Raw genomic sequence first — 57,671 nt, forward strand, 5'->3', positions numbered from 1 at the left:
GCGGGGTCCACGCCCGCCGCCGCCACCGGCCGCGCCGAAGAAGGCGTCCATGATGTCGCTGAACGGGAAGCCGGCACCGAAGCCCGTCAGGCCATGGAGACGAGCGGCGCGGGGTAGCCGGGGACGCCCGAGGGGAGCTTCCACGGCTCGTGGATCACCCGCTTCGGCAGGGTGGCGAGCTCGGGGACGTAACGGCGGACGTACTCACCCTCCGGGTCGTACCTCTTGGCCTGCCGGATGTGGTTGACGGGCCGGTTGGGCCGGGTGTCGTTGCCGGTCCCCGCGACCCACTGCCAGTTGCCGTAGTTGTCGGCCACGTCGCCGTCGAGCAGCCGCTCGAAGAAGTGGTCGGCCCCGACACGCCAGTCGACACGCAGCCGCCTGACGAGGAACGAGGCCACGATCAGGCGGGCCCGGTTGTGCATCCAGCCCTCGGCGAGCATCTGCCGGATCCCGGCGTCCACGATGGGGATTCCGGTCATGCCCTCCCGCCACGCCTGCGCCGCGTGCTCGTCGTCGCGCCACTCGTGCCCGCGTGGGCGGTAGTCGTCCCGGTTGATCCGCGGGAAGGCCCGGGTCACCTGATGGAAGAAGTCCCGCCAGCACAGCTGCCTGACGAACTCGCCGGTGTCCCCGGCCTCCCCGGCCAGCGACTCCAGCTCCAGCGGCGAGACACAGCCGAAACGGAGATAGGGACTGAGCCTGGAGGTGCGGTTGCCCGCCATGTCGTCGTGGCCGTCGGCGTAGTCGTCCACGCAGTGTCTCAACCACTGCTCCATCCTCCGGCGCCCGGCCGTCTCACCACCCCTGAACAGCTCGTACGTCTCGTGTCCGGGCTCGGGCAGCCTGCCGGGGCTCAAGCCCTCGGGGACATGGACCACGCCGGGAGCCTTGAGCACCCCCCTGCGTGGTTGCCGGCTCCAGGCCCGCCAGTAGGGGGTGAAGACCCGGTAGTGGTCACCGCCGCCCGACGGCCTGAGCGCGTCCGGCGGCACGACCGTCAGTCCGGGGAAGGCGCGGAACTCCACCCCCGCGCGCTCGCACTCCACCGCCAGGCGCCGCTGCCTGCGGTGCGCGAGGGTGCTGACGTCCATGCCGGTGTGGACCGCCCCGGCCCCCGACTCCCCCGCCAGGCGCATCGTCTCCGCGACCTGATCCCCCTTGCGCACCACCAGCTCACCGCCCCGCTCGCGGAGCGATCCGCGCAGGTCGGCCAGGCATTCGGCGAGAAATCCCAGGCGGTTGCCCGCAGGTATGCCGGGGTCGAGGACGAAGAGTGGTATGACATGACGTGCGCGCTCGCACGCGGCGGCGAGCGCCGGGTGATCGTGCACCCGGAGGTCGCGGCTGAACAAGACGATCACAGTATCGGTCACGTTTCCCCTTCGCCGGGTCACGCTCCGCCGGTTGCATCCGCCGGGGCTCGGAATTCGAAGGAATTTCCGGGGCGCGACCGCTCGTGTCGCCGGTCACGCTGGTACGGCGGTAGCGGGCTTGAAATGGGATGAGATGGAAAGGCAGCGACAGGTGACCGCTGACGAGGAGCCGGGATACGGCATCGGCGCCGTCTCACGACGCCTCGGCGTGCCCGCCCCCACGCTGCGGACCTGGAACCTACGCTACGGCGTGGGTCCGAGCCGCCGGAGCCCCGGGGGGCATCGGCGCTACGACGCCCGCGACCTGTGGCGCCTGGAGGAGATGAACCGGCTCATCAGGAGCGGGGTTTCCCCCTCCGACGCGGCACGGGAGGTCCTGAGGATCGAGGTCGTCCCACCGGCGGCTCCGGAGGCGGGTACCGAGGAGATCCCCTCCTCTCCCGCGGCGGAGCGGCCCGGCGTCCCCACGGCGGCGATGCTGGCGCGGGCGGCGATGACACTGGACAGCCGAACCGTCTACGACTGGATAGAGGCGTCGCTGGTCAGGCACGGCGTGCCGTGGACCTGGGAGCGGCTGGTGCTGCCGGTCTTCGAGACGATCTGCGACCGCCAGGCCGAGAGCGGCGCGAGCGTCGAGATCGAGCACCTGTTCTCCGACCGGCTGCTGGCGGCGCTGATCCGGCTCACCACGCGTCCCGCCCAGCCGGTCAACACCCGCCCCGTGCTGCTCGCCTGCGCCGAGGACGAGCAGCACAGCCTGCCGATCTACGCGCTGGCCGCCACGCTGACCACCGACCACCGGGTGGAGACCCGGGTGCTGGGTGCCAGGACCCCGTACCCGGCGCTGGCGGACGCGATGCGCCGGTTGGGCCCCTCGGTGGTCTTCGTCTGGTCCCAGCTGTCCACGACCGGTGATCCCGCCCCGCTCGCGTCGCTGCCCGCGCTCCGCCCGCCGAGCCTGGTCGTCGCGGGCGGTACGGGCTGGTGGGAGGGGCTGCCGGCGCCGGTCCCCCACGTCACGTCGTTCCAGGACGCGCTCACCCGCGTCCTCGCCGCTCTGGCCTGAGTTCCGGCTTTTCGCCGGCGGGCCGGACCCCCTTCTCCCCTCCCGTTGACCGGCGTGCCGCCGTGCCCTGCTTGCGATCACGTCGACCGGCCAGGTATGAATAGGTTTTGAATAAGTTTTCTCGACGAACGGAGGCGTCATGACGGACAACCTGAACATCCGGTTCGCCCAGGGCGACGATGCGGCCCTGGCCGAGTGCTTCACCGCCCACGGCGCCCTCGTCCGCTCCTACCTGCGGCGATTCGTACCGCAGCAGGAGGTCGAGGACCTTCAGCAGATCGTGTTCGCCGAGGTCTGGCGGTCACGGCACCGCTTCGACCCGGCCCGCAGTCTCCCCGCCTGGATGCTCGGCATCGCGCACAAGCGCGCGGTCGACCAGCTTCGGATGCGCACCCTGCGTACGGTGCCGCTGGACGTGGTGGCGGATCCGGCCGGCGACGACGGCAGGATCGACGGCGACGGCATGGCCGAGCGCGACCAGGTGCGCTGGGCGCTGACCAAGCTGCCCGGGCCGCAGCGCCAGGCGATCGAGCTGGCCTACTACGGCGACCTGACCCAGCGGGAGATCGCCGAAAGGCTGAGCGTCCCGCTCGGCACGGTCAAGGCCCGTACCGCCCGCGGCCTGCGCCGCCTGTCCGACATCCTCATCCTGGCCGCGGCGTGAACGGCTGGACGGACGGCACGGTCGTCATGGAGCGGATCTTCGCCAACCTCCGGCTCCGCGCGCTGCTGGAGAGCGACTGGCGCCCCCGGGACCTGGTGTCCTTCCACACCCGGCACAAGATGCAGCTGCTGGCCCACCACCCCGTGGCCTACCGGCAGGCGGGGCGGGTGGTGGCCCAGGCGGGCACGCGCCCCCGCGAGGAGCTGGCCGCCGACTACGCGCGCCTCTTCCGCGCGGCGTTCGCCGTCGAGGCCGGCATCGGCCGCAACGTCAACGTCCTGCAGCACTGCATGGGCATGCTGGGCGGCTCGCTCGACCCGGCGCACCGGTCCGAACTGGCCCGGGCCATCGCCTCCTACCAGGCCGGTCAGGTGGCGCTGAGCGTCCCGGCGGCTCTGCTGTGCGGCTACGCCCGGGGCGAGGCCGCGCGGTACGTACGGGATCAGACGTTCTTCTCCCCGTACTCGGAGGATCTTCGCGACCAAGTGACCGACTGAGCCCGTGGCCGTCGCGGCGGTCAGCCGGGCGGATTCAGTCTCACCACCGCGAGGGAGCGGGCGGGCAGGGACAGTTCCTCCCCCCGCACCGTCGCCGACGCCTCCGAGGCGAGCAGGATGTGGCCGGGCGCGGACCGTCCTGGCCCGAGCCTGACGGTGAGCGGGACCGGGCCGAGGTTGGCCGCCACCCTGAGTCCTCCCCGGTGGACGACCAGCCAGGACTCGCCGTGGTCGACCCGGACCCGGTCCAGCCTCGGGTCCGTCAGCTCGGGATGTGCCCGGCGCAGCGCGATCAGGGCCCGATACCAGTCGAGATGGGCCCGGTGGGCGTCGTCGTCCAGCTCGCTCCAGTCGAGCTTGGAGCGCAGGAAGGTCAGCTCCTCGCCGGGGTCGGGGGCCTTCTCCGCCCAGTCGTCGTAGCCGAAGCCGACGAACTCCCGCCGCCGCCGGTCGGCCTCGCCCTCGCGCAGCTGCGGCTCGACGTGATCTGTGAAGAACAGGAACGGCGTGCGCGCGCCCCACTCCTCCCCCATGAACAGCATGGGAGTGAACGGCGAGGTCAGCAGGAGCCCGGCGGCCAGCCGGAGCGCCTCGGGCGCCAGCCGGTCGCCCTCCGCGCGGTTGCCGATCTGGTCGTGGTTCTGCGCGCAGCAGACGAAGCGGTAACCGGGCAGGTGGGCCGCCGATCGGCCGTGGGACCGCCCCCGGAAGGACGAGTAGGTCCCGTCGTGGTAGTAGGCGCGGGTCAGCACCTTGGGCAGTGCCCCGTAGAAGTCGTCGTAGTAGCCGTGCCGCTCCCCGCTCACCGCCACGTGCAGGGCGTGGTGGACGTCGTCGTTCCAGGCGGCCGCCAGGCCGTACCCTCCGGCCTCGCGGGGGGTCATCAGCCTGGGGTCGTTGAGGTCGGACTCGGCGATGAGCGTCAGCGGCCTGCCCACGGCCGCCGACAGCGCCTCCGTCTCGGCGGCGATCTCCTCCAGCAGATGGACGGCCCGGTCGTCGCGCAGGGCGTGCACGGCGTCCAGCCGCAGGCCGTCGACGTGGTAGTCGCGCAGCCACTGCATCGCGTTGCCGACAAGGTAGGCGCGCACCTCGTCGGAGCCGGGGCCGTCCAGGTTGACCGCCTGCCCCCAGAAGGAGGAGGCGGTGGAGTGGAAGTAGGGGCCGAAGGGGGTGAGGAAGTTGCCCGAGGGACCGAGGTGGTTGTAGACGACGTCGAGGATCACACCGAGCCCGCGCCGGTGGCAGGCGTCCACGAGGCGCTTGAGCCCGTCAGGGCCGCCGTAGTTGTCGGTGACGGCCCACAGGTCCACGCCGTCGTAGCCCCAGTTGCGCCCGCCGGGCACCGGCGGCACCGGCATGATCTCCACGAAGTCGACGCCGAGCTCCGCCAGGTGTTCCAGCTTGCCGATCGCCGCGTCGAAGGTGCCCTCGGGGGTGAAGGTGCCGATGTGCAGCTCGTAGATGACCGAGCCCGGCAGGTCACGCCCCCGCCACAGGGCGTCCCCCCACTCGAAGCGGTCGTGGTCGTAGAGCCGGCTCGGGCCGAAGATCCCCTCCGGCTGCCAGCGGGTACGGGGGTCGGGCAGCGCCTCGCCCCCGTCCAGCCGGAACCGGTAGTCGGTGCCGTGCCCGGCACCGGGCACCTCCGCGAACCACCAGCCGCCGCCCGCGGACGACATCGGATAGCGCACCTCGCCGATCTCCACATCCACCGCCGTCGCCCGCGGCGCCCAGACCTCGAACATGGTCAGTCCCTTTCCAGGAGTGCGACGGGGTGGACCGAGAGCAGGTGGGCGAGCGGGATCCTGCCGGTGTGCTCGGCACCGGAGAGCAGGTCCCGCCAGGTACCGTGCGGCAGGGTGAGCGTTCTGCTCCCCCAGCCACCGCGCCGCTCCAGGCCGACCGGCAGCCGGGTGGCCACCGCCACCGCCCGTTCCCCCCTGGCGAAGGCGACCGCGTGCTCCCCGGCCTCGATCGGGACGTACGGCGCCGCGGGGTCCAGCCTCCGCCGCAGGTCCAGCGCCCGGCTGGTGATCGCCAGCTTGGCCTCGTCCCAGGACAGGCCCTCGGTGGCGGGACTCGGGTGTGCCTGCTCCGGATGGGCCTGGCTCGCGTGAGCCTGGGCCGCCGAGAGCATCCGGCGGCGCAGCGGGAAGTCGACCGGGCGGCGGTTGTCCGGGTCGACCAGGGAGAAGTCGGTGATCTCGTTGCCCCAGTAGAGGTCGGGCACGCCGGGCAGCATGAGCTGGACGAGCTTCTGGCCCAGCGAGTTGGACCTGGCGTACGGCTCGATCCGCGCGGCGAACTCCTTGATCGAGGCGCCGCACTCCTCGACGGCCCGGGTGACGAAGTCGCGGATGCCGCACTCGTAGGCCGGGTCGGGGGCGGCCCAGGAGATCGAGGTCTTGGCCTCGCGGGCCGCCTTGAACAGGTAGCCGAAGAACCTGTCGGGGCCGATCGGCCAGGAGGCCATCAGGTTCTGCCAGGCCAGGTAGTCCAGGGCCGGGTCGAAGGAGACCTTCGAGGACCACTCGCCGACCGCCGCCGCCCACTCCTGGGGAAGCTCGGACAGCACGGCCAGCCGGGCCCGCACGTCCTCCGAGCGCTTGGTGTCGTGGGTGGACAGTGTCGTCATCGTGCCCGGCGACATCCGCCGGCAGAACGCGTGGAACTCCTCGATCGGCTCGCCGAACCTGTCGGGCTCGCCGCCCACCTCGTTCAGGCAGGACAGCGGGTACCAGCGGTAGAGGGCGGTGTCCTCCACGCCCTTGGCCATCACCGGGCCGCAGGTCTGCTGGAAGCGGACGACCGCCTCGGCGGGCCCGGCCAGCACCCGCTGGACGACCTCCGCCACCGGGGCGCCCTCGGGCAGCCGCCCCGCGGCGACCTGTCCGGCCTCCTCGACGATCTGGGCCGAGATCTCCGGCACCGGCTCGCCCGGCACCGCGTAGGCCCGGTAGACCGGCATCGCGGCGAGCAGCTCCACCAGCGTCCGGCGGTCGGAGCCGACGACGGCGTGCAACCTGTCGATCTCCGCGTCGAAGAACAGGCTCAGCACCTCCGCCTTGGACTCGCGGACCACCGCGGCGTAGCCGGCGGGCATGCCGGTCTGCAGGGTGAACAGCTCCACCAGCGGCTCTTTCCCCGCCGGGTCGACGAACAGCCCGGTGATCCGGTTGAGCACCTCGTAGCCGGTGGTCCCGTCGCACTCCCAGTCCGCGGGCAGCCGCTCGGAGCCGATCAGGATCTTCTCCGCCACGGTCCACACGCCCGAGGCGGCGCGCAGCCGCGACAGGTAGCCGCGCGGCTCGGCGAGCCCGTCGGGGTGGTCCACCCGCAGCCCCTGGATGACCCCCTCCCGGACCAGCGAGAGGATGACGGCGTGCGTGGCGTCGAACACCTCCGGGTCCTCCACCCGCAGCCCGATCAGCGAGGACACGTCGAAGAACCGGCGGTAGCCGGGCCCGCGCCGCCAGTCGACCAGCCGGTAGTTGGTGTCCGGCAGCGGGAAGACGTGGTCGTGGTAGCGCAGCACGTCGCCGTCGACCACCGCCTCCCCCGAGTCGCCGAGCACCGGCATGTTCACCTTGCCGTCGCCGCCGGCCCAGTCGATGTCGAACCAGGACGCGTACCGCGACTTCTGCCCCTCGGCGAGCACCGACCACAGTTGCGCGTTGCCCGACTCGGGCACCGGGACCGTCATGTGGTTGGGCACGATGTCGACGACGATGCCGATCCCGTGCTGGGCGAGCGTCGCCGACATCGCCCGCAACCCCTCGATCCCGCCGAACTCCTCGCGGACGCGCGAGTGGTCGGTCACGTCGTAGCCGTGCCGCGACTCCGGCACGGCCTGCAGGATCGGCGACAGGTAGACGTGGCTCACCCCCAGATCCCGCAGGTACGGGGCCAGCTCGGCCACCTTGTCGAATCCGAAGTCGGGGGTCAGCTGGAGCCGGTAGGTCGAGACCGGCACCTCGTAGGAGTCGGGCGAGGGCGGGGGCTCGGGTACCTCCTCGGGGAATTCCACCGGCTCCGGCACGTTCTCGCCGAACAGTGCCGCCCCGGGGTCCGCCGGGACCTCGCCGTGGGCGACCTGCGGCGGGACCACACCGGGCACCGGCTCTCGCGGTACCACGGTGGGCACGGGCTCGGGCGGGACCACGGTGGGCGCGGGCTCCAGCGGAGCGGGCTCGGGGGTGGGTTGCGTGATGGGCTCAGACACGGCGCAACACCCTCACCGAGCGGCCGACCACCGGCACGCTCTCCCCGGCCCGGCAGACCCGGGTGTCAACCGTGATCGGCATCGCCGTGTCGATCTCTGTCAGCCACATCTCACCGTAGTCCTTCGGAAGGGTGAACTTGATGACGTCGTGGTGGGCGTTGAACAGCAGCAGGAACGAGTCGTCGACGATCTGCCGCCCCCTGCGGTCGGGCTCGGTGATGGCCTCACCGTTCAGGAAGACGGCCAGCGACCTGGCATAGCCAACGTTCCAGTCGGCGTCGGTCATCTTCTCCCCTCTCGGAGTGAGCCAGGCGATGTCGCTGAGGTTCTCCTCGGAGCCTCGTACGGGCCGCCCGTAGAAGAACCTGCGCCGCCGGAAGACCGGGTGGTCGGCGCGGAGCCTGGCCAGCCGCCGGGTGAACTCGAGCAGCAGCCAGTTCTCCCTGACGTCGGACCAGTCGACCCAGCTCAGTTCGTTGTCCTGGCAGTACACGTTGTTGTTGCCCCGCTGGGTGCGGCCCAACTCGTCGCCGTGGGAAATCATCGGAACGCCCTGGGACAGGAAAAGAGTGGTCAGGAAGTTGCGCTTCTGCTGCTCGCGCAGCGACTCGATGGCCAGCGAGGCGGGCCCCTCCTCACCGCAGTTCCAGGAGCGGTTGTCGTCGGTGCCGTCCCGGTTGTCCTCGCCGTTGGCCTCGTTGTGCTTGCCGTTGTAGGAGACGAGATCCTGCAGGGTGAACCCGTCGTGGCAGGTGACGAAGTTGATGGAGGCGGCGGGGCGGCGGCTGTCGTCCTGGTAGAGGTCGCTGGAGCCGGTCAGCCTGGAGGCGAACTCGGGCAGCGAGGCGGGCTCGCCCCGCCACAGGTCGCGGATCGTGTCGCGGTACATGCCGTTCCACTCGGTCCACCTGGCGGGGAAGTTGCCCACCTGGTAACCGCCGGGGCCGACGTCCCACGGCTCGGCGATCAGCTTGACCTGTGACAGCACCGGGTCCTGCTGGACCAGGTCGAAGAAGGCGCTCAGCCGGTCGACCTCGTGCAGCTCCCGCGCCAACGTCGCGGCCAGGTCGAACCTGAAACCGTCCACGTGCATCTCGATGACCCAGTAGCGGAGCGAATCCATGATCATCTGAAGCACGTGCGGGGAGCGCATGAACAGGCTGTTGCCGGTGCCCGTGGTGTCCAGGTAGTACCGCCTGTCGTCGTCGACCAGACGGTAGTAGCCGGTGTTGTCGATGCCCCGCATGCTCAGCGTCGGGCCCATGTGGTTGCCCTCGGCCGTGTGGTTGTAGACCACGTCGAGGATGACCTCGATGTTCGCCTCGTGCAGGGCCTTGACCATGGCCTTGAACTCCAGCACCTGCCCGCCGCGCTGCCCGGTGCTGGAGTAGGCGTTGTGCGGGGCGAAGAACCCGATGCTGTTGTAGCCCCAGTAGTTCGTCAGCCCCCGCTCGACGAGGACGTGGTCGGTGACGAACTGGTGTACCGGCATGAGCTCGATCGCCGTCACCCCGAGGGCGGTCAGGTGATCGATGATCTCCGGATGCCCGATCGCCGCGTAACTGCCCCGGATCCGCTCAGGGATCTTCGGGTGGTTGACCGTCAACCCTTTGACGTGCGCCTCGTAGATCACCGTGTTGTGGTACGGGGTGCTCGGCGGCCGGTCGTGCCCCCAGCCGAAGAACGGGTTGATCACGATGGAGCGCGGCACGAACGCGGCCGAGTCCGCGTCGTTACGGCTCTCCGGATCGCTGAAGCGGTAGTCGTACACCGCCTCGTCCCAGTTCACGTCCCCCTCGACCGCCTTGGCGTACGGATCGAGCAGGAGCTTGGCCGGATTGCACCGCTGTCCCCTCCGCGGATCGTACGGGCCGTGCACGCGGTAGCCGTACCGCTGTCCGGGACCGACGCCGGGCAGGTAGCCGTGCCAGACGAAGCCCTCACACTCGGTGAAGGTGACCCGTGTCTCCCGGTTCTCCTCGTCGAACAGGCACAGCTCGACGCGTTCGGCGGCCTCGGTGAAAAGCGCGAAGTTGGTCCCCGCGCCGTCGTAGGTGGCCCCGAGAGGATAGGGATCACCCGGCCATATCTCGATCATTGCACCGCCCCTTCAGCGGTGAACAGATATGCCCCGTCTCAGCCTGGCCATGCGCACATCTCCACTCCTGCGAAAGTGATCTCGGAGTCACCCGACGACATGCCTGGGCGGACCCGGGTCAGACCGGGGTCAGGCCGGGCGAAACTCCTGGGCCAGCGCGCGGATCGCGGGTTCGTACACGCGCGGACCCGCCCCGGCGGCGAACGCCTCCGCCGCCCGCAGGTGAACTCCGGCCCGCTCCTCGTCACCGTCGAGCAGGGCTAGCCGGGCCAGGCACAGGTCGGTCAGCGACCAGCCGAGCAACCGTCCCGTGTGCGGGGCGAGCCTGCGGTACAGGATCGTCCCCGCGACCCCGTCGCCGAGCGCCGCGCAGATCTCGCTGACCGCGTCCGGGACGAACCGGTAGGCCAGCTCGGGGCCGAGCGCCGCGAAGCCGTCGCGGGCGAGTTCGGCGAAGACCTCCCGTGCCGCGTCCGTCCTGCCCAGGTCGATCAGGGCCAGACAGCGCAGGATCCGCCAGGGGATCTGCCCCGGACGGTGGGCGAGCATCTCATCGGAGAGCGCGAGCGCCTCGCCCGCCGCGCCCTCGGCCCGCAGCTCCAGGAAGCGGAACGTCTCCCGCCGCAGCAGCGCGTCGCCCCTGCCCAGCGCCCCCTCCGGATGGGCCGCGCCGGACGCGTCGGCCGCGGCGAGCGCGTCCGTGAACCGCCCGGCCAGGTAGGCGTGGACCGCGCTCTGCCAGGCGGCCAGGCTGACCATCGAGGGGAGCCGCAGCCTCTCCGCGCTCTCCCGCAGCCAGGCCAGCAACTCCGCGGCAGGGCCCGCGGCGCCCTGGGCGTTCAGCTCGACGTACTCGTTCTCCCTGCCGATCCACTCGGTGGCCAGGTCGCCGGTGCGGCGGCCGATGTCCACGATCTCGGCGACGACCGCCCGCCGGCGGTCGTGATCGTGGCCGGACCGCAACAGGATCTCCAGGGCGATCAGCGTCCTGGACAGGGTCCGGTCCTCCCCGGTGCGGCGAGCCAGCCGCACCGCCTCCTCCGCCATCGCCACGCTTCGCTCGACGGGCCGGCCGGTGGAGCCGGTCAGCGCGGCGGCGGCGAGCAACTGGGCCCGCCACGGCGAGTCCTCCACGAGGTCGGAGGCGAGCACCCGGTCGATGCGCTCGGCCAGCCTGTCGATCCCGGTCATCTCCTCGTACATGGCCAGATAGATCGGGTTTGAGAAACCCAGCACCGCCCTGGCCAGCCGGTTGTCGTCGCCGAGCCCTTCGGCGGCCTGCGCGGCGGCCTCCAGCGAGGCGTGGGCCGCGCCGCTCGCCCCCGAAGCCGCCTGCGCCTCGGCCAGGTCCAGCAGGAGGTCGCAGCGGAGCCCGTTGTCGGCTCCCGGCAGCCGGTCGATCAGCGCGATCGCCTGTTCCAGGCTCTCCACCGCGTCCTCGTGGGCGAACTGCGCGGTCGCCTGGGCCGCCGCGCGCCGGGTGTAGCCGATGGCCCTGCCCGCCATCGCGGGAGTCAGCAGGCCCTCGCGGCAGTGGTGGGCGATCTCGGTCAGCCGCGTCCCGCTCCGTTCCTGGAGCACCTCCGCGATCCGCGTGTGCAGCCTCCTGCGGCGTAGCGGCGGCAGCGCCTCGCGCAGCACGTCGCGGACGATGTCGTGGACGAACCGGCAGCTCGGCCCCTCCCCTTCGACCAGCAGCCGGGCCCCCACGGCGGCGTCGACGATGTCGAGGACCCGCCCCTCGGGCAACTCCGCCACGCGCGTCAGGATGTCGGTCGCCGCCTCCCTGCCCAGCAGCGCCGCGACGGTCAGCACCTCCTCGGTGTCGGGCGGCAGGTGGGCCATCCGGCCGCGCACCACGTCCGAGAGCGCCGCGGGGGTCTCCCCCAGCTGTAGCACCTCGCCCAGGAAGAACGGATTGCCCGCGGTCAGCCTGCCCATCTCCCCGGCCCGTCCCGGGTCGGCGCCCGCCCGTCCCAGATACTCGCGGATCTCCTCCTCCGCCAGGCCGCGCAGCAGGAGCCGCCGCACGTGCGGCAGCCGGAGCAGCACGCCGAGGGTGCGCTCCAGCGACTCGCCGGGACGCACGTCGGTGTCGCGGTACGTGGCCACGACCGCCAGCTCCGGGCAGAGCCGGGTGGAGGCCAGGAACTCCAGCAACCGCAGCGAGGAGGTGTCCGCCCATTGGAGGTCGTCCAGGACCACCAGCACCCGGCCGTACTCGTTCAGCAGCCGGGCGAACGCCTCGTACAACTCGAACTGCCCCGCCTGCCCGGTCCCGGTCCTGGCTCCGGCTCCGGCGAGTTGCGGCAGTTCGCCGACCCTGCCGACCAGGTCCTGCACCGCCTGCGTCCAGGGCCAGAAGGGCGGCGCGCCGGTGCCGTCCCAGCAGCGGCCCCACACCACCCGCCGGCCCCGCGCCCGCGCGACGCCGGCCGCGTACTCGGCGAGGCTGGTCTTGCCGATACCCGGCTCCCCGGCGAGCAGCACCACCCGGTGCCCGTCTCCGGTGACCGCCCGCTCCAGCACTCCGGCCTCCGCCTGCCGGCCTACCAGCCCGGTGCCGTTCTCCGGCCCCGCCGCCCCTGCCGCCGTCTCGGCACCGGTCGCCGCCGCCACGACGGCTGTCCTTCCCGCGTCGGCCGCATCCGCCGCCCTGCCCACCTCCGCCGTGTGCCTGGGCCTCAGCGCGGGATCCTGGCCGAGGATGCGCCGCTCCATCTCCCGCGACCGGGGGTCGGGGTCCAGGCCCAGGTCCTCCATCAGCAACCGGCGTCCCTCGGCGAGCAGGCCGAGCGCGTCCGCCTGCCGCCCCGCCTGGTAGAGCGCGTGGGCGGTGAGCGCCCGCAGCCGCTCCCTGAACGGGTGGGCGGCGACCAGCTTGGCCAGCCTGCTCGTCGCCGTCGTTCCCCGGCCGAGCGCGAGCTCCGCCTCGGCCAGGTCCTCCTCGATCGTCAGCCGCAACTCGATCAGGTGCGCGCGCTCCTCCGCCGCCCAGGAGGACTCCGCGAGACCGTCGAGCGGTTCTCCGTGCCACTCCCCCAGGGCCAGCCGCAGCTCCCGCACCGCCCCCTCGTGATCTCCCGCCGCGCCCAGGCTCCTGCCCTCGGCCATCTGCCCCCGCACCCTGCCCAGGTCAATCGCGGCGGCGGGGACGTCCAGGAGGTAGCCTCCCGGCCTGCTGGTCAGGACCTTCGGGGGCACCTCCCTCGGCCTGCCCGGCTCGAAGACGCGGCGGAGTTTGGAGACGTACGCCTGCACGGTGTTGAGCGCCCCCGGAGGGGGGGCGTCCTCCCAGAGGGCGTCGATCATCCGGTTCGGCCCGACCGGTCGCGGGGCCGCGAGGACGCATATCGCCAGCACCAGCCGCTGCTGGTAGGGGCCGATGTCCACTACCGCCCCGCTGTCGGCGGTCACCTCGACCGGGCCAAGCACACGAAAGTCCATCCGGCCACCTCGCTCGCGAACTGCGCCGATATTAACCTTTCGCACCAGCTGTCCCGTCCAATCCGTAACGGTCCCGGGGCTTCCGGCCCCGCATATTCTCAGTCGGACGCGTTAACCTCCGTCCAGACCACCCATCAGGGGGTTCCGGTGGACTGCCGGAGGACAACGGAGCTCTGGTCGCCGCCCTCCCGGGCAGCGGCCCTTCTTTACGAGTGGAGGACATGAGGAATGGGTGGATTCAAGAAGTTCCTACTGAGAGGGAACCTCGTCGAGCTGGCCGTGGCGGTCGTGGTCGGGGCGACCTTCAGCGGGCTGGTGCAGGCTCTGGTCAAGGACCTCATCACGCCGCTGATCGGGGCGGTCACCGGCGGCCGGGAACCGGACTTCTCGGATTACGTGTTCACCCTCAACGGCGCCAAGTTCATGTACGGCGACTTCATCAACCACCTGCTGAGCTTCCTGATCATCGCCGCGGTCATCTACTGGCTCGTCGTGATGCCGATGACCCGGCTGATCGGCTTCTTCGACCGGAACAAGGAGGCCACCGAGAAGGAATGCCCGGAGTGCCTCAGCAACATCCCGGTCGCCGCCAGGCGCTGCGCGTTCTGCACCGCGGTGCTGTCGGAGGTCCCCATCGCCGACAGGCCCCCGGCGTAGGAGCCTTCTTCCCCTGGGCGGCACGACCTTCCGGTCGGCCGGGAGGGTCCTTCGGAGGACAATGGGGGCGTGAGCTTCGAACTGGCCGTCTGGCACGAGCCCAAGCCGATCACCAGGGAACACGCCGAGCACGTCTTCCAGACCTTCCGCCATGGGAAGCCGCGTGGCGTGAGCCCCCACCCCGAAGGGCAGGAGCCCGAGGAGGGTCACCCCGGGGTGACGGCGTTCGTCGAGCGGCTTCCCGAGGCCGAGCGGCTCTCCGCGGCCTTCGCCCTGGTGACCGTGGACCTGGAACGGGCCGACGAGGTGGCGGCCGAGGTCTTCGCCCTGGCCGCCGAGTGCGGGCTGGTCTGCTACGACCCGCAGCGCGGCCTGGTGCACAACCTGTCTCCGCGCGGCGTCTATCCCGCCATGGAGATGCGTACGGGTGACGGGATGATCGTGGTCTCGCCGGACCTCCGGCTCATCCGTGACGCGCTCGCCGGCATGTCACCGCAAAACCCGTTCACGGCGCTGGTCGTCTTCGGCGAGCACTTCGTGCAGAGTTCGCCGGAGGTCTCGGGCTACGAACTGGAGTACAAGGACAGCGTCCGGAACCGGATGTTCCGCACCCATGTTCCCGACCTGGAGGCGGTGCAGACCGCTTTCACCGAGTACGCCACGGGAGAACGCGCCTTCCTGGAGCGCCATGACTGGCGTCTCGTGTCAGCTTCTCAGCCCTGAAGGGACTGAGCTTGCAGTTCCTCGCCGTCGGTGGCTTCGACGGTCTGGTCCGCGTCAGGCAGCGTGACTCACTGCCCAGCTTGTAACACCGCGTGCGGCGATGTTACGAGCCGCGTTGACGTCGGCGTGCTCAGCGAAGCCGCACGACGTACAGGAGAAGGTCGCCTGGCCGGGCCGGTTCTTCTTGTCCACATGCCCGCAGGCCGAGCAGCCTTGCGAGGTGTAGGCCGGATCGACGTGAACAACGGCGACGCCCTGGCGGGCGGCCTTGTAGGCGATGAAGCCTCCCAGTTGATGGAAGCTCCACGAGTGCAGCGTGGCCCGCTGGGGCTTGCGGAGCCGTACCCGCTCGCGGATGCCCTGGAGGTCTTCCAGGGCGATGCCGCGTCCGGTGCGTTGCGCCTCGGCCACGATGCTTTTGGAGATGCGGTGGTTGACGTCCCGGGCGAACCGGGACTCCTTACGTCTGCGGGCTTTCAGCAGGCGTTTGGCGGACTTGGTCTGTTTGGCCTGCAGGCGGCGGCGCAACTCCCGGTTGCGGTGGCGGACCGCGTTCAGGTGCTTGCCCGAGTGCCGCTCACCGTCGCTGGTGGTGGCGATGTTGGCGATGCCGAGGTCGACGCCGAGAAAGGCGTCGGGTTCGGTGACGTCGACATCGGGGACGTCGCAGGTGGCGATCAGCAGCCACATGCCGTCGCGGTGGATCAGGTCGGATTCGCCCTTGCGGTAGGCGGCCAGCGCGTGGGCCTGGTCGTCGGAGCAGGCGAACCGGATGCCTTTCATCCGGCCGCCGGTGGTCCAGATGCTCACGGTGCGGGCCTGGACCTGCCAGGACAGGCACCGATCGTCGAACGGCTGGGCGGCGTCGGGGCGGAAGGCGACCGGCTTGGTGAGGGGCTTGCGGAGTCTTGCCTTCGCCTGGGCTTTCACCGTCGTGTAGGCGTCGGTGACCTTCTTGATGACGTGCTGGGCGGGCTGGGCCGACAGGCCCATGGCCTTCAGTTCGCCGTAGGTGTGCACCCGCAGGTCGTAGTTGCGGAACGTGTTGGTCTCCCAGGCGATCCGGGAGACGAGGTTGGCGGCTTCGTTGCACAGGCGCAGTGTGTCGGCCAGCGCCGCCTCCTGGGCGGGCGTGGGGAACAGCCGGACCTGCACAACGAATTTCACATTGTGAATTTTAGCGTTGATTCGCCGAACGCGCGGCACCGTATGCGATTCCTCTCGGGCCTGAAGGCCCGAGGTTCCTCGCAAACACCTGCTGACTCTTCTGCTTGTCCGCCGTATGCGCTGTGGTTCCAGGTGGTTTGACCCGACAATGCGCAGGGCGCTCGCTGCGGTGGACGAGGTTTTGAGGTGGTTCGACTCGACAGTGCGCGGGGCGTTCGCGGTGCTCGCTGCGGTGGGCACGGCGAACAACCCGCACAGCACACGACGAAAAACTCATCACACGAGGCACAGTGAACAACCCGCACCTGGAGACCCCCGGGCCCGCACCGGAAAGCTCCAGATCAGTCATTCACCGGGAAATCGGACACCCACCTGTGCGCGTACCTCGTCCAGGATGCCCATCACGTCCAACGTCGCCTGCCACGGCACCAGTGGGCTCTCCAGCAGCCCCTCGCGCAGGCAGCGCATGGCCTCCGCCGCCTCGTGCAGCATGCCGGTCCCCTCGAAGGGGACGTGGAAGGTCTCCGGCTCACCGCCCACGCGGTGCAGGACGATGGTGTCGGGACGGAAGAACGGGTTCGGCAGCTCGATCCGGCCGAGCGGACCGGAGATCGACGCGGTGACCGGGCTGCTTGCGGTGATACCGCAGGAGAGCAGGGCGACGGCTCCGCCGTCGTAGCCGAGCAGCACGCCGGTGTTCTCGTCCACGCCCTCGGGGGTCAGCCGCGCCCAGGACCGCACCCCGGCGGGGACACCGAGCACGAGGTGGGCGAAGGAGATCGGGTAGACGCCCAGGTCGAGCAGGGCGCCGCCGCCCAGCTTCGGGTCGCGGAGCCGGTGGTCGGGCTCGACGGAGACGGAGATCGAGAAATCGGCGTGCACGGAGTCGACCGGACCGACGGCCCCGCCCTCGACCAGCTCCACGAGCTTGCGGATGCCCGGGACGCAGCGCATCCACATGGCCTCCATCAGGAACAGGCCCCGCTCCCGCGCGAGGTCGACCAGCTTGGCGGCCTCGGCCTGGTTCAGCGTGAACGCCTTCTCGCACAGTACGGCCTTGCCCGCCTCCAGACAGGTCCGTACCGCGGCGTAGTGGGCGTTCTGGGTGTTGGCGACGTAGATGATGTCCACGTCCGGGTCGGCGGCCAGCTCGGCCCAGCTGCCGTGCGCCCGGGGGATGCCGTGCCGGTCGGCGAAGGTTCGCGCGGACTCCCGCGACCTCGATCCGACCGCGACCACCTCGGCGTCCGGCAGGAGCTTCAGGTCTTCGGTGAAGGTGGTGGCGATGCCACCGGTCGCCAGGATTCCCCACTTAATCGCACTCATGACGACATATCTCACCATGCACGGCAGGCAGACGGGCCGGGTACGGCTCTCGGAATAGGCCGTACCCGAGCCGGTCAGCCCCGGGTGTCGGCGAGCAGGGCGTTCAACACCAGGTCAGGGTGGTCGCGCATGACGCCGCGCATCCGCCACTCGTCGGTGAACAGCGCCAGCAGGGCCCCGTCCAGCGAGCGGGTGAAGACCTCCACCCCGCGCTGACGGGCCAGGATCGGCGCCGACTCGGCGTCGGTGAGCCTGGCGATACCGAAGTCCAGCCGGTCCATCAGGATCTCGGTGTTGAACTCGGCCTCCATCCGGTGCTTGACCACGTCGAACTGCATCGGGCCCACCGCGGCGAGCACCGGCGACTGGTCGCCTCTGACGTCGGAGCGGAGCACCTGGACCACGCCCTCGGCGTCGAGCTGCTCGATGCCCTTGCGGAACTGCTTGGACCGGCTGGAGTCACGGACCCTGGCCGTGGAGAAGTGCTCGGGGGCGAAGCTCGGAATTCGGGGGAACTCGACGGGCGAGCCGTCGTACAGCGTGTCGCCGGGACGCAGCGCGCTGGCGTTCACCAGCCCGACCACGTCGCCGGGGTACGCCTCGTCGATCGTGGCGCGTTCCTGGCCGAAGACCGACTGGGCGTACTTGGTGGCGAACGGGCGGGCGGTGGCCGCGTGGACGAGCACCATGCCGCGCTCGAACCTGCCCGAGCAGACCCGGACGAAGGCGATCCGGTCGCGGTGCGAGGGGTCCATGTTGGCCTGCACCTTGAAGACAAGGCCGGAGAACGGCTCCTCCAGCGGGCGCGGGTCGTCGTCGACGTCCGGCCGGGGCGCGGGAGCGGGGGCGATGTCGACCATGGCGTCCAGCAGGCGGCCGACGCCGAAGTTGGACAGCGCGGCCCCGAACAGCACCGGGGTGGACTCGTGCGCCTCGAAGGTCTTCTGGTCGTGGTCGGCGCCGATCGCGGAGAGCAGGTCGATCTCGTCCTTGGCCCGCTCCCAGTCGCCGCCCAGCTCCATCAGGGCCTGCTCGGCGCTCAGGTCGGTCTCGATCGCCTTGGTGGCGCCGCCGGGAGTGCGGGTGTAGCGGACGATCCGGTCGGCGGCGCGGTCGGCCACCCCGTGGAAGAAACCGCCGGTACCGATCGGCCAGGTGATCGGCGTGGGCTTCAGACCGGTCTTCTCCTCGATCTCGTCCAGCAGTTCCAAAGCCTCGCGGCCCGGCCGGTCCCACTTGTTGACGAACGTGATGACGGGGATGCGGCGGTGCCGGCACACCTCGAACAGCTTCAGCGTCTGCGGCTCCATGCCCTTGGCCGCGTCGAGCAGCATGACCGCGCAGTCGACGGCGGCCAGCACCCGGTAGGTGTCCTCGGAGAAGTCCGCGTGGCCGGGAGTGTCGACCAGATTGAACATGTGGCCGCGGTACTCGAACCTGAGCGCGGCGGAGGTGATGGAGATGCCCCGGGCCTTCTCCATCTCCATCCAGTCGGAGGTCACCCCACGTCGGCCGGACTTGCCGTGCACCGCGCCCGCCTGGCTGATCGCGGAGGCGTGCAGCGCCAGCGCCTCGGTCATGGTCGACTTGCCCGCGTCGGGGTGGCTGATCACCGCGAACGTGCGGCGACGTGCCGCCTCCTGCATGATCGCGGTCATTCCTGATCTCCTAGCGGTGCGTAAAGTGGGGAACTCCGGGCACAGTGCGGGGGCACTGAGGAGGCACTGGACGGCCACTGAAACAGCTTACGCGCCACCACCGGTGTCAACAGATGTGGCAACACTTCCCCAGGCCGCTTGCGCCACCATGGTGTTAAGTGGATCGTGGAACATCTCGGTTCGCCATAGGCCCATCCCAACTGTCCGAAAGCGGCTCAGCTCGTGCAACTCGACGATCTAGTGATGCGCAGATGATCACGCTGCGCTATACGGCAGGGTCCGACGTCGGCCGGATCCGGCAAGGCAACGAGGACGCCGCCTACGCGGGCGCGCGGCTCCTGGCCGTCGCCGACGGAATGGGCGGTCACGTGGGTGGTGAGGTCGCCAGCTCGGCGGCCATCGCCACCGTGGCGTCCCTGGACCAGGAGTGCCCGGGCGACCTCGCCGCCGCCGCCGAGGCCGGAGTCCGCAAGGCCAACCAGCGCCTGCGCGAGCTGGTCGCCGAAGACCCGTCACTCACCGGCATGGGGACCACTCTGACCCTGATGCTCTGGAACGGCTCGCGCGTCGCCCTCGCCCACATCGGCGACTCCCGCGCCTACCTGCTCCGCAACGGCGATCTCTATCAGATCACCTACGACCACACCCTGGTCCAGACGCTGATGGACGACGGCCGGATCACCGCCGAGGAGGCCGCCCGCCACCCGCACCGGTCGATCCTGCTGCAGGTCCTCGACGGCAGCGAGAACCTCGAACTCGACCTCTCCCTACGGGACGCCGAGGTCGGCGACCGCTACCTGCTCTGTTCCGACGGGCTGTCGGGAGTGGTCGAGGCCGAGCGGCTCCGCCAGGTGCTCGCCGAGGTCGACGACCTTCAGGAGGTCACCCGGCAGCTGATCGCACTCGCCTGCGAGGCGGGGGGACCCGACAACATCACCTGCGTGGTCGCCGACGTGGTCGAGGGGGAGGTCACCGACAATCCCGTGGTGGTCGGCTCGGCCGTTCCCTCATAGGCGCTCACAGCGGCTTACAGCCGCTCGCGGAAGCCGCCCGCCCGTGGCCGGCCGCCGCTCGTGCGGACAGGTCACGGCACGGAGGTACGGCGGGTGTCCCCGGGACGCCCCGGCCGCTTCCCGCTGCCCGGTGAGCCCTGGTCACAGCCGGAGGACAGCGGTTATCGTCGGAGACCCACGTTCCTCGCCGCCCCCCATCGGAGGGATGTCCCCATGTACAAGGAATTCGCCATCGAGGCCATCGTGTGGCTCATCCCCGTCGTGATCCTCGTCGGTCTCGCCTACATGATCACCCGGCCCGCCTGATCTTTCGGAGGCCCGCCGGGGACGCGAGGCCACGTCCGCGCTCCTCGGTCTCCGCCCGCCCCCGGACGGCTCCGCGCCACCACCTGCGCACCGGCCCCGGAAACCCGCAGCTGGAGCGGCTAATACGAGTATTTTTCCAATTTGGGAACTATTCTCTTTAACCAATCTTTACCTGTATATAGTCACCTACATGCGCTCGGGGGAGCGCGATCCGGTACGCCAGCAGGGGGACCACACACACCAATGGGCCAGTTCGTCGATGCCACGCTGTCCTTTCCGACCGTCCTGTTCACGTTCCTGCTCCTGGTGATCATCGCGTACTGGGTGCTCGTCGTGTTCGGCGTGTTCGGGTTCGACGGCGACGGCGACGGCTCCGAAGCCTTCCTGAGCGGTCTGGGACTCGGCGGGGTCCCGGCCGCACTGGTCATCTCACTGCTGGTCGTCGTCGCCTGGTTCGCGAGCCTGGTGGGCGGCACACTGTTCACCGGCACCCCCGCCCTGGTGGCGGTACTGGTCGCGGCGCTGGTCTGCGCCTGGGCGTGCACACGCCTCATCGTGCTGCCGCTGCGACGTCTCATCCCGAAGGAGCGCGTCCCCTCCCGCGCCGACTTCGTGGGCCGTGCGTGTGTCATCCGCACAAGCCGGGTCGGCAGTGACTTCGGTCAGGCCGAGGTCACCGCCCCGGACGGCTCCTCCGCTCTCGTTCAAGTGCGTCAGACCGGCGACGACGTCTTCGCCGCCGGAAGCACCGCCCTGATATTCGCCTACGACTCCCCTGGCGAGTTCTTCTGGGTGATGCCCTACGCCGCGGAACTCGACCCTGATCGTCCTATTTAACCGAGGGACCATTTTGGACGTCATCTCCACCGGGCTCGGCATCTTCCTCGCCGTCGTCCTGCTCGTCGTCGTCGGCCTGCTCATCATGATCAGCCGCCTGTTCAACAAGGTCGAACAGGGTAAGGCCCTGATCATCTCGAAGATCAACAAGGTGGACGTCACCTTCACCGGCGCCATCGTGCTGCCCATCTTCCACAAGTCGGAGCTGATGGACATCTCGGTGAAGACCATCGAGATCGCCCGGACCGGCCGTGAGGGCCTGATCTGCCGTGACAACATCCGCGCCGACATCCGCATCACCTTCTTCGTCCGGGTCAACAAGACCGTCGAGGACGTGGTGAAGGTCGCCCAGGCCATCGGCACCGCCCGCGCGAGCGATCAGGAGACGCTGCAGGAGCTGTTCAACGCCAAGTTCTCCGAGGCGCTCAAGACGGTCGGCAAGCAGCTCGACTTCGTGGACCTGTACACCCAGCGTGACCGGTTCCGCGACCAGATCATCCAGGTCATCGGCACCGACCTCAACGGCTACAGCCTTGAGGACGCGGCCATCGACTACCTGGAGCAGACCGCGCTGACCTCGCTCGACCGGAACAACATCCTCGACGCGCAGGGCATCAGGAAGATCACCGAGCTGACCGCCATCGAGCACGTACGGACCAACGAGTTCCAGCGTCGCGAGGAGAAGGAGATCACCCGCCAGAACGTGGACGCGCGGGAGGCCATCCTGGAGCTTGAGCGCCGCCAGGCCGACGCGGAGACCAAGCAGAAGCGCGAGGTCGAGACCATGCGTGCCCGCGAGGAGGCGGAGACCGCCAAGGTCCAGGCCGAGGAGCGGCTCAAGGCGCACGCCGCGCACCTCCGTACCGACGAGCAGCTCGGCATCCAGCAGGAGAACCAGGCCCGCGAGATCGCGGTGGCGGCGAAGAACCGCGAGCGGGTCCTCGCCATCGAGACCGAGCGGATCGAGAAGGACCGCCTGCTGGAGGTCATCGCCCGCGAGCGCGAGACCGAGCTGTCGCGTATCTCCAAGGACAAGGAACTGGAAGGCGAGAAGCGCTCCATCGCCGAGGTGATCCGCGAGCGGATCGTGGTGGAGAAGACCGTCGCCGAGCAGGAGGAGAGCATCAAGCGCCTGCGCGTGGTCGAGGAGGCCGAGCGGACCCGTCAGGCCGTGATCATCCAGGCCGAGGCCGAGGCCCAGGAGAGCCTGGTCAAGGACATCAAGGCGGCCGAGGCCTCCGAGGCGGCGTCCAAGCACCGGGCCCGCGAGGCACTGGTGCTGGCCGAGTCCCGGCAGCAGGCCGCCGAACTCGACGCCCGCGCCAAGATCCGTCTGGCCGAGGGCGTCCAGGCCGAGACCGCCGCTCCCGGCCTGGCCGAGGTGCAGGTGCGCGAGCGGGACGCCGCGGCGATCGAGAAGATCGGCCGCGCCGAGGCCGCCGTCGAGCGGGAGAAGGCGCTGGCGATCGCCGAGGGCGAGCAGGCCAAGGCGCACGCCGTGGCCACCGCGGTACGCGAGAAGCTGAAGGCGGAGGCCGAGGGCGAGCAGGCCATGGCGATGGCCGCCGCCGCGACGGTCGGGGAGAAGCTCAAGGCCGAGGCCGAGGGTCTCACCGAGAAGGCCGCGGCGATGGCCGCGCTCACCGACGCGACCCGCGCCCACGAGGAGTACCGTCTGCGCCTGGAGGCCGAGAAGGAGATCCGTCTCGCCGGAGTGAACGTGCAGCTCAAGATCGCCGAGGCGCAGGCCTCCGTGGTCTCCGCCGGCCTGTCCAAGGCCAACATCGACATCGTCGGCGGCGACACCGTGTTCTTCGACAAGCTGATGAACTCGATCAGCATGGGCAAGGCGGTGGACGGCTTCGTGGACCACTCCGACGTCGCCCGCACGCTGGCCGAGCCCTACCTGAACGGCTCGTCGAGCATCCCCGCCGACCTGGGCAGGGTCCTCGGCTCGATCGACACCGCCGACGTGCGGAACCTCTCGCTGTCCGCGCTGCTGATGAAACTGATCAAGGATGGCGGCCCCGACGCCGACCGGCTCCGCGGCCTGCTGAGCGAGGCCCAGACCGCGGCCACCACCACCGAGGTCCCGGTCGCCGCGCTCAACTCCGCCGGCAAGTGACGTCCTCCACGGCGGAGGCCGTCACCGACGCCCCCGGCGCGGAGGGGGCCGGGCTGGACGCGGGCACCTATGAGGTGCTCCGCGCCCGGCTGGCCGAACAGGCCGCCGAGCTGGCCAGAAGGTCCGACGCGCTCAACGCCGAACGCCTGGCGGTGTTCGGCGGAGCCGAGCTGCGCCTGATCGGCACCGAGCGGATACGCACCGAGAACAACTGCGTGCCGCGCGACATCGTCTCGGTCGGCGGGCTCATGCTCTTCGGCTACAACGTGTTCATCGGGCTGAAGCCGGAGACGGCCGTCGCGGACGTCTTCTCCATGCACACGTTCGTACGGGACACGGCGGACGCGTTCCGCTTCGACCCGGCGCCGATGTTCCGTGACCCGCGCTTCGAGCGGGACTTCGCCGAGCTCTACCGGTACTACCGGGAGACCCGGCTGCTCCAGCTCCGCCGGGTCGAGGGCAAGCTGCTGGCCGTCTTCCAGACCGGCCCGCAGGACACCCGGGTGCTGCGCTGGCAGGTCGGGGCGGACGGCACGCTCACCTACATCGACGACCGGGGGGAGCGCGACCACACGTTCCCGCCCTCGCACGACTTCGAGTGGACCCCCGCCACCCGTGACGACCACGTGCTCGGCCGCCACCCGCACATCTCGATCCAGGGCGAGGTGTTCGTCGAGACCGTCGGCGGCGACCTCACCATCAAGATCGAGAACAATACCGAGTCCGGCGAGGGCGTCTACCGCGAGCCCGTCACCGAGCCGCTGCAGAGCCTCGCCGACGCGGAGGTCCAGCACGCCAGGATCGGCCCGCTGATCCTGCTCCGGATCCGGCCGTACAAGGAGCCCGACTGGCGGCACCTGGTCTTCAACACCCGGACCAAGGACGTGGTCCGCCTCGATGGCATCGGGCAGGCCTGCCAGCGCCTGCCCGAGGACCAGGGGATCATCTTCCCCGGCGGCTACTACCTGTCCACCGGGGTCAGCAAGACCTTCGACACCGACGTGTCCGAGCTGGAGTTCGAGCGGGTCATCCGCTCCCCCAACGGCGAGGACGTGCTGTACGTCTTCCACGCCCGCGCCGAGGGGCGCTCGCTGCTGCTGCCGTACAACGTGATCCGCAAGCAGGTGGCGAATCCGCTCTCCTGCCACGGCTACTCACTGTTCGACGACGGCACGCTGGTCGTCTTCAGGGCCACCTCCGACGAGCCCACCCGCGTCCACCCGATGCAGGTCTGGCAGACGGCGTACCAGTCGGACCTCTACGCCGCCGGCCGTCCGGTCGGCACCGGCCCGCTGGAGCGGATCGGCAACGCGGAGCTGGTCCGGGGCATCTCCGACTGCCTCTCGGTGGCCGGGATGGTCGACGAGATGGCGCCGTCGATCCCGGTCTTCGAGGCGCTGATCGCCTCCTGCGCCCGGGTCTTCGACCACTACCACTGGCTGGGCGAGCACGGGCTGCGCGGTCCGCTCGCCGACGTGCGGGCCACCGCCGAGCAGGTGCTGGACGAGTTCGAGAACGTCCAGTCGCTCACCCGGCAGGCCGCCGAGGCGCTGGAGGCCGCCGCCGCCGACACCACCACGCTGATCCGGCAGGCGCGGAGCGAGGCGCCCAGGTCCGCCCAGGGCTGGGTGGACCGGCTCTCGCAGCTGCGCCGGTCGCAGGGGCACCTGGTGACCCTGCGCGAGCTGCGCCACGTCGACGTCGCCAGGATCGACGCGCTCGACGCGGAGCTGGCGGCCGAGCTGGACAGCACCGCGCAGCGCGCCGCGGGCTTCCTGCGCGGCGACGACGCCTTCGCCGGCTACCACGCGGAGGTCGAGTCGCTGGTCTCCGAGGCGGGCGCCATCGCGACCGTGGCCGAGGCCGGGCCGATCGGTGAGCGGCTGGAGCGGCAGGCGCGGGGCCTGGAGATCGTGGTCGAGGTGGTCGGCACGCTCGACATCGCCGACGCCACCGTGCGGACCTCCATCCTGGAACGGGTCGGCGAGGTGCTCGGCGGCGTCAACCGCGCCCGCGCCACGCTGGACGCCCGGCGCGGGGAGCTGCTGGCCGGTGAGGGCAGGGCCGCCTTCGCCGCCGAGTACGCCCTGCTGGGGCAGGCGATCACCGGGGCGCTGGCGATGTCCGACACCCCCGAGCGCTGCGACGAGCAGCTGGGCCGGCTGATGCTCCAGCTGGAGAACCTGGAGTCGCGCTTCGCCGAGTTCGACGACTTCCTGGGGCAGCTGTCCTCGAAACGGGAGGACGTCTACGAGGCGTTCTCCTCGCGCCGCCAGGCGCTGCTCGACGAACGGGCCCGCCGCGCCGACCGGCTGTCCGACTCCGCGACCCGGATCCTGTCGAGCGTACGGCGCCGCCTGGCCGGGCTGAAGTCGCTGGACGAGGTCAACACCTACTTCGGGTCCGACCCGATGGTGCTCAAGCTCAAGGGCGTGGTCGGGGAACTGCGCGCGCTGGGCGACCAGGTCCGCGCCGAGGAGCTCGAAGGCCGGGTCAAGTCCGCCCGTCAGGAGGCGGGCCGCGCCCTGCGCGACCGGCTCGACCTCTACACCGACGGCGGCGAGACCATCCGGCTCGGCCGCCACCTGTTCGCGGTCAACACCCAGCCGGCCGACCTGACCCTGGTCCCGCACGAAGGCCGGATGGCGTTCGCCGTCACCGGGACCGACTACCGCTCCCCGGTGCTTGACGCGGCCTTCGAGGAGACCCGGCCGTTCTGGAACCAGCTGACGGTCTCGGAGTCGCCGGAGGTCTACCGGGGCGAGCACCTGGCCGCCTCCATCCTGGCCGCCGCCGAGTCCGGCACCCTGACGCTGGGCGAGCGACAGGTCTCCCTGGACGCGCTGCACGAGGCGGCGGTGGCCGACGGGGAGCTGCTGGAGATCGTCCGCCGGGTGGCGGAGACCCGCTACGACGAGGGCTACGAGCGGGGCGTCCACGACCACGACGCCACCGCGATCCTGCAGGCGGCGCTCCGCCTGCACGCGGGCGCGGGCCTGCTCCGCTACCCGCCGGCGGCGCGGGCCGCCGCCCAGCTCTTCTGGACCTACGGCACCGACGAGGCCGCCCGCGCGACCTGGACCACCCGGGCCACCTCGCTGGCCCGGGCCCGGACCCTGTTCGGCCAGGTGGAGGCGGTACGGGAGACCCGTGCCGCCCTCGGCTCCGCGATCGCGTCCTTCAGCCGGGGTCTCCACGACCGTCCGGAGAGCCCGGCGGGCGCGCTCGCCGTGGCCGCCGCGAGCACGGCCGGGGCGCCCCGGGCGGCCGGGACCCTCGCGCGGGGGGACGAGGGCGTCTTCGAACTGGCCGGGGAGTATCTCTTCGAGGAACTGGCCGGCAAGCCGTTCGGGTTCGTGACGAGCGCGGGGGCACGGGCGCTGCTCGACCGGTTCGACCGGGCGCTCGGCCCCGCGCGCCGGGAGTTCGAGGAGGACCTGCGAGCGCTCGGCGACGACCTCTCCGGGCGTCATCGCCTGGCCGAGGCGTGGCTGTCCGCCTTCGACCTCTCGGCTGACCTCTCGACGCCGGACTCCGGGCCGGACTCGGCATCGGCCCCCGGATCGGCGGAGCTGGTGGAGGCTGTCGCCGTACTGCTCTGCGAGGTGGCGCGGCACGACTCGTCCGCGGCGCTGACCGCCACGGTCGAGGGTCTGCTCGGCGCGCACCCCCGGATCTCCGGGCGCGCGATCCGGCTGCGGCTGGACGAGTTCCTGGCCAGGACCCGGCACTTCCGCGACCACCGCGTCCCCGCCTACCGCGCCTACCAGAAGCGGCGCAACGAGCTGGTCGCGGCCGAGCGGGCGCGGCTGCGTCTTGAGGAGTTCCAGCCGAAGGTGATGACCGCCTTCGTCCGCAACCAGCTGCTCGACGAGGTCTACCTGCCGCTGATCGGCGACAACCTGGCCAAGCAGCTCGGCGCGGCCGGGGATGCCAGGCGGACCGACCAGATGGGCATGCTGCTGCTCATCTCCCCGCCCGGCTACGGCAAGACCACCCTGATGGAGTACGTGGCCGACCGGCTGGGGCTGATCTTCGTCAAGGTCAACGGCCCTGCCCTGGGCCACCTGGTGACCTCGGTGGACCCGGCGCAGGCGCCCGACGCGACGGCACGGCAGGAGATCGAAAAGATCTCCTTCGCGCTGGAGATGGGCAACAACGTGCTGCTCTACCTGGACGACATCCAGCACACCTCCCCGGAGCTGCTGCAGAAGTTCATCTCGCTCTGCGACGGCCAGCGCCGGATGGAGGGCGTCTGGGAGGGCCGGACCCGCACCTACGACCTGCGTGGCAAGCGCTTCGCGGTCTGCATGGCGGGCAACCCGTACACCGAGTCCGGCAAGCGCTTCCGCATCCCCGACATGCTCGCCAACCGCGCCGACGTGTGGAACCTCGGTGACGTGCTGTCCGGCCGGGACGAGCTGTTCGCGCTGAGCTACATCGACAACGCGCTGACCTCCAACCCGGTGCTGTCCCCGCTCTCCACCCGCGACCGCGGCGACATCCGCCTGCTGGTACGGCTGGCGCGGGGCGACTCGGGGGTCCGGGCCGACCAGCTCTCCCACCCGTACTCCTCGGTGGAGCTGGAACAGGTCCTCGCGGTGCTCCGCAGGCTGCTCCGGATCCAGAAGGTGGTGCTGGCCAACAACCAGGCGTACATCGCCTCGGCCGCCCAGTCGGACGCCTCGCGGACCGAGCCTCCCTACCAGCTCCAGGGCTCCTACCGGAACATGAACAAGCTCGCGGCCCGGGTCGTCCCGGTGATGAACGACGCCGAGCTGGAGGCGGTGATCGACGACCACTACCTCGGCGAGGCCCAGACCCTCACCTCGGGGGCAGAGGCCAACCTGCTCAAACTCGCCGAGCTACGCGGCACCCTGACCGCCGGGCAGGCCGCCCGATGGACCGAGGTGAAGGCCGCCTACCTGCGCTCCCAGGCCCTCGGCGGCGCCGAGGACGACCCGATGACCCGCGCGGTCGGCGCGGTCGGCCTCCTCGCCGACCGGGTGAGCACCGCCATCGAACACGCCGCCGACCGGCTCTCCCCCGAACCGTGAAACCCGCTCACGGGGGGCGTGGCGGGGACACTTTCCCCCCTTCCCGCCTTGCCCCCCGTGGCCGGCTCTCCGCTCGACCCGCCCCGGGGCACCGACGCCGGGCGATCGGGCCGTCAGGCCGGATTCACGTGATGCCGGCGGCGCGGGTGTCCCGCTCCGAGGGAGTTCAACACCCTTGGAGTCACAGACCAGGGGGAGACGCTCGGGGCGGACTGGTCGCCGGCGGGGTGGTGGGCGGTCGCCCGGCCGGTGCCTCCAACCGATCCACAAGCTGATCTCCAGTACCGCCTCCTAATGTCGTCGCCGACCTTCGCGCCCGGAGCGGCGCGACAAGACAGCGCATGCCGGCGAGAGCGGACCCGTGCGCGTGCACGACGATGGAGCAGATCTTGACCAGGCCCCAGGACGATCAATCGATGGAGTGCCGTCCATCGCACGGCAGCCACTTTCCACAATTTCGGGTGAAACGCCGTTATTTCGGGTCGGGCGATGTTGTTCATCGGGAAGACGGAGGCGCTTCTTCGTCCGGACAACGCGAAACCCGGACCGGTATCCGGCCGAATGACGATCCGCCGACGAGCCGCGACCTTCTGCTGCTGCTCGGTTTCTGCGCAGCCCTGCTCGGCCTGATTATCACCGCCCTGCCCGCGCGGGCCGACACCGGCCCCGTTACGGTCTCCCTCACCTCCGGCACCACCCAGGCTCAGCAGGTGGCGAACTTCTGGCTCGGCGACTCCAGGAGAAACCTGCTCCAGGCCACGCCGTACGGGGTGCAGACCGTGATCTCCGGAAGGAAGCGGACCACCGCGGCGAAGACCCTGGCCGCAGGGCCCACGGCGGTGGAGCCGGTGGGCCGCGCGCTGAGGACCGCCGGGCTTTCCGAGAACCTCAGCCTGCCCACCACCACGGGCAAGGTGTTCTTCGTCGGCGCGGACGGCCTGCCGCACTGGTGCAGCGGCACGTCGGTGCAGTCGGCCCAGCGCAACCTGGTCCTCACCGCGGCGCACTGCGTGTACGACACCGTCGGCGGTGCCACCACGCTGGCCAACTGGGCCTTCGTCCCCGGCTACACCGACGACGCGCCGCCGTGGGGCCTCTACGTGGGCAAGAGCGCCGTCGCTCACCACTCGTTCGACGCCTACACCGACCATGGCCACGACTACGCGTTCGCCGCCGTCTACAACGGCGTGTCCCAGCCGTCCACCGGCGGACTGGCCGACACGGGCAGGCTCGGCGACAACGTCGGCGGACAGGGCATCGCCTGGAACCAGCAGCCCAACCGCACGGTCAACGTCTTCGGCTATCCCGCCGGATCCCACCCGGACAACACCGCGCCCTACACCGGCAAAACCCTTGAGACCTCTCAGGGACCGACGTTCCCCTTCCAGCCCACTGATCTCTACGCCGACGACCTCGTCGGGGCCGCCTCCCCCTTCACCGACAAAGGCTCCCTCGGCTCGCCCTGGTTGTTGTCGTACCGGCCGGACCGCGGCCTCGGTTACGTCATCGGCGTCACCATGAGCGTCTCCGACATCGACCTCGACGACCGCTACGACACCGCCGTGTCCGCCACCTTCGACGGCGATGTGTCACCCGTCTACTCCAGCGCCGCGCAACTGTGGTCCGGATCCATAGCCGGTTAGCCGATTCGGCTGACAAACCGGCCCCGGACCGTCACCGGTCCGGGGCCGGTCCGGGGCCGGATGGCACACATCGACGGACCGGCTCCGCCCGATGGCTGTCATCGCCGTCACCTGGGAATGACCAGGTCATGGCTAACGAACCAAAGGTACGGGTGCGCCGGGTCTACGAGGAGCCGGAACCTCAGGACGGTGCCCGGGTGCTGGTCGATCGGGTCTGGCCGCGCGGGCTGTCCAAGGAGAAGGCACATCTTCAGGAGTGGTGCAAGGCGGTGGCGCCCTCGACCGAGTTGCGCAAGTGGTACGGCCACGACCCGGCTCGGTTCGAGGAGTTCGGCCGCCGCTACCGGGCCGAGCTGAAGGACCCCGAGCGGGCCACCGCGCTGGAGCACCTGCGGGAGCTGGCGAGGCAGCGAACGGTGACGCTCCTGACCGCGACCAGGCAGGCCGACATCAGCGAGGCCGTGGTCCTCGCCGACCTGCTGCGGAGTTGACCGCGGCGTCCTACGTGAGCTTGGCACCGAGGGGAGCGCGCGGCCGGGTGAGTACCGCCATCGGGCACACCGCCGACCGCCTCTCCCCCGTGAGCCGTCAGCCAGGCGCGAGCAGGGTGAAGTCGGTGCGGCCGGAGGCGACTCCGTTGACCTGGACTTCGACCGCGTGGGTGCCGGGGTGGTAGCGCCTGGTGGTGATCTCGCGGAACGAGTGGTCGCGCGAGAGATCGATGGTGTCGCCGGGTGCGAGGGTCCTGGTGGTGAGCTTGAAGGTCTTGCCGCTCTGGCTCCCGTTCGCCTTCCTGTGGTGAACGATGTAGTCGATCGCGAGCCGCACCGGCTCCTGTCCGGGGTTGGTGACGGAGACGGTGAATCTCAGCGTGCCGCCGAACGGCACGGTGGTGCCGGCGAGCTTCGGACCCACGATCTCGACAACCGTGCCCGGAGTGAACCCCATCAGTTCCAGTGCGCCGGGATGGCCTTTCTTGATCAGCGTCCGCAGTCCGTGCCGAACGACTCTCCGCGTGTTGCCGTCCGGATCGGCCAGCCAGGCGGCGGCGGTCTCGATCACCAGGTCGGGCCGCTCCCTGCTGAGGTCGTTGAGATGGTTGGCGACCGAGCGTCGTACGTACTCGCTCTCGTCCCGGTACAGGGCGCTGATGACCGGCACGGTCGACCGGGGGTTCGCGAGGATGGCCGGAACCCGCTTGGCCCAGGGCAGGAAGGCCCGGGTCCCCTCGGTCGCGAGGCGGCGGACGTGCTCATCGGGATGAACGGTCCAGTCGATGATCCGTGCCATCGCGCGATCGAGATCGCGTTCGAGCAGCAGGCGGATGGCGAACTCGGAGGTCAGGCGTGGAGTGAGCTCCGCGAGCGCGTCGAGGGCGTCATCGAACGCCTCGCCGCTCCCGTCCTCGATCGCCTTGGTGGCGACAGCACCGCTCACCGGCCAGATCAGCCAGCCGCTGAAGGGATGTCTCCCGTTCAGCGCGGCCCGGACCGTGCCCGCGAAGGACCCGTAGTCTCCGGGCAGGTCCCGCAGCAGGGCGTCACGCAGCAGGTCGGCACGCTCGCGCAGGGACAGGGGGCCGAGTTCGGAGGTCGCCGCTCGAAGTGCCGTGAGCCGGGCGTCCGGCACGACCGCCCCGACCGCCCGGGCCAGTGCGCGGGCGGTGTCGGGTCCGATGAGCTCGTCGGCGAAGGGCATGTGTGTTCTCCAATGGGACGTCGTGGCGGCGTGCCCGCCGCCACGATGGGGCACGGAGGTCCCTCCTGCTCGTCGTGCGACCCCGCACGACGAGCAGGAGAGGCCGGGTCTTCCCGGGAGCGCCGCGAGTCGTGGATCCGCCGCCCCGGCCGGGAGGCCGCGTGACGGCACGGCCGCCTTCGGGGCGGATGCCCGGCGTCGGCCGGCTCACCCGCCGGAGGGGCGGGCGCGGATGTGCAGGCGTTCGCCCTGGGGGCCGAACAGGCTGAGTACCTCGGCGGGTTCCGGGCCGGAACTGCTGAACGCGTGCGGGATGTGGGTGTCGAACTCCGCGACCTCTCCGGGCATCAGGACGATCTTCTTCTCACCGAGCGACAGGCTCAGCCTCCCGGACAGGACGTAGAGCCACTCGTAGCCCTCGTGGACCCGCTGTTCCGGCCCGCAGCCGGGCCGGCTCGCCGGAATGATCATCTTGTACGCCTGCAGCCCACCGGGCCTGCGGGTCAGCGGGATGAACGTCATGCCCTCACGGGTGATCGCGCGCTGGTGGACGCGTGGATCGCCGGTCTCCGGCGCGCCGACGAGCTCGTCCAGCGGGAGCTGGTGGGCTCGGGCCAGCAGGAGCAGGAGTTCCAGGGTGGGACGACGCTGGCCGGACTCCAGGCGGGACAGGGTGCTGACCGAGATCCCGGTGGCCTCGGAGAGCTGCGCCAGGGTCGCGCCGCGCTGCCGGCGCAGTGCCCGCAGGCGCGGGCCTACCGCGTCGATGGCCCTGTCGAGGGCCTCGTCCGGAGGGAGGGCGTCGTCGTTCATGCCATCTATTTGCCATCCCGGCAAAGGCATTTGTCAAATCTGCCACCTTGGGCGGATAGTCCAGCGACGAGACGGCCGCCGTGATCCCACTCCGGCCGTACCACGAGCGAAGGAGAGCACGCGGTGGAGGAGAAGTACGACGTGGTGGTGGTCGGCGGCGGCGCGGCCGGTCTCAGCGGGGCCCTGACCCTGAGCCGGGCGCGCCGCTCGGTGCTGGTGGTCGACGCCGGCGCCCCGCGCAACGCCCCGGCCGGGCATGTGCACAACTACCTGGGCCGCGAGGGCACGCCCCCCGGCGAGCTGCTGGCCGTCGGCCGCACCGAGGTGACCGGCTACGGCGGTGAGATCGTGACCGGCACCGTCACCTCGGCCCATCGGCTGGAGGACGGCGACGGCTTTCGCGTGCTGCTCACCGACGGCCGGCAGGTACGGGCTCGGCGGCTGCTGGTGACCACCGGCCTGGTGGACGAACTGCCCGACGTTCCGGGGCTGGCCGAGCGATGGGGACGCGACGTCCTGCACTGCCCGTACTGTCACGGCTGGGAGGTCCGCGACCAGGCGATCGGCGTCCTGGCCGACGGCCCGATGGCCGCGCACCAGGCCCTGCTGTTCCGGCAGTGGAGTGAGCGGGTGACCCTGTTCCTGCACACCGCCGCCAAGCCCACCGATGAGGAGTACGAGCAGCTGGCCGCCCGGGGCGTCACCCTGGTGGAGGGCGAGGTCGCCGCCCTGGAGACGACCGGCGACCGGCTCGACGGCGTCCGGATGCGCTCGGGAGAGCTCGTCCCCTGCCAGGCCGTGGTGGTCGCGCCGCGCTTCACCGCCCGGGCCGACGTGCTCGCCTCCCTCGGGCTGGAGCCGGTCCCGCAACTGGCCGGCGACCACGTCATCGGCAGTTATGTGCCCGCCGATCCCACCGGGGCCACCGCGGTGCCCGGGGTGTGGGTGGCCGGCAACGTGGCGGACCTGCGCGCCCAGGTGATCGTCTCCGCCGCCTCGGCGCTGAACACCGCCGCCGCCATCAACGCCGACCTCATCGCCGAGGACACCCGCCACGCCGTCGCCGCCCACCGCCGGCGACCCGAGTCCCTCTCCGGCCACGCCGAACGGGTGCCCGACGACCGGCACGGCCCCGCCACCGCGACACCGCCGGACGCTCACCGGCACACCGACCGGGACGCCCTGGTCGAGGGCATGTTCAGCGAGCAGGCCTGGGAGGAGCGCTACCGTTCCCGTGACGCGATCTGGAGTGGCCGGCCCAACCCCCAGCTCGTGGCCGAGACCGCCGACCTGCCCCCCGGCACGGCGCTCGACGTCGGTTGCGGCGAGGGGGCCGACGCCCTCTGGCTGGCCGAACGCGGCTGGCGGGTCACGGCGGCGGACTTCGCCACCGTCGCCCTGCGGCGCGGCGCCGAACACGCTGACGCCCTCGGCGCTGAGGTGGCCGGGCGGATCGACTGGGTGCACGCCGACCTGACCGGCTGGGCACCCGATGAGGGCCGCTTCGACCTGGTCACCGCCCATTTCATGCACCTGCCGAAGGAGCAGCGCGAGGCACTGCACACCCGGCTGGCCGCCGCGGTGGCCCCCGGCGGGACTTTGCTCATCGTCGGCCACCACTTCTCGGACCTGGAGACCACGATGCCCCGGCTCAACGTGCCCGAGATGTTCTTCACCGCCGAGGAGGTCGCGCACTCCCTCGACCCCGACCTGTGGGACATCCTCGTCACCGACACCAGACCGCGCCTCGCCGACGACCCCGAAGGCCGCCAGGTCACCATCCACGACGCCATCCTGCGAGCCCGCAGGCGCCCGTGACCGGCCACCCCGGCCACCGCTCGGGAAGCCGTCGGCCGTCGCCTCGGGGCGGCGGACATCGCCTCGCGCGGCGACCGCGTCCCGAGGGCCGCCGGCCAGAGGGATCGCGAAACTCTCCCCCGAGCAGGTGAGGGGGTGCCCGGTTGCCGGGGCGTCGCCGGATGTCGAATACGGTGAGCAGGTGTCGGTCAGCGACCGGGTCGATCGAGAGCAAGGAAAGCAGTGAAGCTTCTTCATTCAGGGAAGGTCCGCGACGTCTACGAGGATCGCGGGGACATCATCCTCGTGGCGTCCGACCGGGTGTCGGTGTACGACGTGATCCTGCCCACGCCCATCCCTGACAAGGGGAAGATCCTCACACAGCTGTCACTGTGGTGGTTCGAACAGCTCGCCGACATCGTGCCCAACCATGTGATCTCGGCGACCGACGTCCCCGCCGAGTTCGCGGGCCGTGCGGTGCGGTGCAGGAAGCTGGAGATGGCGAAGGTCGAGTGCGTCGCGCGCGGCTACCTGACCGGCGGCGGGCTGAAGGAGTACCGGGCGCACGGGTCGGTCTCGGGCGTGCCGCTGCCGCCCGGCCTGCTGGACGGCTCCAAGCTGCCCGAGCCGATCTTCACCCCGTCCACCAAGGCGCCGCTGGGGCAGCACGACGAGCCCATCTCCTTCGACGAGGTGGTCGCCCTGGAGGGCGCCGAGGTCGCCGAGGAGTTCCGGCGGATCACGCTGGAGATCTACCGGCGAGGCTCCGAACTCGCCGCGGAGCGGGGCGTCATCATCGCCGACACCAAGATCGAGCTGGGCTGGGACTCCGAGGGCACGCTCGTGCTCGGCGACGAGGTGCTGACCTCCGACTCCTCCCGCTTCTGGCCCGCCGACCGGTGGGAGCCCGGCCACGCGCAGTTCTCCTTCGACAAGCAGTACGTGCGTGACTGGGCGACCGGCACGGGCTGGGACAAGAAGGAGCCCGCCCCGGAGGTCCCCGCCGAGGTCGTGGAGGTCACCAGGGCGCGCTACATCGAGGCGTACGAACGCATCACCGGCAGAACCTGGTAGGAGCCCGACGCCTTCAAAAAGTCCCCGCCGAGGTCGTGGAGGTCACCAGGGCGCGCTACATCGAGGCGTACGAACTCCGCGTCCCCGACGCCCGGGTAGGCGCCTGAGTCCCCTACAGGGAGAGTTTCCTCTCGACCGCGGCGCCCACGATGGTCGGTTCCACCGGGGCGGAACCGGTGGGCGCCCCGAAGTCGGCCACGATGCAGGTGATGTTGTCGGGGCCGCCGCCCCGGTTGGCGAGGTCGATGAGCCAGCGAGCCGCCTCGTCGGGGTCGGAGATCTCGGTCAGCGTGTTGAACAGGGTCTCGGGACCGACCACGGCGGTCAGGCCGTCGGAGCAGAGCAGGTAGCGGTCCTCCGGGTAGGCCTCGCGCAGCGACAGGTCCAGCTCGCCGTCGCCGGTGCCCTCAAGGACCCGCAGCACCATTGACCGGCGCGGGTGCTCGGCGGCCTGCTCAGGGGTGATCCGTCCCTCGTCCACCAGCGACTGGACCAGGGTGTGGTCATGGGTGATCTGGTAGAGGGCGCCGTCGCGCAGCATGTAGGCCCGGGAGTCTCCGACATGGGCCAGGGCGAAGGTGGCGCCGTCCCAGAGCATGGCGGTCAGGGTGGTGCCCATGCCGCGCAGCGTGGGATCCTGCTCGCTCATGTCGCGCAGTGTGTGGTTGACGTCCCTGGCGGCGCCCTTGAGCGCGGCGAGCAGGTCGACACCGTCGGCGGGAAGGGTGTCGTCCAGTGCCGCCATGGCGGTGACGGCAAGTGAGCTGGCGACCTCTCCACCCGCATGACCACCCATGCCGTCCGCTATGGCGAGCAGGCGCGCGCTCGCGTAGCCCGAATCCTCGTTCGCCTCACGGCGGACCCCCACGTCGGAGCGGGCCGCGTAGCGCAGTGCCAGTGGTTGGTTCAGTGCCATGAAGGCAGTAAATCATTGGTTGAAGCACTTCACAAGCAAAGACGTTGTAGACCGTTGCGGCACAGTCAACTACTGTGGCCCAACATGGAGGAGTCCCAGGAGATCACCGTGAACGCGGGCGACATCGCCCGGCTTGCCGGGGTCGGCAGGGCAGCGGTGAGCAACTGGCGCCGCCGCCACGAGGACTTTCCCCAGCCGGTGGGCGGTACCGCCTCCAGCCCGCTGTTCTCGCTGCCGGAGATCGCCGGGTGGCTGCGCGCGAACGGCAAGTCCTTCGAGGTCTCGCTCGGCGACCTGGTCTGGCAGCGGATGCGCACCTCGGTCGACGACCTCAGACTGGGCGAACTGGTGGCCAAGGTCGGCGCCTTCCTGCTGTTCCTGCGCCGTGAGCCCACCGCCTGGCGTGATCATGGTACGAAGTCTCTCACCCGGATGGCCGAGGTGACGACCGATCTCCCCGGCTCCGCCGATCTCCGCCTGGACGATCTGGCCCTCGTCCGACTGGTCGCCGAGCTGGCCGCCGAACGTGACCCGCTGGAGGTCTTCGAGTTCCTGTGCGAGCGCTACGTCGAGGCGCACTCCCGCCAGCTCTCGGTCACCAGGGACGATGTGGCCGAGCTCATGGTCCGGCTGGTGGTGCGGGAGGGGGACGTCGTCCTGGACCCGGCATGCGGTGTCGGAACGCTGCTGCTGGGCGCGGGCAGCTCGACGGCCCGGCGGGGAAGCGCTTCGAACGGCGGGAAGACCGTCCTGATGGGGCAGGAGATCAACGAGACGAACGCGCTGCTCAGCGCGGTTCGGGTGCTGCTGCGCGGGATCGAGGCGCGGATCGTCGCCGGTGATTCGCTCCGCGAGGACGGCCTGGCCGGTGACGTGGCCGACGCCGTGGTCTGCGACCCGCCGTTCAACGAGCGGGTCTGGGGGCACGAGGAGCTCGCCGGTGACCCGCGCTGGGAGTACGGCCTGCCGCCGCGCGGTGAGTCCGAGCTCGCCTGGGTGCAGCACTGCCTCGCCCGCGTCCGGCCGGGCGGCCTGGTGGCGATCCTGATGCCCACCGCCGCCGCCAGCCGTCGTCCGGGCAAGCGGATCCGCGGCAACCTGCTCCGGGCGGGAGCGCTGCGGGCCGTGGTGACGCTGGCACCCGGCGGCCCCGACCTGTGGATACTACGCAGGCCCGACGGCGGGCGTCCGCCGTCCCAGCTGCTGGTGGTGGACGCCGGCGAGGACCTGTCGGCCGTGGAGCCCGCCTGGCGCGCGTACCTGGAGAACCCCGAGGCCGAGTCGTCCGGCGAGGGCCGCACGGTGCGCATCATCGACCTGCTCGACGACGAGGTCGACCTCGCCCCGGCCAGGCACCGCCCTCAGCACAGCGGCCTCGACTTCCCGCGCGACTTCACCGAGACCCTGGCCGGCTTCATGGGTGCCTCGGCCACGCTGTCGGAGGCCGCTCCCGCCCTGGAGTTGCTCGCCGAGCGGCAGGACCTGCCGACCACCACGGTCGGCGAGCTGGCCAAGGCGGGGCTGATCACGATCCTGCAGGCGCCGCCGAGGATGTCGGCGGACGAGGGCCCTCTCCCGGTGCTGACCGCCGACGACACCGCGGCGGGCGCCTCGCCCTCGGGCCGTACCACCCTCGATCCGGCACTGATCATGATCAGGCCCGGCGACGTGGTGACCACGGTGCTCGGCGCGGTCAGGGTGATCACCCAGAGCGGCGCGGCGCTCGGCCCGCAGCTCACGCTGTACCGGGTCGACCCGCAGCGGCTCGACTCCGGGTTCCTGGCCGGTTTCCTGCGCTCGGCCGACGCGGCCAGGGTCCATCCCTCATCCAGCCGCCTCGACGTGCGGCGGGCGAGGGTGCCCATGCTGCCGCTGTCCGACCAGCGGATGTACGGAACGGCCTTCCGCGAACTGTTCGAACTGGAGGACAGACTGCGCGAGACGAGGGCACTGGGGGAAACGCTGATCCGGCTAGGCTTTGACGGACTGGTCGACGGCCATCTCCGGCCATGCGACCAAGGGGCGTGATGCCCGCGCGTCCAGGGGAGGGTCGATGGTCATCGGCGACCGATACGTACTCGACGACCTCCCTCTCGGCCAGGGGGGCATGGGGGCCGTCTACGGCGGCCATGACAGGCATCTCGACCGCAGGGTGGCCGTCAAGTTCCTGAGGTTCCTCACCGGCCCCGACGAGGAGCTGAAGCGGCGTTTCCTGCGCGAGGCCCGCATCCTGGCCAGGCTGGAGCACCCCGGCGCACCGGTCCTCTACGACTTCGGCACCTTCGACCAGCGGCTGTTCCAGGTGATGCAGTTCATCGAGGGCGTCACCGTGGCCGACGTGGTCAGCGAGCACGGCCCGCTCCCGGTGCCCTGGGCCGCGGCGATCGCCGCCCAGGCCTGCGCGGTGCTGACCGCGGCCCACGCGCTGTCCGTCTGCCATCGCGACCTGAAGCCGACCAACCTGATGCTCTGCCCCGACGGGAGCGTCAAGGTCCTCGACTTCGGCCTGGCCGTGCTCCGCGAGGCCGACTCGACGCAGTTCACCCGGGTCGGCCAGATTCTCGGCACCCCGTCGTACATGGCGCCCGAGCAGATCCAGCGCGGCCTGTCCGGTCCCCGCAGCGACCTCTACGCCCTCGGGTGCGTGATCCACGAGATGCTGACCGGCCGCCAGCTGTTCACCGGCCCCACCGAGTACGCCGTGTTCGAGCGCCAGGTGAAGGAGCGCCCGCCCGAGGTTCCGGGGGTCCCCGCCGAGCTGAACCGCCTCCTCGCCGACCTGCTGGAGAAGGACCCGGAGAACCGCCCCGCGGGCGCCGACGTCCTCTACGAGCGGCTGCAGCCCTTCGCGGTGGACCTGCCGATGCTGCCGGGCTTCCTGCACCCGTCGTCGGTGCCGAGCCCGGGCCGGATGTACGCGCGAATGGTCGGCCGGGTCCTGGCCTGACGCCTCGGAGAGCAGGCCGAGCGGCGCGTGTCGAAAGCTTACGGCCTCTTCTGACGTTCTTCTATTGACATGTCGCCTATGGGAGCTTTCTTTCGACATATCACCAGTGGAAGATCCAGGAGGGATCATGACCCCGTCCTATCTGCAGGGTGACCTCGCCCCGGTTCCCGACGAGATCGACGTCCACGATCTGACCGTCGAAGGGCTCCTCCCCGCCGAGCTGAGCGGACGCTACTTCCGCAACGGCCCCAACCCGCTGCCGGGGCAGGACCCGGGCCACTGGTTCGCCGGCCCCGGCATGATCCACGGTGTCCGCCTGCGCGACGGCCGCGCCGAGTGGTACCGCAACCGGTGGACCCGGACCACCCAGTTCACCGGCGACGCCCGGTTCCTGGGCCCCGACGGCGTCGATCTGGCCGCCGTCAGCGCCAACACCAGCGTGATCCGGCACTCCGATCGGCTCTTCGCCCTGGTCGAGAACGGCCTGCCGTACGAGATCACCCCCGAGCTGGGCACCGTCGGCGCCTGCGACTTCGGCGGCAGGCTGACCACGGCCATGACCGCCCACCCCAAGGAGGACCCGCGCACCGGGGAGCTGCTCTTCTTCGGCTACGGCTTCTTCCCCCCGTACCTCACCTACCACCGCCTGTCCGCCGGCGGCGAGCTGGTCGAGAGCCGGGAGATCGAGGTCCCGGGGCCGACCATGATGCACGACTTCGCGATCACCGAGAACCACGTGGTCTGGCTGGACCTGCCGGTGGTCTTCGATCTGGAGATGACGAACCACGGCATCCCCTACCGGTGGGACGACGCCTACGGCGCCCGGCTCGGCGTGATGGGACGCGCCGACGGGAAGACGCGCTGGTTCGACGTCGACCCCTGCTACGTCTTCCACGTCGGCAACGCCCACGAGGACGCCCTGGGCCGGATCGTCCTCGACGCGATCCGCTACACCCCCGGCAGCTTCCAGAGCGTGTGGGAGAGGGTCAGCAGCGGGGTGGACGAGGTCCCCGGCCCCGGCGCCGCGGGAGACCCGGAGCGGGGAGCGACCCTGCACCGGTGGACGCTCGACGCCAGGAGCGGTCTCGCCAAGGAGGAGCGGCTCGACGACCGTGCCGTCGAGTTCCCCACGATCAGCGGGGCGCGCACCGGACTTTCCAGCCGCTACCTGTACACCGTGACCGAGAAGGCGATCGTCAAATACGACACGGAGACCGGCGCGAACGACGTCAGGGAGACCGGCGGTGCGACGGGTGAGGCGGTGTTCGTCCCGGCCGAGGGCGAGCGCGCCGAGGACGACGGCTGGCTGATGGCGGTCGTCACCGCCGAGAACGACTCGGCGCTGTGGGTGCTGGACGCCGGCACGCTGGAGTCCGTGGCGACGGTGCGGCTGCCACGCCGGGTGCCCACCGGCTTCCACGGCTCCTGGTTCGCCGACGCCTGACCGCCTCCACGGTGCCCGCCGGCCGGCGATCGGGGAGAATACACCCCGTGGAAGGGCGATGGGTCGAGGTGGCGGACCGGGTGCTGGTGCGGCGGTACGCCGAGCTGGACCTGTCGGTGGGGCTGGTCGTGGGCGACGGCGGTTGCCTGGTGGTCGACACGCGGGGAGACGAGCGGCAGGGGGCCGAGCTGGTCTCGGAGGTCAGGCGGGTGACATCCGCCCCGTGGGCGGTGGCGATCACCCACTCGCACTTCGACCACAGCTTCGGCACCCGGCCCTTCCTCGACTGCCCCGTCTGGGCGCACGAGGGCTGCCGGACCGACCTGGCCGACAACGGCGGCCGGGCCAGGGACGAGTGGGCACACCACTACCGGGATCGGGGGCGTGCGGACATCGCCGACGACATCGCGAGCACCGAGATCGTGCTGCCGGACCACCTGGTGACCGGCCGGGCGGAGCTGGTCGTCGGCGGTCGCCCGGTCGTCCTGGCCCACCTCGGCCGCGGCCACTCCGGCACCGACCTGGTCGTCCACGTGCCGGACGCCGGCGTGGTCTTCGCCGGGGACCTGGTGGAGAACGGCGCCTCGCCCGCCTACGAGGACGCCTATCCCCTCGAATGGCCGGCCACCCTCGCCGGGCTGCTCGACCTCCTCGGCGACAGCGACAGCGACAGCGGCGTCGTCGTCCCCGGCCACGGCGACCCGGTCGACCGCGCCTTCGCCGCCACCCAGCACGCGGAGATCACCGCCCTGGCCCGCCTGTGCGAGCGGGTGGCGGCGGGCCTGCTCTCCCCCGCCGACGCCGTGCGCCTGTCGCCGTACCCGGAGGAGACCACCAGGACCGCCCTCGGCCGCCCCTGTTGAGCGCGGCTCAGATCTCCTCCCGGAGCCCGGCCGTCGGGTCGAGCTGGCGCGGCTGCTTCCCGATCCTCGGGTGATGCAGGTCGAAGGCCGGCCGCTCCGAGCGGATGGTCGGGATCGAGGTGAAGTTGTGCCGGGGCGGCGGACAGGAGGTGGCCCACTCCAGTGAGTTTCCGAACCCCCACGGGTCGTCCACGGTCACCCGCCGGGCGTGGCGCGCGGTGTACCAGAGGTTGTAGAGGAACGGCAGCGTGGAGGCGCCGAGCAGGAACGCGCCGAGCGAGGAGACCACGTTGAGCGTGGTGAACCCGTCGATCGAGCTGTAGTCGGCGTAGCGGCGCGGCATGCCCTGCGCGCCCAGCCAGTGCTGGACCAGGAAGGTCGCCTGGAAGCCGATGAACAGCAGCCAGAAGTGCAGCTTGCCCAGCCCCTCGTGCAGCATCTTGCCGGTCATCTTCGGCCACCAGAAGTAGAAGCCGGCGAACATCGCGAACACCACGGTGCCGAAGACCACGTAGTGGAAGTGCGCGACCACGAAGTACGAGTCGTGCACCTGGAAGTCGAGCGGCGGAGAGGCCAGGATGACCCCGGTCAGCCCGCCGAGCAGGAAGGTGACCAGGAAACCGACCGCGAACATCATCGGCGATTCCATCGATATGTGCCCGCGCCACATGGTGCCGGCCCAGTTGAAGAACTTCACCCCCGTCGGGATGGCTATCAGGAACGACATGAAGGAGAAGAAGGGCAGCAGCACCTGTCCCGTGGTGAACATGTGATGCGCCCACACGGTCATCGACAGCCCCGCGATGGCGATGGTCGCGCCGACCAGGCCGATGTAGCCGAAGATCGGCTTGCGGCTGAAGACGGGGATCACCTCGGTGATGATGCCGAAGAACGGCAGCGCGATGATGTAGACCTCGGGATGGCCGAAGAACCAGAACAGGTGCTGCCAGAGCAGCGCTCCCCCGGTCTGCGGGTCATAGACGTGGGCGCCGAACCTGCGGCTGGCCTCCAGGGCGAGCAGCGCGGCGGACAGCACCGGGAAGGCCATCAGCACCAGCAGGCCGGTCAGCAGCACGTTCCAGGTGAAGATCGGCATGCGGAACATCGTCATTCCGGGGGCCCGCATGCAGATGATCGTGGTGATGAAGTTGACCGAGCCGAGAATCGTGCCGAGACCGGCCATCACCAGGCCCACGATCCACAGGTCGCCGCCGACCTGCGGGGAGTGAGGTGCCATGGAGAGCGGCGTGTACGACGTCCAGCCGAAGTCGGCGGCACCGCCGGTGGTGAGGAAGCCGAAGAGGACGATGATGCCGCCGAAGAGGAAGAGCCAGTAGCTCACCATGTTGAGCCGGGGAAACGCCACGTCGGGCGATCCGATCTGCAGCGGCATGATCACGTTGGCGAACCCGGCGAACAGCGGGGTCGCGAACAGCAGCAGCATGGCCCCGCCGTGCATGGTGAACATCTGGTTGTACCGCTCCTGGCTCACCACCTGCATGCCCGGCTGGATGAGCTCCGCCCGAATGATCATGGCCATGAGCCCGGCGAACATGAAGAAGACGAACGCGGTGATCATGTACAGGTAACCGATCACCTTGTGGTCGGTGCTGGTCAGCCAGTTCACGACCAGTGAGCCCGGCATCCGGTTGCGCGGCGCCAGCGGTGAGGTCAGCGGCTCCTCACTTGACTGCTCGGAGGTCGTCACAGCCCACCCCCTCGGAAACCGGCTCGTCCACGAACCGGCCCATCCTCGAACCGGCGCGGCATCCGATCCCCGCCGCCTTCCATCCCGCCATCCCCAGGAAAAGTCACTCCCACTCGCTCCCTTCCGCCATCTTGCCCGCGTGCTGACCTGGCGATTAATCGCCCCCATCCGGACCTCGCCGGCCCGGGTGGGCGGCACGGGACGCCCCGCCGTGCTTGACCCGGGAGTGAAAAGGGCACTCCGCTGGAATACGGAGCGTCGAAAGGAACACCTCATGACCCAGCGACAGCGAGTCGTCGTGATCGGAGGAGGGTTCGCGGGCTTCACCGCGGTTCGCACCCTTTCCAGGATGGCGAAGGGCGCGATCGAGATCGTCCTGATCAACCCGACCGACTACTTCCTCTACCTGCCGCTGCTGCCCGAGGTCGCGGCGGGGATCCTCGACCCGCGCAAGGTGGCGATCCCGCTGGCCGGAAACCACCCCGGCGTGCGGCATCTGCTCGCCACCGCGGACACCGTCGACATCGAGGCACGCCGCCTGAGGTGCACGGACGCCGAGGGCAACCCCCGCGAGCTGAGCTACGACCGCCTGGTGATCGCGGTCGGCAGCGTCAACAAGCTGCTCCCCATACCCGGTGTCGCCGAGCACGCCCACGGTTTCCGCAGCATCGCCGAGGCCCTCTACCTGCGCGACCACCTGATCCGCCAGATCGAACTGGCCGCCACCTCCTCCTCCCCCGAGGAGCGCAGGGCCCGGTGCACCTTCGTGGTCGTGGGCGCCGGGTACACCGGTACCGAGGTGGCGGCCCAGGGACAGTTGCTCACCCTCGACATCCTCAGGAGGCTGCCGGAGTTGCGTGACCAGCCGGTCCGCTGGATCCTCGCCGACGTCGCCCCGCGCATCCTCCCCGAACTCGACGAGCGCCTGTCGCGGACCGCGCACCGGACGCTGTCGGAGCGGGGCGTGGAGATCCGCACCGGTACGAGCGTGGCCGAGGCGACGGCGGACGGCGTCGAACTCTCCGACGGGGAGTTCGTGGCGACCCGGTCGCTGATCTGGTGCGTCGGCGTGCGCCCCGACCCGATGGTGGAGTCACTGGGGCTGCCGACCGAGAAGGGGCGACTGCTCGTCGACGAATACCTGCGGGTGCCGGGACACCCGGAGATCTACGCCTGCGGCGACGCGGCCGCGGTGCCGGACCTCACCCGCCCCGGCCGGTACACCGCGATGACCGCCCAGCACGCCGGCCGCCAGGGCAGACGTGCCGCCCGCAACATCGCCGCCTCGTACGGTCGCGGACGGCTCCGGCCGTACCGGCACAACGACCTGGGGTTCGCCGTCGACCTGGGCGGGGCCGCCGCCGCCGCGGACCCGCTGGGCGTTCCATTGTCCGGCTTGGCCGCCAAGGCGGTGACCCGGGGTTACCACCTGCTGGCCGTCCCGCACGGCCGGGCGCGCATCGCCGGGAGCTGGCTGCTGGACCTCGTGCTGCCTCGCCAGACCGTCCAGCTGGGCATGGTCAGCGGCGCGGAGGTCCCGCTCACCTCCACCACCCCCGAGCGTCCGCACGGAGTGAGCGCCCCGGAGCCCGAGCCGGCGAGGCGAGCCTGAGCGGATGAAGCGTAAAGGACGGCGAAATCTTCGGCCCTCTCGGCGATGCCGCACCGAAGCGGGGTAAGGGGCCGGGTATGGCAGAAATCGGTTACACGATGATGTGCGAGCAGACGCCCGCCAGGCAGTTGGTCGAGGACGTCGCCACGGCCGAGCGGGTCGGCTTCGACTACGCGGTCATCTCCGACCACTACTTCCCGTGGCTGGAGGAGATGGGGCACTCCCCGTACGCCTGGTCGGTGCTCGGCGCGGCCGCGCAGGCCACCGCGCGACTGCCCCTGATGACGTACGTGACCTGCCCGATCATGCGCTACCACCCGGCGGTGGTGGCGCAGAAGGCGGCGACCATGGGAGTGCTGAGCGAAGGCCGCTTCACGCTGGGGCTGGGCGCGGGGGAGAACCTCAACGAGCACGTGATCGGGGAGGGCTGGCCATCGGCCGACACCCGGCACCTGATGTTCAGGGAGGCCATACAGATCATCAGGGAGCTGTTCGAGGGCGAGTACGTCAACTATCGTGGCGAGTTCTTCGACGTCGACTCAGCCAAGCTGTTCGACCTGCCCGAGCAGCCCGTCCCGCTGGCGATCGCCGCCTCCGGCGGCCGTTCGGGGAACATCGCCGCCGAGTACGGGGACGCGCTGGTCGCGATCGATCCCGACGCGGACCTGGTGCGCGTGTTCGCCGACGCGGGTGGCGCGGGCAAGCCCGTCTACGGCCAGCTCGCGATCTGCTACGACCCCGACGTGGCGGCCGCCACGGAGCGGGCGCACCGGCTGTGGCGCTGGTCGGCGGCCGGCTGGAAGGTCATGGCCGAGCTCCCCGGGCCCGTCAACTTCGCCGCCGGCGCCCAGACCGTGCGGCCGGAGGACATCACGGCGAAGGTGCCGTGCGGTCCCGACGTGGACGCCGTGGTGGAGGCGGTGCGCGCCTACACCGACGCCGGTTTCACGCACGTCGCCCTGGTCCAGATCGGCCACGAGCACCAGGGCATGTTCTTCGACTGGTCCGAGAAGGAACTGCTTCCCGCCCTGAGCCGCCTCTAGTGGCTCCCGGCGGGAAACGGGCGAGATGGTCCGGGGGCCGGGTCCGCGCCGGCTCGGCTCCTCCCTTCGCGGAGAGCGACGGCCAGGCGGTTCCGCAGGAGCGCACAGGGAAGGTTCACCGGGTGAATGACGTGTGGGATCTGGCGGTCGTCGGCGGTGGGCCCGCGGGGGCGGCGGCCGCGCTGCGCGCGAGGCAGCTCCGGCCTGACACGCGGGTGCTCCTGCTCGATCGGGCCGACTTCCCCCGCGACAAGGCCTGCGGCGACGGCATCGCCGCCCACTGCCGTGACGAACTCGCCCTGCTGGGCATCCCCGACCTCATCGCCGACCACCGGCCGACGCGGCGCCTGGCGGTGGTCTCCCCCGGCGGCGCGCGTGTCTCGGCCACCTCCGCCCGGCCCAACCACGTCGTCCCCCGCCGGGTCTTCGACGCCCGCCTCGTCGACGCCGCCCGTGCCCGCGGTGTCGAGGTCCGCCGCCACCACGTCCGCTCGCTCGCCGTCCTCGACGACCGCATCGTCCTCGACGGCACCGTCACCGCCCGCGCCGTCGTCGCCGCCGACGGGGCCAACTCGACGATGCGGCGCCTCATCGGCGTCTCCCCCGCCCCCGACAGGCACACCGCGATCGCCGTACGCGGCTACGCCGACGTACCCGCCGACGACGACGTGCAGTCCATCTTCATGCAGCAGGACGGATGGCCCGCGTACGCGTGGTCGTTCCCCATCGGCGACGGCACCGCCAACATCGGCTTCGGGATGCTCCTGCCGAGGCTGCGCGCCACCGGCCTGCCGGGCCGCGAGGTGCTGCACGGCCGGCTCGCCGAACTGCTGCCCCAGCTGAGCGCCCACGACCTGCGCGCCCACCACCTGCCCCTGTCCCCGGGGCGGCCGAGGCCGGGCTCCGGGCGGGTGATGCTCGCCGGCGACGCCGCCGGTCTCATCAACCCGCTCACCGGCGAGGGCATCTACTACGCCCTGGTCTCCGGCCGCCTCGCCGGCGAGGCGGCCGTGCGGGCCGCCGCCGACCCGCTGCCCGCCTACCGGCGCGAGCTGAGGAAGGCACTCGGACGGCACCTGCGCACCACGGACGTGCTCGCCCTCGCCGCCCAGTCACCCGGCTTCATCGACGCGGCGATCGACACGGCCGCCCGCCGCAAGGAGGTGTTCGACCTGCTGGTCGACGTGGGCCTCGGCGCGGGCACCGTACCGCTCCCGCTGGCACTGGCCGTGGTCCGCCGCTGGATCGCGAGCGGCGTCCGACGGCGCTGAACACCGCGCACGCCCGCTCCCCGGGTGACGGCACGGCGGCTTCTCCCGGCCACCTGAGAACCACCGGTCAACGACGCCGATCCACGCCTCGTGGTCCTCATCGCGGTTACCTGAGAATCACCGAACGGCTCAGGTTGCGTGGACTGTCCGGGTCGAGACCGCGCGATCGGGACAACTCGACCGCCAGGCGCTGGGCTCTGACGAGGTCGGCCAGCGGGTCGAGTTCCGCGGCCGTGGTCAGGGCCCCGATGCGGGTCAGCTCCTCACGCAGTTCCTCCGGGCCGCCGAAGAACCACACCAGGCTGTTCCCGTCGGCGATGCTGATCGGCCCGTGCCGGTACTCCATCGCGGGGTACGCCTCCGCCCAGGCCAGCGCCGACTCCCTCAGCTTCAGTGCCGCCTCCTGGGCCAGGCCGTTGGTCCACCCGCTGCCGAGGAAGGTGAACTGCCGCCGCGAGAGCGCCCCTTCGGGGAGCGGTGCGGCGAGCGCGGCCTCGGCCTGCGCGGCCAGGTCCGCGGGAGCCTCCCCGAGGTGCGCGCGGAGCAGGGCGAGCCCGCTGGTGGCGAACCTGGTCTGCACCACGGAGCGCTCGTCGGCGAACTCCAGCGCGATCACCGTCTCCGCCAGGCCGGACACCGGGGTCGCGGGGTCGGCGGTGATGACGACGGTCGAGATCCCCGGGTCGGTCCTGGCGGCCGCGCCGAGGGCGTGCAACACCTCCGTCGTGGTCCCGGACCGGGTGATCGCCACCAGTCGGTCGTAGCGGCGTGCGGGCAGTTCGGAGGCGGCGAACGCGTCGGTCTCCCCCTGCCCCGACCGCTCGCGCAGGACCGCGTAGGACTGCGCCATGTAGAGCGAGGTCCCGCAGCCGATCACGGCGACCCGCTCGCCCGCCTCCGGCAGGCCCGCCGGGCTCGCCGCGCCCAGCTCCAGCGCCCGCCGCCAGCACTCGGGCTGGCTGGCGATCTCCCGCAGGACGTGTTCCATGCGCGCCTCCCCATCGATGCCTGTTCGTCTTCGCGGCATGCCGTGTTCGAGCGGGCTCGGCGCGCGCGGGCACGGCACGCCGGTGCCCGTGTCGCCCCCGCCGGGGCACCTTCACCGACCAGGGTGGATCATCGCATGCCGGTGAGGCCCCGAGGAAAGGGAGCGAGGAACGGCGGGACTCCGCCGTTCCTCGCGGGATCACCCGCCGGCGATCACCTTGTCCGAGCCCAGCGCCTCGGCGCGGGTCTTGAGGGTGGTACGGAGCGACGTGGCGTCGGCCTCGACCTTGGCGGTGTCGGCGCCCTCGTTCAGCCGGTAGGACTTCACGATGTCGTCGAGCAGCGTGGCGGCGGCTCCGCCTCCCAGGAGCTTCTGGTACAGGTTCCGGTACTGCTCCTCGTAGACCTTCTTGAAGGCGGGCGTCTTCAGGAACCTGTCCTTCAAGACGTGGCCCATCCGCGGCCCGCTCATCGGGCTGACCTGACGCGCGCCGCCCTCCTGGCCGGCACCGTCCTGACCGGCACCGTCCTGACCGGCACCGTCCTGTGGCTGCCCGCCTCGCGTCGGCTGAACCTGCGGCTGCCCGCTCCCGGTCGGCCGGGACTGGGACCGTGGGTCCTGGGCCGGCTGAGCCTGGGACCCCGCCTCCTGCGTCGGGCCGCCCCTGCCGAACCCCATGCCGATCGTGTCGTTCGGTCCCGCCGTGGCGTTGCCGTTGAAGGCGAAGTTGAGGTCCCAGGCGATGACGGTGAACTTCTTGTCGTCCAGGTCGTACCACAGGTAGTAGTTACGCCCGGGACCGCTCATGTCGTCGAAGTTGACCATCAGGTTCTGCAGGACGAGATAGCGGGCGAAGGACTCCACGTCCACCCGGTCGGCCAGCCCGGCGGCGAACTCCTCGTCGGAGGCCTGCTCCACCCACTTGACCAGGTCGATGATCGGCTGCAGGTCCTTACCTCCCACCTTGTTGACCTGTTTGAAGTCGGTGCCGTAGGCGGTCTGGTCCTCTCCCTTGTAGCTGAAGCCGCTTGAGGCGAGCGACTTGTACAGCACGCCGTCGCCGAGCCGCTCCGCGTATCCCTCGTCGAGATACTCCACCAGCAGACGTGGAGCCGAGGAGCGGCCGTTGACCGTGAACGAGCTGTAGGTGTACCGCTGGGTCGGCTCGCCGGCCGCGCCGACCAGCGAGATCGCCAGTGCCTCGTTCAGCAGGGTCGGGGACTGCCCGGTCGCGGGACGCACGGCCATCTGCGAGTGCCCCTGGTAACGGCGCCCGTCCACGAACTCGTCGAAGCTGATCAGCCAGGGCAGGTTCTCGGGTTCCTCCGCCTTGAGCGCGGTCATGGCACCGCCCGGACCCCGCCCCAGCCCGCCACCCTCCGCACCGCCGTCCGGCGGCTGGAAGCCCTCCGGCGGCTGGAAGCCCTCGGGAGGCTGGAAGTTCCCCGGGCGCCCGCCGCCGGGGCCGCCGCCCCGCTCCCCGGTGCGGGACTTGCCGTTCCAGGTGAGCCCCCTCAACGTGGAGTTGCCCTTCAGCCGGATGCCCACGCTCGGCAGGGTGGTCCCGTCGATGACCAGGTCGGCCTCGACGTACTTCTTCTCCCCCTCCTTGAAGTACTCCTCCAGCATGTCCCGGTAGGCCCCGTCCTTGAACGTGATCTGGACGCTGTGCGAGACCGCGGTGTCGAAGATGTCCTCGGTGCCCGCGATGTCCTGGGTGACCGTCCGCGCCGCGGCGACCTGCCCGGTGGTGACGTAGGGCCGGATCGTCCCGGTGCCGAAGCCCGCACCCACCACCAGCAGGAACACGGCGAAGACGGCGACCACCCTCCAGTGGTGCCGGAGCCTGACCGGAATCCGGTGCCGCAGCCGCGGCCGGTTCTTGGGAATGGTCATGGCCGCCTACAGGTCGGTCTGGTCGTACCCGGTCAGGACCGTGACCGGCTGGCCGCTGTTGCGCTCCCGCAGAGCCGCGATCAGGCTCGCGGGCTCGCCGCCCTTCTTGATCTTGACCGTGTACATCAGCTCGGTCAGCGCGCCACCGCGGATCGACTCCATGCTCACCAGTTCGAACTCGTCGGTGTGCCGGATCAGCACGTCCTGGATCGTGTGGGTGTAGTCCTCGTCCGAGGGCACCTGAACCTTGACCACCTGGCGCTGGACGTTCAGGTGGAACCAGTTGAAGCGATTCATGATCATGATGACCAGCGAGATCGCCACGGCGGCGACGGCGGCCAGGACGTAGAAGCGGGTACCCACGGCCATGCCGACGGCCATCACCAGGAAGATGAAACCGACGTCCCGGGTCTCCTTGATCGCGTTGCGGAACCGGACCACGGAGAGCGCGCCGACCAGCGCGAACGCGCGCGCGATGTTGGAACCGACGACCAGCATGATCAGCGAGATGATCATGCCGAGGATGACCAGCGTCTGGACGTAGGACTGGCTGTAGGAGACGTTGCGGTGCGTCGCCCGGTACACCCAGCCGATCATCACGCTGAGCACGAACGACAGCGACATCGCGATGGCGATGTCCATCACACTGAAGGTGCCGGACAGGTCCTGGAAATCGAAGTTCATGGGGGTTACGCCTCCATCAGGCGGAGTGGGGGTCATGGTCGGGGACGTGGAAGATCGACCGAGGGGCCCGCCCGAAGGCCTCCACGCTCTGGCAGTACTTGGAGACCCGCACCACCTGCAGGTTCCGTTCGGCGGTCAGATCGGTGAGCCAGTAGGGAACCCGCTCGTTCGCCTTGACCTCGATGATCGATTTGGTGGGCGGGACGATGAACCGGTTCTGGGCGTCGGCGCCGATGTGGAAGTCCCGGTCGCGGCCCCGTACGCGCTGGTCGAAGGTGACCCGGAGGCCGACGTCGGCGTCCCGGCCCACATAGGCGTGCCGCTGGTAGCCGGTCATCGCGGTGGCCCGCAGGTCGAGCCTGCAGACCAGGTCCAGAACCTCCTCGACGAAGGGCCGCTCCGCCTCGGTGTGCTCGACCGGCTCGCGCCCGTCGCACAACCGCAGCGCGTCGGCGTACGGCAGGCGGACCCGGCGCTTCTGGGTGACCCGGTTGACCCGCTGCTTGATCTCGACGAACACCGGCGTGTCCGCGGTGACCTTGAAACGGTCGCCGTAGTGCCTGATCCGCAGCTTGCGCCGGAACTTCAGGCCCTCGATCTTCTCCCAGTAGAAGCGGAGCCCGCGGGTGTCGTAGTAGACACTCCAGATGCCGTACCCCTCGTCCCCGCTGTGCGCGTCGCGGTCGAGCCGCCGCTCCATCTCGTCCCGGAGCCCGTCCACCAGACCGGTGTCGACCAGATACTTGATCTCGTAGCGGTTGAACGCGTGCAGCCGGCTCGGCGCACGTAGCGCGCGCCCGGCATCGGGCACCCGCCCGTCCCCGCCACCGTCCCCGGGATCCGCGGGGCCGTCCGCGATCGCGGACGACCTGCGAAGTCTGCGCAGCATGTTGCTCCATTCGAGAGAGCGTCGGCGGACATGTCATGGTGCGAACCCGGGAGCGACGTGTCCGAGCCCCAGGCGCGGGACGCTCCGGACACGCGCGTCCCGCGAGCGGCGGTCCGCACGGCTAGGCCGCCCGGCCGGAGTGCCCCGGACGGCGGCTCACGGATGTCGGGCCCGTCACCGGCGACCGGCGCCTTCGCCGCGACCGAACCGTTCATGACGTCGTTCTACGTGCCCTCGATGAGAGTCGTCTGAGAAGCATGTCAACTTCCATTCATCCGGCGGACGAACGGTGGTAACCCGTCGTTAAGCACGGACCACGAAAGGGGCCGGTCCTCTCCCCGTGACGGACACCCGGTCGCCATGTTTCATCTGGGGATTTCCATCTATCATCTAAAAACTTGTGACTCTAATTCACAATATGTTTCACTGTGTTACACCGCAGTAGCACCTCTTTACTTCCCCCATACCGAGGAGAGTGCGTTGAGTCAGCCCCCCAGTACCGAATTCACCGGAAACCCCGATGTCGTCAGGCTGTCGGCGAGCCTGCTCGACCGCCGGGACGGTGACTGCGGAGACTTCGCGGCGGTCAAGGCTCGCCCGAAACTGTGGCCGCGGGTCTCCGAAAGGCGCAGGTACGCGCCCTGGGAGACCTTTCCACTCGGCCTGGTGATGGGCGTGCTCGACGCTGTCGAGTTCGAGGGCACCCCGATCGACGAGGCTCTGCCGAGGGTCCTCGGAAACGCCCGCGACACCGTGCATCCGGGAGTCGCCAACTGGATCGAGCACGCCTGCCACACCTACCTGGAGGTCTCCGAGAGCCTGGCCGCCACACTCGCCTCCGAGGGGGTGGAGCTCCGGCCCGAGCACCGGCCGCGGATCGTCCAGGGTGGCCGGTCCCCCGCGGAGATGCGATCCCTCACCGTGTGGGGCCGGTGGTACGGCTCACCGGACGGTACGACGGTGGAGTTCCGGCGGATGCGCCTGCGCCGCCCCCTGGGCGGCACGGATGTTCCGTCCACCCAGGCGATGGCGTACGTGGCGGCGGTCGGCAAGCAGGTGACGGAGCCGTCGGAGCTGCATCGCGCCATCCCCGTCCCGGTGCGGCCCGTTCCCGCCCCCCGGCGAGTACGGGTGGTCGAGGTCGGGTTGACCACCGGCACGGAGCAGGTCCTTGTCGACACGGCGGATCTGGAGGGGATCCGCGGCGCCTACGCCTCGAACGTCAGACCCGCGACGGCCCGGCTGCTGGCCGGTGGCGGCCGGGCCCCGGGGCGGGACTGCGCCGAGTGCAAGGCACGGGCCTCCTGCGGGGACCTCGCGCACGCCCCCGGCCTGCTCGGCCTCGACGACCGGGGCACGCACCTGCGGACATGGTCGATCACGACGTCCCGCTACTACCAAGTCTGCCCGGCACAGGCTCACCTGCGAGAGCTCCGGCTGCCCGGCGACTGGGAGACGAGCCCGGCCGCCGAGCGCGGCCGGCACGCGCACGCGTGGCTTGAGGCCGCGCACACCCGTGGCAGGCCCTGCACCCTGGCGGACCTGCCGGAGTCAGGCGCCGATGACTGCTGCATCGCCGACGAGTTGATGGAGCGCCAGGAGTACCACCGGGCCCGGCCGTACCTGCTCCGGCATCTGGCGGTATGCCCGCTGCGCGGTCCGGGCGAGGTCACCGAGGTCAGACCCGAGCCGAAGGTCGCCGCGTACGACGCGCGGGCCGATGTGCTGGTGCTCGCCCACCCGGATCTCCTCCGCCGGGTGGACGGACGCCTCGTCTACCGCGAGCAGAAGACGTCGGCCGTGCCGCGCGGCATCACCGTGGGAAACGCGCTGGAGATGGTCCCCCAGCTCGCCCTGGCGGTCCGCCTGATCGCCGCCGGCGTCTTCGGGGACACCGACGGGCTGGTCGAGCTGGAGCAGCTCACCCCGGACTCCGCCGAGGTGCTCACCTTCGACGCGGCCGACCCGGCGACCGTCTCGACCGCCAGGGCGGTCGTCCTCGACCGGGTCCGGTCCTGGCACCGCGACGTCACCTTCCGTGCCGCCCCGGGAGCCTGGTGCCGGTTCTGCCCGGTGTCCCGCTGGTGCCCGGACGCCTCGGGTTCCGGCCTACCCGCGGTGGACGATCTCACCTTCGATCCCCTCACCGGGGAGGTCCTGGCGAGCCCCGGCCGGCTGGACGGTCACATCGAAGCGCTCGCGGCCATCCTCGCCGACCCCGAACCCGACGACGAACCTCCGTTCTGACCGGTCCCCGATCACTCCGCCGCAGGGGGGTGGTCGTGGTGGCGGAGGGTCACGATCGCGAGGACGGCGAGGCAGCGGTAGACGGCGGTGCCCAGGTGCGGCAGCGCGAGGTAGAGGACGCTGACGTCGATGGAGAGCAGCAGGCGATAGCCGCCAGGAGGACAAGGCCCACTACCGGCAAGGCCGGATCTGGGGCGCGGGCGGCCGCCGACCGGGCGCGGCCCAGGAGCCGTGGGCACGGGCGCCACGGACCTCAACGAGAACGGGCGGGACTCCGTGAAACCGGAGTCCCGCCCGTTTCGGCGCTCCAACCCCAGGTCAGACCCGAGTTCGGGCCGGCCTTACAGCGAGATGGGACGGAGGGCGAGACGGACACCCAGGTGGGCGTGCATGACGACCAGCCACACCCCGCTGACGTACACCGAGAAGGTGCCACCGCCAATGATGTCGGCCACTATGGACACCGGGAACCACATGCCGACCAGCAGCGGCAGCCACCGCAGCGCTCCCTGGTAGCGGGCCTTGACCGCGAGGATGATGCCCAGGACCAGCATGCCGATCTGGCTGAGCGGCCAGCAGGCGTCCATGATCATCAGCGGCAGCGGGAAATCCTCGTGCCTGGCGTAGCCGAAGGACAGCGCGTTGAGCAGGAACGCGCCGACGAACAGCACGAGCAGACCGGCCGGGACGATCCGGGCCCACCCGTCGCCGACGCCGCGGGTGGCCAGCACCGTCCAGACGAAGGCGAACATGCCCACGACGAACAGCATCCCGGTGATGGTGTCGAGGGTCTGGATGCCTTCCTTGATCTTTTCCCCGACGATGACGGTGCCGACCGCCCAGGAGACGGACCCGACGGCCAGGAGCAGTCCAGCGATCCGGATCCGCGCCGGGTTAGCGGTACGTTGGAGCGCGACGGGCTCGTTGGGATTGACATTGCTGGGCACGATGCGACTGGACATCGATGTTCCTCCGGGGCTTGTAGGTGGTGGTCACGATCCCGGACGTGTGTCCCGGGCGCCCAGGGAGCGCGGCCACCCGCGTAGACCCGAGTTGGCCCGGCATGACCCGGGCCAGGTGTCCCGGATCGGCGGGGACATCGCTCCCATGCACGCCGGGCGGGCTGTGTGACACCGTGAGCGGTCATGTTCGCGGAGAGACGCGGCGGTGAGCATCTCCACGAAACGGCCGAGCAGACCGACTGGGGGTTGCGTCCACGGAGGGGGCTCAGCCGCCCCCACCTCGTCGGACAGTGCGACCTTGTCAGCCGCCCCCAGGAGCCGGCGGCCGCCCTTCACTCACCCTTGCGAGCACCCTTGCGAGGGAACCGCCCGCACGAGGCCGAGAACACGCCGGTCACCGGCCAAGGCCGGCCTCGCGGGCCTGGATGATGGCCTGGGCTCGGTCGGCGACCTGAAGCTTGGCGAAAACGTTGGACACGTTGTTACGTACCGTCTTGGGCGCCAGCGACAGCCGCTCGGCGATCATCCGATTGGACAGGCCGGCCGCGATCAGGTCGAGTATCTCCCGTTCCCGGCCGGTGAGCTGGGGGAATGCCCCCTCTCGGGCCGGACGGGCCACAGCCAGCCGGGCGAAGTAGCGCGTCACCCGCCCCGCGAGCGTCGGCCCGAAGATCACCTCCCCGCTGGCCACCGCCGTGATGGCGCGCAGGATCTCCGCCTGCTCAGCCCCCTTGAGCAGGTAGCCGCGAGCGCCGGCGAGCATGGCGGCGAAGACACTCTCGTCGTCCTCGTGCATCGTGAGCACCAGCACGTGCGTATCCGGGCAGGTGGCGACGATCCGCTCGGTGGCCTGCACGCCGTCCATCCTGGGCATCCGCAGATCCATCACCACGACCTGGGGACGCAGCCGGACGGCCTCGGCGACGGCCTTCTCCCCGTCCGCGACCGTGCCCACCACCTCGGCCTGGCCGGTCGAGGCGAGCATCATGCACAGACCGTCCCGGTACACGGGATGATCGTCGGCGATCAGTACGCGCGGCGTCACGAGGAGGTCACCGCCCCGGCGGGCAGGACGGCGTGGACCCGGGTTCCGCCGCCGCGGCCGACCCCGACCGCGCACTGGCCGCCCAACTCCTCCGCGCGCTCACGCATGCCGACCAAGCCCACCCCGACCACGGCACCCGGCAGGACCCCGCGCCCGTCATCGGTCACCTCGACCTCCAACTTGTTCCCCGCCACGGCGACGCGCACGTGGCAGGTGTCCGCGCCCGCGTGCCGGGCGACGTTGGTCAGAGCCTCGCAGACGATCCGGTACGCCGCCACCTCGCTCGCGGCGGACAACTCCGCCAGGTCCCCCTCCGTCTCCACCCGCACGGCGAGCCCGCCGTTACGGAACCGGGCGGCCTCCTGCCGCAGCGCGCCGGCCAAGCCGAACTGATCCAGAGCCGGCGGCCGCAGATCGTGCACGACCCGCCGCACGTCCCCCAGCATCGTGGCAAGATCCTTTCTCACCTGGTCCAGCGCCTCCCGGGCGGCACCGGGATCCCGGCCGAGCAGGTTGTGCGCCGCCTCCACCTTCAGCGCGGCGGCGGCCAGCGTGGGCCCCAGCCCGTCGTGCAGGTCCCGGCGCAGCCTGCGCCGCTCCTCGGCCACGCCGGTGACCAGACGCTCGCGGCTGTGCTGCAGTTCCTCGGTCAGCGCGGTCGCCCGCACGGCTGCGGCAGCCTGCCGTACCACGTCGGCCAGCAGTCGCTGGTCGGATTCGACCGGCCACGCACTCGCGCGCAGTACCAGGACAAGCCGCCCGATCGACGCGTCACGGTAGGCGAACGGCAGCACCACGACGTCCTCGCGAGGCATGCCGTGTTCCACCACGACGGTCTTCCCGTCCGCTCGGTCCAGCTCGACCCGCACGTACGGCGAACGGAACGCCGCCGACACCGCTTTCGCCACCTGCAGCAACAGCTCCTCCGGCCGCACGGACTCCTCAAGCCTCCGGGCAAGGGCCGAGACCACCTCGTACGGCTCCGTCCGCCCCATCAACACCCGGTTCACCCGCCGCCGGACCCGCTCCCGTAGCGGCGCGTAGACCATCCCGACCAGGACCGCCGCCAGAACCGCCGCCACCGGCTCGTCGATGATCGCCCCCAGCCCCACGAAGACCGGCACGTCGATCGCCACGACGGCGACCGCGAGCCCGCCGTACAGGAGGGTCCAGCCGAGCACCGGGTCGATGTCATAGAGCCGGTACCGGCTCACCGCCACCATGACCGCCGCTGCGAGCACCACCAGGGAGACGACGAACGACAGGTCCTGCGGCAACCCGTCCAGCAGGGCGGAAGCCAGGATCAGTATCACGTTCAGCAGCGCCGCCATCAGCATCCAGCGAAGCTGCGCCCGCCGAACGCCCGCCGAACCCCGGAACCGCCAGGCGAAGGCCACCACCGCCACCAGCAGGCTCACCACCAGCAGCGCCGGCGCCGTCACCAGTGCCGAGCGCCACACCGCATCCGGAAGTGACGGGAACGGCGGATCAAGTCCCGGCCAGTTCATGCCCGGCGACTCGATCCGCCACGGGACGGTGAGGAACAGCACGACCGTCAGGCCCGTAGTGCCCAGCGACAGCCACGCGGCCCAGCGCCACCTCGGTGACGGCAGCCGCCCATCAGGAAAGAACAGCAGCACCAGCAGCGGAAACAGGTTCAACAGCGGCCCCAGCCGCGCCCCCGCGTAGACCGCGGCCGGGGTCAGCGGCAGCACGCCACCGTGACGGGTCAGCGACAGCACCGCGTACGCGGCGGCCAGGCCGTTCACGGCGGCGACGACGCCTCCGGCGATGAGCAGCCAGGTCATGAGGTGGCGGGGCAGGCGCACCGCCAGCACGGTCCCGGCGATCGTGAAGGCCACGCCGGGCACCGTCGAGGACCACACCGC

The 57,671-nt window shown here is 70.7% G+C and carries 41 protein-coding genes (1 of these 41 running past the window's edge); 21 read left to right on the forward strand and 20 right to left on the reverse strand.

The window, feature by feature from the left end:
* Nucleotides 1-86: 86 nt before the first annotated feature.
* Complete coding sequence (locus AB0J58_RS03895; protein ID WP_364209843.1) at nt 87-1,376, reverse strand: deoxyribodipyrimidine photo-lyase; 1,290 nt, start codon at nt 1,374-1,376, stop codon at nt 87-89.
* 133 nt (nt 1,377-1,509) lie between these two features.
* Here AB0J58_RS03895 and AB0J58_RS03900 point away from each other — a divergent pair, with 133 nt between their 5' ends.
* The 3 genes from AB0J58_RS03900 (at nt 1,510) to AB0J58_RS03910 (ending at nt 3,603) form a co-directional block, all read left to right on the forward strand.
* Nucleotides 1,510-2,442 carry a MerR family transcriptional regulator gene (locus AB0J58_RS03900; RefSeq protein WP_364209846.1) on the forward strand — a complete coding sequence of 311 codons (933 nt, stop codon included), beginning with the start codon at nt 1,510-1,512 and terminating at the stop codon, nt 2,440-2,442.
* 139 nt (nt 2,443-2,581) lie between these two features.
* A complete protein-coding gene (locus AB0J58_RS03905; protein ID WP_364209848.1) occupies nt 2,582-3,106 on the forward strand; it encodes a sigma-70 family RNA polymerase sigma factor in 525 nt (174 codons plus the stop codon).
* On the forward strand, nt 3,103-3,603 hold the full coding sequence (locus AB0J58_RS03910) for a YbgA family protein (protein WP_364209851.1): 501 nt from the start codon (nt 3,103-3,105) through the stop codon (nt 3,601-3,603). Before AB0J58_RS03905 ends, AB0J58_RS03910 begins: the two co-directional genes overlap by 4 nt.
* Before the next feature lie 20 nt (nt 3,604-3,623).
* Here the strand turns inward: AB0J58_RS03910 and treZ are convergent, their stop codons facing one another.
* The 4 genes from treZ to AB0J58_RS03930 form a co-directional block, all read right to left on the reverse strand.
* Nucleotides 3,624-5,351, reverse strand: a complete 1,728-nt coding sequence (gene treZ / locus AB0J58_RS03915) for a malto-oligosyltrehalose trehalohydrolase (protein WP_364209853.1) — start codon at nt 5,349-5,351, stop codon at nt 3,624-3,626.
* 2 nt (nt 5,352-5,353) lie between these two features.
* Nucleotides 5,354-7,828, reverse strand: coding sequence for a malto-oligosyltrehalose synthase (gene treY, locus AB0J58_RS03920; RefSeq protein WP_364209856.1), 2,475 nt, complete (start codon nt 7,826-7,828; stop codon nt 5,354-5,356).
* Complete coding sequence (gene glgX, locus AB0J58_RS03925; RefSeq protein WP_364209859.1) at nt 7,821-9,926, reverse strand: glycogen debranching protein GlgX; 2,106 nt, start codon at nt 9,924-9,926, stop codon at nt 7,821-7,823. The genes treY and glgX overlap by 8 nt, the downstream gene beginning before the upstream one ends.
* Nucleotides 9,927-10,055: 129 nt before the next feature.
* Entirely contained in the window at nt 10,056-13,373 is a 3,318-nt protein-coding gene (locus tag AB0J58_RS03930) for a BTAD domain-containing putative transcriptional regulator (protein WP_364209862.1), read from the reverse strand.
* Nucleotides 13,374-13,601: 228 nt separating this feature from the next.
* On the opposite strand from AB0J58_RS03930, the gene mscL reads away from it, so the two are divergent.
* Both mscL and AB0J58_RS03940 read left to right on the forward strand, forming a co-directional pair.
* Complete coding sequence (gene mscL, locus AB0J58_RS03935; RefSeq protein ID WP_364209865.1) at nt 13,602-14,030, forward strand: large conductance mechanosensitive channel protein MscL; 429 nt, start codon at nt 13,602-13,604, stop codon at nt 14,028-14,030.
* 69 nt (nt 14,031-14,099) lie between these two features.
* Nucleotides 14,100-14,753: a hypothetical protein gene (locus AB0J58_RS03940; protein WP_364209868.1), complete on the forward strand. Its 654-nt coding sequence runs from the start codon at nt 14,100-14,102 to the stop codon at nt 14,751-14,753.
* Nucleotides 14,754-14,807: 54 nt separating this feature from the next.
* Here AB0J58_RS03940 and AB0J58_RS03945 read toward each other — a convergent pair whose 3' ends face one another.
* From AB0J58_RS03945 to AB0J58_RS03955, 3 genes are all read right to left on the reverse strand, one after another.
* Complete coding sequence (locus AB0J58_RS03945; RefSeq protein ID WP_364209871.1) at nt 14,808-15,920, reverse strand: transposase; 1,113 nt, start codon at nt 15,918-15,920, stop codon at nt 14,808-14,810.
* 345 nt (nt 15,921-16,265) lie between these two features.
* Nucleotides 16,266-17,246: a Gfo/Idh/MocA family oxidoreductase gene (locus AB0J58_RS03950; protein ID WP_364209874.1), complete on the reverse strand. Its 981-nt coding sequence runs from the start codon at nt 17,244-17,246 to the stop codon at nt 16,266-16,268.
* A 74-nt stretch (nt 17,247-17,320) separates the two neighbouring features.
* Entirely contained in the window at nt 17,321-18,904 is a 1,584-nt protein-coding gene (locus AB0J58_RS03955) for a peptide chain release factor 3 (protein WP_343975810.1), read from the reverse strand.
* A gap of 251 nt (nt 18,905-19,155) precedes the next feature.
* Between AB0J58_RS03955 and AB0J58_RS03960 the strand changes: the two genes are divergently transcribed.
* The 6 genes from AB0J58_RS03960 to AB0J58_RS03985 all read left to right on the forward strand — a co-directional run bounded on the left by AB0J58_RS03960 (nt 19,156) and on the right by AB0J58_RS03985 (nt 30,376).
* On the forward strand, nt 19,156-19,917 hold the full coding sequence (locus tag AB0J58_RS03960; RefSeq protein ID WP_343975814.1) for a protein phosphatase 2C domain-containing protein: 762 nt from the start codon (nt 19,156-19,158) through the stop codon (nt 19,915-19,917).
* A 549-nt stretch (nt 19,918-20,466) separates the two neighbouring features.
* Nucleotides 20,467-21,060: a hypothetical protein gene (locus AB0J58_RS03965; RefSeq protein WP_364209877.1), complete on the forward strand. Its 594-nt coding sequence runs from the start codon at nt 20,467-20,469 to the stop codon at nt 21,058-21,060.
* A 13-nt stretch (nt 21,061-21,073) separates the two neighbouring features.
* A complete protein-coding gene (locus AB0J58_RS03970) occupies nt 21,074-23,185 on the forward strand; it encodes a flotillin family protein (RefSeq protein ID WP_364209879.1) in 2,112 nt (703 codons plus the stop codon).
* Nucleotides 23,182-28,242, forward strand: coding sequence for a DNA repair ATPase (locus AB0J58_RS03975; protein WP_364209882.1), 5,061 nt, complete (start codon nt 23,182-23,184; stop codon nt 28,240-28,242). The genes AB0J58_RS03970 and AB0J58_RS03975 overlap by 4 nt, the downstream gene beginning before the upstream one ends.
* Nucleotides 28,243-28,952: 710 nt before the next feature.
* Complete coding sequence (locus AB0J58_RS03980) at nt 28,953-29,885, forward strand: hypothetical protein (RefSeq protein WP_364209885.1); 933 nt, start codon at nt 28,953-28,955, stop codon at nt 29,883-29,885.
* 128 nt (nt 29,886-30,013) lie between these two features.
* Entirely contained in the window at nt 30,014-30,376 is a 363-nt protein-coding gene (locus AB0J58_RS03985; protein ID WP_364209888.1) for a DUF488 family protein, read from the forward strand.
* Nucleotides 30,377-30,473: 97 nt separating this feature from the next.
* Here the strand turns inward: AB0J58_RS03985 and AB0J58_RS03990 are convergent, their stop codons facing one another.
* Nucleotides 30,474-31,583 carry a DNA alkylation repair protein gene (locus AB0J58_RS03990; RefSeq protein WP_364209891.1) on the reverse strand — a complete coding sequence of 370 codons (1,110 nt, stop codon included), beginning with the start codon at nt 31,581-31,583 and terminating at the stop codon, nt 30,474-30,476.
* Between the two features lie 207 nt (nt 31,584-31,790).
* On the reverse strand, nt 31,791-32,396 hold the full coding sequence (locus AB0J58_RS03995) for an XRE family transcriptional regulator (protein ID WP_364209894.1): 606 nt from the start codon (nt 32,394-32,396) through the stop codon (nt 31,791-31,793).
* Nucleotides 32,397-32,519: 123 nt separating this feature from the next.
* Between AB0J58_RS03995 and AB0J58_RS04000 the strand changes: the two genes are divergently transcribed.
* Both AB0J58_RS04000 and AB0J58_RS04005 read left to right on the forward strand, forming a co-directional pair.
* Complete coding sequence (locus AB0J58_RS04000; RefSeq protein ID WP_364209896.1) at nt 32,520-34,214, forward strand: bifunctional NAD(P)/FAD-dependent oxidoreductase/class I SAM-dependent methyltransferase; 1,695 nt, start codon at nt 32,520-32,522, stop codon at nt 34,212-34,214.
* Between the two features lie 222 nt (nt 34,215-34,436).
* A complete protein-coding gene (locus AB0J58_RS04005; protein ID WP_364209899.1) occupies nt 34,437-35,267 on the forward strand; it encodes a phosphoribosylaminoimidazolesuccinocarboxamide synthase in 831 nt (276 codons plus the stop codon).
* 112 nt (nt 35,268-35,379) lie between these two features.
* Here AB0J58_RS04005 and AB0J58_RS04010 read toward each other — a convergent pair whose 3' ends face one another.
* Nucleotides 35,380-36,183 (reverse strand): protein phosphatase 2C domain-containing protein, encoded by an 804-nt coding sequence (locus AB0J58_RS04010; RefSeq protein ID WP_364209902.1) that lies wholly within the window; start codon nt 36,181-36,183, stop codon nt 35,380-35,382.
* 84 nt (nt 36,184-36,267) lie between these two features.
* Between AB0J58_RS04010 and AB0J58_RS04015 the strand changes: the two genes are divergently transcribed.
* From AB0J58_RS04015 to AB0J58_RS04030, 4 genes are all read left to right on the forward strand, one after another.
* A complete protein-coding gene (locus AB0J58_RS04015; RefSeq protein WP_364209905.1) occupies nt 36,268-38,211 on the forward strand; it encodes an N-6 DNA methylase in 1,944 nt (647 codons plus the stop codon).
* A gap of 25 nt (nt 38,212-38,236) precedes the next feature.
* Nucleotides 38,237-39,130: a serine/threonine-protein kinase gene (locus AB0J58_RS04020; protein WP_343975854.1), complete on the forward strand. Its 894-nt coding sequence runs from the start codon at nt 38,237-38,239 to the stop codon at nt 39,128-39,130.
* A 127-nt stretch (nt 39,131-39,257) separates the two neighbouring features.
* Nucleotides 39,258-40,574 carry a carotenoid oxygenase family protein gene (locus tag AB0J58_RS04025; protein WP_364209908.1) on the forward strand — a complete coding sequence of 439 codons (1,317 nt, stop codon included), beginning with the start codon at nt 39,258-39,260 and terminating at the stop codon, nt 40,572-40,574.
* Nucleotides 40,575-40,621: 47 nt separating this feature from the next.
* Nucleotides 40,622-41,437 (forward strand): MBL fold metallo-hydrolase, encoded by an 816-nt coding sequence (locus AB0J58_RS04030; protein WP_364209911.1) that lies wholly within the window; start codon nt 40,622-40,624, stop codon nt 41,435-41,437.
* Between the two features lie 7 nt (nt 41,438-41,444).
* Here the strand turns inward: AB0J58_RS04030 and ctaD are convergent, their stop codons facing one another.
* On the reverse strand, nt 41,445-43,082 hold the full coding sequence (ctaD, locus tag AB0J58_RS04035; RefSeq protein ID WP_364210257.1) for a cytochrome c oxidase subunit I: 1,638 nt from the start codon (nt 43,080-43,082) through the stop codon (nt 41,445-41,447).
* Nucleotides 43,083-43,419: 337 nt separating this feature from the next.
* Between ctaD and AB0J58_RS04040 the strand changes: the two genes are divergently transcribed.
* From AB0J58_RS04040 to AB0J58_RS04050, 3 genes are all read left to right on the forward strand, one after another.
* The gene (locus AB0J58_RS04040) at nt 43,420-44,757 is read left to right on the forward strand and encodes an NAD(P)/FAD-dependent oxidoreductase (protein ID WP_364209914.1); all 1,338 of its coding nucleotides are present in this window, start codon (nt 43,420-43,422) and stop codon (nt 44,755-44,757) included.
* 77 nt (nt 44,758-44,834) lie between these two features.
* Entirely contained in the window at nt 44,835-45,800 is a 966-nt protein-coding gene (locus tag AB0J58_RS04045; RefSeq protein ID WP_343975869.1) for a TIGR03557 family F420-dependent LLM class oxidoreductase, read from the forward strand.
* Between the two features lie 122 nt (nt 45,801-45,922).
* Complete coding sequence (locus AB0J58_RS04050) at nt 45,923-47,071, forward strand: geranylgeranyl reductase family protein (protein WP_364209917.1); 1,149 nt, start codon at nt 45,923-45,925, stop codon at nt 47,069-47,071.
* A 106-nt stretch (nt 47,072-47,177) separates the two neighbouring features.
* Here AB0J58_RS04050 and AB0J58_RS04055 read toward each other — a convergent pair whose 3' ends face one another.
* The 4 genes from AB0J58_RS04055 to AB0J58_RS04070 form a co-directional block, all read right to left on the reverse strand.
* A complete protein-coding gene (locus AB0J58_RS04055; protein ID WP_364209920.1) occupies nt 47,178-48,059 on the reverse strand; it encodes a sugar isomerase in 882 nt (293 codons plus the stop codon).
* 198 nt (nt 48,060-48,257) lie between these two features.
* A complete protein-coding gene (locus AB0J58_RS04060; RefSeq protein WP_364209923.1) occupies nt 48,258-49,955 on the reverse strand; it encodes a CotH kinase family protein in 1,698 nt (565 codons plus the stop codon).
* Between the two features lie 6 nt (nt 49,956-49,961).
* Nucleotides 49,962-50,639 carry a DUF4956 domain-containing protein gene (locus AB0J58_RS04065; RefSeq protein ID WP_364209926.1) on the reverse strand — a complete coding sequence of 226 codons (678 nt, stop codon included), beginning with the start codon at nt 50,637-50,639 and terminating at the stop codon, nt 49,962-49,964.
* A 16-nt stretch (nt 50,640-50,655) separates the two neighbouring features.
* On the reverse strand, nt 50,656-51,528 hold the full coding sequence (locus AB0J58_RS04070) for a polyphosphate polymerase domain-containing protein (RefSeq protein ID WP_364209929.1): 873 nt from the start codon (nt 51,526-51,528) through the stop codon (nt 50,656-50,658).
* A 480-nt stretch (nt 51,529-52,008) separates the two neighbouring features.
* Between AB0J58_RS04070 and AB0J58_RS04075 the strand changes: the two genes are divergently transcribed.
* Nucleotides 52,009-53,775 carry a PD-(D/E)XK nuclease family protein gene (locus tag AB0J58_RS04075; protein WP_364209932.1) on the forward strand — a complete coding sequence of 589 codons (1,767 nt, stop codon included), beginning with the start codon at nt 52,009-52,011 and terminating at the stop codon, nt 53,773-53,775.
* An 11-nt stretch (nt 53,776-53,786) separates the two neighbouring features.
* On the opposite strand, the gene AB0J58_RS04080 is transcribed toward AB0J58_RS04075, so the two are convergent.
* The 4 genes from AB0J58_RS04080 to AB0J58_RS04095 all read right to left on the reverse strand — a co-directional run.
* Nucleotides 53,787-54,014, reverse strand: coding sequence for a hypothetical protein (locus AB0J58_RS04080; protein ID WP_364209935.1), 228 nt, complete (start codon nt 54,012-54,014; stop codon nt 53,787-53,789).
* Nucleotides 54,015-54,116: 102 nt separating this feature from the next.
* Nucleotides 54,117-54,737 carry a hypothetical protein gene (locus AB0J58_RS04085; RefSeq protein WP_364209938.1) on the reverse strand — a complete coding sequence of 207 codons (621 nt, stop codon included), beginning with the start codon at nt 54,735-54,737 and terminating at the stop codon, nt 54,117-54,119.
* Nucleotides 54,738-55,131: 394 nt separating this feature from the next.
* The gene (locus tag AB0J58_RS04090) at nt 55,132-55,782 is read right to left on the reverse strand and encodes a response regulator transcription factor (RefSeq protein WP_364209941.1); all 651 of its coding nucleotides are present in this window, start codon (nt 55,780-55,782) and stop codon (nt 55,132-55,134) included.
* Nucleotides 55,779-57,671: the 3' portion of a histidine kinase gene (locus AB0J58_RS04095; protein WP_364209944.1), read on the reverse strand. Its footprint extends 216 nt past the window's final position; 1,893 of the gene's 2,109 nt are visible here — the last part of the coding sequence; the start codon falls outside the window, past its right edge; its stop codon occupies nt 55,779-55,781. Before AB0J58_RS04095 ends, AB0J58_RS04090 begins: the two co-directional genes overlap by 4 nt.

The organism is Streptosporangium sp. NPDC049644, assembly GCF_040675205.1.
GTDB classification, from domain to species: domain Bacteria; phylum Actinomycetota; class Actinomycetes; order Streptosporangiales; family Streptosporangiaceae; genus Streptosporangium; species Streptosporangium fukuiense.

Bases quoted from the DNA above. Each gene is read 5' to 3' on its own strand.
- AB0J58_RS03995 (WP_364209894.1), bottom strand. From the start codon at position 32,396: ATGAACGACGACGCCCTCCCTCCGGACGAGGCCCTCGACAGGGCCATC.
- AB0J58_RS04040 (WP_364209914.1), top strand. From the start codon at position 43,420: ATGACCCAGCGACAGCGAGTCGTCGTGATCGGAGGAGGGTTCGCGGGC.
- ctaD (WP_364210257.1), bottom strand. From the start codon at position 43,082: ATGCCGGGCTCACTGGTCGTGAACTGGCTGACCAGCACCGACCACAAG.
- glgX (WP_364209859.1), bottom strand. From the start codon at position 9,926: ATGATCGAGATATGGCCGGGTGATCCCTATCCTCTCGGGGCCACCTAC.
- AB0J58_RS03930 (WP_364209862.1), bottom strand. From the start codon at position 13,373: ATGGACTTTCGTGTGCTTGGCCCGGTCGAGGTGACCGCCGACAGCGGG.
- AB0J58_RS03985 (WP_364209888.1), top strand. From the start codon at position 30,014: ATGGCTAACGAACCAAAGGTACGGGTGCGCCGGGTCTACGAGGAGCCG.
- AB0J58_RS04085 (WP_364209938.1), bottom strand. From the start codon at position 54,737: ATGTCCAGTCGCATCGTGCCCAGCAATGTCAATCCCAACGAGCCCGTC.
- AB0J58_RS03950 (WP_364209874.1), bottom strand. From the start codon at position 17,246: ATGAGTGCGATTAAGTGGGGAATCCTGGCGACCGGTGGCATCGCCACC.
- AB0J58_RS03965 (WP_364209877.1), top strand. From the start codon at position 20,467: ATGGGCCAGTTCGTCGATGCCACGCTGTCCTTTCCGACCGTCCTGTTC.
- treZ (WP_364209853.1), bottom strand. From the start codon at position 5,351: ATGTTCGAGGTCTGGGCGCCGCGGGCGACGGCGGTGGATGTGGAGATC.
- AB0J58_RS04045 (WP_343975869.1), top strand. From the start codon at position 44,835: ATGGCAGAAATCGGTTACACGATGATGTGCGAGCAGACGCCCGCCAGG.
- AB0J58_RS04015 (WP_364209905.1), top strand. From the start codon at position 36,268: ATGGAGGAGTCCCAGGAGATCACCGTGAACGCGGGCGACATCGCCCGG.
- AB0J58_RS03905 (WP_364209848.1), top strand. From the start codon at position 2,582: ATGACGGACAACCTGAACATCCGGTTCGCCCAGGGCGACGATGCGGCC.
- AB0J58_RS04070 (WP_364209929.1), bottom strand. From the start codon at position 51,528: ATGCTGCGCAGACTTCGCAGGTCGTCCGCGATCGCGGACGGCCCCGCG.
- AB0J58_RS04055 (WP_364209920.1), bottom strand. From the start codon at position 48,059: ATGGAACACGTCCTGCGGGAGATCGCCAGCCAGCCCGAGTGCTGGCGG.
- AB0J58_RS04065 (WP_364209926.1), bottom strand. From the start codon at position 50,639: ATGAACTTCGATTTCCAGGACCTGTCCGGCACCTTCAGTGTGATGGAC.
- mscL (WP_364209865.1), top strand. From the start codon at position 13,602: ATGGGTGGATTCAAGAAGTTCCTACTGAGAGGGAACCTCGTCGAGCTG.
- AB0J58_RS04010 (WP_364209902.1), bottom strand. From the start codon at position 36,183: ATGGCACTGAACCAACCACTGGCACTGCGCTACGCGGCCCGCTCCGAC.
- AB0J58_RS04060 (WP_364209923.1), bottom strand. From the start codon at position 49,955: ATGACCATTCCCAAGAACCGGCCGCGGCTGCGGCACCGGATTCCGGTC.
- AB0J58_RS03900 (WP_364209846.1), top strand. From the start codon at position 1,510: ATGGAAAGGCAGCGACAGGTGACCGCTGACGAGGAGCCGGGATACGGC.
- AB0J58_RS04020 (WP_343975854.1), top strand. From the start codon at position 38,237: ATGGTCATCGGCGACCGATACGTACTCGACGACCTCCCTCTCGGCCAG.
- AB0J58_RS03955 (WP_343975810.1), bottom strand. From the start codon at position 18,904: ATGACCGCGATCATGCAGGAGGCGGCACGTCGCCGCACGTTCGCGGTG.
- AB0J58_RS03990 (WP_364209891.1), bottom strand. From the start codon at position 31,583: ATGCCCTTCGCCGACGAGCTCATCGGACCCGACACCGCCCGCGCACTG.
- AB0J58_RS04025 (WP_364209908.1), top strand. From the start codon at position 39,258: ATGACCCCGTCCTATCTGCAGGGTGACCTCGCCCCGGTTCCCGACGAG.
- AB0J58_RS03960 (WP_343975814.1), top strand. From the start codon at position 19,156: ATGATCACGCTGCGCTATACGGCAGGGTCCGACGTCGGCCGGATCCGG.